Source organism: Sphingomonas sp. LHG3443-2 (assembly GCF_049896405.1).
Classification (GTDB): Bacteria; Pseudomonadota; Alphaproteobacteria; order Sphingomonadales; family Sphingomonadaceae; genus Sphingomicrobium.
This window is the reverse complement of sequence record NZ_JAFCUG010000001.1, coordinates 392,795-443,958: the sequence shown is the minus strand read 5'-3', so window position 1 is coordinate 443,958 and position 51,164 is coordinate 392,795. Positions and strand designations below refer to the sequence as shown.

64 protein-coding genes (2 of these 64 running past the window's edge) are annotated in these 51,164 nt (G+C 68.0%); 24 read left to right on the top strand and 40 right to left on the bottom strand.

Going from position 1 to position 51,164, the window contains the following annotated elements:
- Window positions 1-431 carry the start of a ribonucleoside-diphosphate reductase subunit alpha gene (locus tag ACP69Z_RS02160; RefSeq protein WP_426268028.1) on the bottom strand. It extends 1,453 nt beyond the left edge of the window, so 431 of the gene's 1,884 nt are visible here — the first part of the coding sequence; its start codon is at window positions 429-431; its stop codon lies off the left edge, out of view.
- Window positions 432-1,206: 775 nt separating this feature from the next.
- On the opposite strand from ACP69Z_RS02160, the gene ACP69Z_RS02155 reads away from it, so the two are divergent.
- Window positions 1,207-1,857, top strand: a complete 651-nt coding sequence (locus ACP69Z_RS02155) for a DUF2490 domain-containing protein (RefSeq protein WP_426265909.1) — start codon at window positions 1,207-1,209, stop codon at window positions 1,855-1,857.
- A gap of 40 nt (window positions 1,858-1,897) precedes the next feature.
- Window positions 1,898-2,971, top strand: a complete 1,074-nt coding sequence (locus tag ACP69Z_RS02150; protein WP_426265908.1) for a TerC family protein — start codon at window positions 1,898-1,900, stop codon at window positions 2,969-2,971.
- A gap of 66 nt (window positions 2,972-3,037) precedes the next feature.
- Here ACP69Z_RS02150 and ACP69Z_RS02145 read toward each other — a convergent pair whose 3' ends face one another.
- The gene (locus tag ACP69Z_RS02145) at window positions 3,038-3,547 is read right to left on the bottom strand and encodes a DUF3617 domain-containing protein (protein WP_426265907.1); all 510 of its coding nucleotides are present in this window, start codon (window positions 3,545-3,547) and stop codon (window positions 3,038-3,040) included.
- A 151-nt stretch (window positions 3,548-3,698) separates the two neighbouring features.
- Here ACP69Z_RS02145 and ACP69Z_RS02140 point away from each other — a divergent pair, with 151 nt between their 5' ends.
- A complete protein-coding gene (locus ACP69Z_RS02140) occupies window positions 3,699-5,471 on the top strand; it encodes an ATP-binding protein (RefSeq protein ID WP_426265906.1) in 1,773 nt (590 codons plus the stop codon).
- Here ACP69Z_RS02140 and ACP69Z_RS02135 read toward each other — a convergent pair.
- Genes ACP69Z_RS02135 through ACP69Z_RS02120 form a run of 4 tightly spaced genes read right to left on the bottom strand, consistent with a single transcriptional unit; the run spans window position 5,468 to window position 8,687 of the window.
- Window positions 5,468-5,749: an HNH endonuclease gene (locus ACP69Z_RS02135; RefSeq protein WP_426265905.1), complete on the bottom strand. Its 282-nt coding sequence runs from the start codon at window positions 5,747-5,749 to the stop codon at window positions 5,468-5,470. The two genes, ACP69Z_RS02140 and ACP69Z_RS02135, sit on opposite strands and share 4 nt — an antisense overlap.
- A 47-nt stretch (window positions 5,750-5,796) precedes the next feature.
- The gene (locus ACP69Z_RS02130; protein WP_426265904.1) at window positions 5,797-7,317 is read right to left on the bottom strand and encodes an ArnT family glycosyltransferase; all 1,521 of its coding nucleotides are present in this window, start codon (window positions 7,315-7,317) and stop codon (window positions 5,797-5,799) included.
- Between the two features lie 55 nt (window positions 7,318-7,372).
- Window positions 7,373-7,786 (bottom strand): DUF1801 domain-containing protein, encoded by a 414-nt coding sequence (locus tag ACP69Z_RS02125; RefSeq protein ID WP_426265903.1) that lies wholly within the window; start codon window positions 7,784-7,786, stop codon window positions 7,373-7,375.
- Window position 7,787: 1 nt separating this feature from the next.
- Entirely contained in the window at window positions 7,788-8,687 is a 900-nt protein-coding gene (locus tag ACP69Z_RS02120) for a hypothetical protein (protein ID WP_426265902.1), read from the bottom strand.
- A 105-nt stretch (window positions 8,688-8,792) separates the two neighbouring features.
- On the opposite strand from ACP69Z_RS02120, the gene uvrB reads away from it, so the two are divergent.
- Complete coding sequence (uvrB, locus tag ACP69Z_RS02115) at window positions 8,793-10,994, top strand: excinuclease ABC subunit UvrB (protein WP_426265901.1); 2,202 nt, start codon at window positions 8,793-8,795, stop codon at window positions 10,992-10,994.
- Window positions 10,991-11,353, top strand: a complete 363-nt coding sequence (locus ACP69Z_RS02110; protein WP_426265900.1) for a hypothetical protein — start codon at window positions 10,991-10,993, stop codon at window positions 11,351-11,353. The genes uvrB and ACP69Z_RS02110 overlap by 4 nt, the downstream gene beginning before the upstream one ends.
- Here ACP69Z_RS02110 and ACP69Z_RS02105 read toward each other — a convergent pair.
- From ACP69Z_RS02105 to ACP69Z_RS02070, 8 genes are all read right to left on the bottom strand, one after another.
- On the bottom strand, window positions 11,350-12,009 hold the full coding sequence (locus tag ACP69Z_RS02105) for a flagellar hook assembly protein FlgD (RefSeq protein ID WP_426265899.1): 660 nt from the start codon (window positions 12,007-12,009) through the stop codon (window positions 11,350-11,352). The genes ACP69Z_RS02110 and ACP69Z_RS02105 overlap by 4 nt on opposite strands.
- A 19-nt stretch (window positions 12,010-12,028) precedes the next feature.
- Window positions 12,029-12,925 (bottom strand): flagellar hook-length control protein FliK, encoded by an 897-nt coding sequence (locus ACP69Z_RS02100; RefSeq protein WP_426265898.1) that lies wholly within the window; start codon window positions 12,923-12,925, stop codon window positions 12,029-12,031.
- 1,057 nt (window positions 12,926-13,982) lie between these two features.
- Window positions 13,983-16,079 carry a flagellar biosynthesis protein FlhA gene (gene flhA / locus ACP69Z_RS02095; RefSeq protein ID WP_426265897.1) on the bottom strand — a complete coding sequence of 699 codons (2,097 nt, stop codon included), beginning with the start codon at window positions 16,077-16,079 and terminating at the stop codon, window positions 13,983-13,985.
- Window positions 16,080-16,082: 3 nt separating this feature from the next.
- Window positions 16,083-17,339, bottom strand: coding sequence for a sigma-54-dependent transcriptional regulator (locus ACP69Z_RS02090; RefSeq protein WP_426265896.1), 1,257 nt, complete (start codon window positions 17,337-17,339; stop codon window positions 16,083-16,085).
- Window positions 17,336-17,704 carry a FliM/FliN family flagellar motor switch protein gene (locus tag ACP69Z_RS02085; RefSeq protein WP_426265895.1) on the bottom strand — a complete coding sequence of 123 codons (369 nt, stop codon included), beginning with the start codon at window positions 17,702-17,704 and terminating at the stop codon, window positions 17,336-17,338. Before ACP69Z_RS02085 ends, ACP69Z_RS02090 begins: the two co-directional genes overlap by 4 nt.
- Window positions 17,705-17,712: 8 nt before the next feature.
- The gene (gene fliF, locus ACP69Z_RS02080; protein WP_426265894.1) at window positions 17,713-19,296 is read right to left on the bottom strand and encodes a flagellar basal-body MS-ring/collar protein FliF; all 1,584 of its coding nucleotides are present in this window, start codon (window positions 19,294-19,296) and stop codon (window positions 17,713-17,715) included.
- A 68-nt stretch (window positions 19,297-19,364) separates the two neighbouring features.
- A complete protein-coding gene (locus ACP69Z_RS02075; protein WP_426265893.1) occupies window positions 19,365-19,985 on the bottom strand; it encodes a FliH/SctL family protein in 621 nt (206 codons plus the stop codon).
- Window positions 19,982-21,013 (bottom strand): flagellar motor switch protein FliG, encoded by a 1,032-nt coding sequence (locus ACP69Z_RS02070; protein ID WP_426265892.1) that lies wholly within the window; start codon window positions 21,011-21,013, stop codon window positions 19,982-19,984. The genes ACP69Z_RS02075 and ACP69Z_RS02070 overlap by 4 nt, the downstream gene beginning before the upstream one ends.
- Before the next feature lie 102 nt (window positions 21,014-21,115).
- Here ACP69Z_RS02070 and ACP69Z_RS02065 point away from each other — a divergent pair, with 102 nt between their 5' ends.
- Both ACP69Z_RS02065 and ACP69Z_RS02060 read left to right on the top strand, forming a co-directional pair.
- Window positions 21,116-23,698 (top strand): hypothetical protein, encoded by a 2,583-nt coding sequence (locus ACP69Z_RS02065; protein WP_426265891.1) that lies wholly within the window; start codon window positions 21,116-21,118, stop codon window positions 23,696-23,698.
- A 5-nt stretch (window positions 23,699-23,703) separates the two neighbouring features.
- Window positions 23,704-24,108: a flagellar basal body rod protein FlgB gene (locus tag ACP69Z_RS02060; protein ID WP_426265890.1), complete on the top strand. Its 405-nt coding sequence runs from the start codon at window positions 23,704-23,706 to the stop codon at window positions 24,106-24,108.
- Here ACP69Z_RS02060 and ACP69Z_RS02055 read toward each other — a convergent pair.
- From ACP69Z_RS02055 to ACP69Z_RS02045, 3 genes are read right to left on the bottom strand one after another with little or no spacing between them, the layout of a single operon-like run.
- Complete coding sequence (locus ACP69Z_RS02055) at window positions 24,105-24,521, bottom strand: hypothetical protein (RefSeq protein ID WP_426265889.1); 417 nt, start codon at window positions 24,519-24,521, stop codon at window positions 24,105-24,107. The genes ACP69Z_RS02060 and ACP69Z_RS02055 overlap by 4 nt on opposite strands.
- Window positions 24,518-24,796: a rod-binding protein gene (locus tag ACP69Z_RS02050; RefSeq protein WP_426265888.1), complete on the bottom strand. Its 279-nt coding sequence runs from the start codon at window positions 24,794-24,796 to the stop codon at window positions 24,518-24,520. Before ACP69Z_RS02050 ends, ACP69Z_RS02055 begins: the two co-directional genes overlap by 4 nt.
- Window positions 24,793-25,890 (bottom strand): flagellar basal body P-ring protein FlgI, encoded by a 1,098-nt coding sequence (locus ACP69Z_RS02045; RefSeq protein ID WP_426265887.1) that lies wholly within the window; start codon window positions 25,888-25,890, stop codon window positions 24,793-24,795. Before ACP69Z_RS02045 ends, ACP69Z_RS02050 begins: the two co-directional genes overlap by 4 nt.
- Window positions 25,891-25,989: 99 nt before the next feature.
- On the opposite strand from ACP69Z_RS02045, the gene ACP69Z_RS02040 reads away from it, so the two are divergent.
- Window positions 25,990-26,403, top strand: coding sequence for a flagellar assembly protein FliX (locus ACP69Z_RS02040; protein ID WP_426265886.1), 414 nt, complete (start codon window positions 25,990-25,992; stop codon window positions 26,401-26,403).
- On the opposite strand, the gene flhB is transcribed toward ACP69Z_RS02040, so the two are convergent.
- The 5 genes from flhB to flgC are packed head-to-tail and all read right to left on the bottom strand — an operon-like array spanning window position 26,400 to window position 29,192.
- Window positions 26,400-27,467: a flagellar biosynthesis protein FlhB gene (gene flhB, locus ACP69Z_RS02035; protein ID WP_426265885.1), complete on the bottom strand. Its 1,068-nt coding sequence runs from the start codon at window positions 27,465-27,467 to the stop codon at window positions 26,400-26,402. The two genes, ACP69Z_RS02040 and flhB, sit on opposite strands and share 4 nt — an antisense overlap.
- Window positions 27,460-28,194 carry a flagellar biosynthetic protein FliR gene (gene fliR / locus ACP69Z_RS02030; RefSeq protein ID WP_426265884.1) on the bottom strand — a complete coding sequence of 245 codons (735 nt, stop codon included), beginning with the start codon at window positions 28,192-28,194 and terminating at the stop codon, window positions 27,460-27,462. The genes flhB and fliR overlap by 8 nt, the downstream gene beginning before the upstream one ends.
- Before the next feature lie 33 nt (window positions 28,195-28,227).
- Window positions 28,228-28,491: a flagellar biosynthesis protein FliQ gene (fliQ, locus tag ACP69Z_RS02025; protein ID WP_426265883.1), complete on the bottom strand. Its 264-nt coding sequence runs from the start codon at window positions 28,489-28,491 to the stop codon at window positions 28,228-28,230.
- A complete protein-coding gene (locus ACP69Z_RS02020; protein ID WP_426265882.1) occupies window positions 28,491-28,784 on the bottom strand; it encodes a flagellar hook-basal body complex protein FliE in 294 nt (97 codons plus the stop codon). Before ACP69Z_RS02020 ends, fliQ begins: the two co-directional genes overlap by 1 nt.
- A gap of 18 nt (window positions 28,785-28,802) precedes the next feature.
- Window positions 28,803-29,192, bottom strand: coding sequence for a flagellar basal body rod protein FlgC (flgC, locus tag ACP69Z_RS02015; RefSeq protein ID WP_426265881.1), 390 nt, complete (start codon window positions 29,190-29,192; stop codon window positions 28,803-28,805).
- A gap of 118 nt (window positions 29,193-29,310) precedes the next feature.
- Here flgC and ACP69Z_RS02010 point away from each other — a divergent pair, with 118 nt between their 5' ends.
- The 3 genes from ACP69Z_RS02010 to fliP are packed head-to-tail and all read left to right on the top strand — an operon-like array spanning window position 29,311 to window position 30,770.
- Window positions 29,311-29,541, top strand: coding sequence for a FliM/FliN family flagellar motor switch protein (locus ACP69Z_RS02010; RefSeq protein WP_426265880.1), 231 nt, complete (start codon window positions 29,311-29,313; stop codon window positions 29,539-29,541).
- 6 nt (window positions 29,542-29,547) lie between these two features.
- Window positions 29,548-30,021, top strand: a complete 474-nt coding sequence (locus tag ACP69Z_RS02005) for a flagellar biosynthetic protein FliO (protein ID WP_426265879.1) — start codon at window positions 29,548-29,550, stop codon at window positions 30,019-30,021.
- On the top strand, window positions 30,018-30,770 hold the full coding sequence (gene fliP, locus ACP69Z_RS02000) for a flagellar type III secretion system pore protein FliP (protein WP_426265878.1): 753 nt from the start codon (window positions 30,018-30,020) through the stop codon (window positions 30,768-30,770). Before ACP69Z_RS02005 ends, fliP begins: the two co-directional genes overlap by 4 nt.
- A gap of 7 nt (window positions 30,771-30,777) precedes the next feature.
- Here the strand turns inward: fliP and ACP69Z_RS01995 are convergent, their stop codons facing one another.
- From ACP69Z_RS01995 to motA, 12 genes are read right to left on the bottom strand one after another with little or no spacing between them, the layout of a single operon-like run.
- Window positions 30,778-31,221 (bottom strand): hypothetical protein, encoded by a 444-nt coding sequence (locus ACP69Z_RS01995; protein ID WP_426265877.1) that lies wholly within the window; start codon window positions 31,219-31,221, stop codon window positions 30,778-30,780.
- A 3-nt stretch (window positions 31,222-31,224) separates the two neighbouring features.
- A complete protein-coding gene (locus ACP69Z_RS01990) occupies window positions 31,225-32,088 on the bottom strand; it encodes a flagellar motor protein MotB (protein WP_426265876.1) in 864 nt (287 codons plus the stop codon).
- Window position 32,089: 1 nt separating this feature from the next.
- On the bottom strand, window positions 32,090-32,356 hold the full coding sequence (locus tag ACP69Z_RS01985; RefSeq protein ID WP_426265875.1) for a hypothetical protein: 267 nt from the start codon (window positions 32,354-32,356) through the stop codon (window positions 32,090-32,092).
- The gene (locus ACP69Z_RS01980) at window positions 32,356-32,877 is read right to left on the bottom strand and encodes a chemotaxis protein CheD (RefSeq protein WP_426265874.1); all 522 of its coding nucleotides are present in this window, start codon (window positions 32,875-32,877) and stop codon (window positions 32,356-32,358) included. The genes ACP69Z_RS01985 and ACP69Z_RS01980 overlap by 1 nt, the downstream gene beginning before the upstream one ends.
- Window positions 32,877-33,266, bottom strand: a complete 390-nt coding sequence (locus tag ACP69Z_RS01975; protein WP_426265873.1) for a response regulator — start codon at window positions 33,264-33,266, stop codon at window positions 32,877-32,879. The genes ACP69Z_RS01980 and ACP69Z_RS01975 overlap by 1 nt, the downstream gene beginning before the upstream one ends.
- A gap of 6 nt (window positions 33,267-33,272) precedes the next feature.
- On the bottom strand, window positions 33,273-34,310 hold the full coding sequence (locus ACP69Z_RS01970) for a protein-glutamate methylesterase/protein-glutamine glutaminase (protein ID WP_426265872.1): 1,038 nt from the start codon (window positions 34,308-34,310) through the stop codon (window positions 33,273-33,275).
- Window positions 34,307-35,176 carry a CheR family methyltransferase gene (locus tag ACP69Z_RS01965; protein WP_426265871.1) on the bottom strand — a complete coding sequence of 290 codons (870 nt, stop codon included), beginning with the start codon at window positions 35,174-35,176 and terminating at the stop codon, window positions 34,307-34,309. Before ACP69Z_RS01965 ends, ACP69Z_RS01970 begins: the two co-directional genes overlap by 4 nt.
- Window positions 35,173-35,652 carry a chemotaxis protein CheW gene (locus ACP69Z_RS01960; RefSeq protein WP_426265870.1) on the bottom strand — a complete coding sequence of 160 codons (480 nt, stop codon included), beginning with the start codon at window positions 35,650-35,652 and terminating at the stop codon, window positions 35,173-35,175. Before ACP69Z_RS01960 ends, ACP69Z_RS01965 begins: the two co-directional genes overlap by 4 nt.
- Window positions 35,649-37,709: a chemotaxis protein CheA gene (locus ACP69Z_RS01955; protein WP_426265869.1), complete on the bottom strand. Its 2,061-nt coding sequence runs from the start codon at window positions 37,707-37,709 to the stop codon at window positions 35,649-35,651. Before ACP69Z_RS01955 ends, ACP69Z_RS01960 begins: the two co-directional genes overlap by 4 nt.
- Window positions 37,706-38,071, bottom strand: coding sequence for a response regulator (locus ACP69Z_RS01950; protein WP_426265868.1), 366 nt, complete (start codon window positions 38,069-38,071; stop codon window positions 37,706-37,708). The genes ACP69Z_RS01955 and ACP69Z_RS01950 overlap by 4 nt, the downstream gene beginning before the upstream one ends.
- A 3-nt stretch (window positions 38,072-38,074) precedes the next feature.
- Window positions 38,075-38,353 (bottom strand): STAS domain-containing protein, encoded by a 279-nt coding sequence (locus ACP69Z_RS01945; protein ID WP_426265867.1) that lies wholly within the window; start codon window positions 38,351-38,353, stop codon window positions 38,075-38,077.
- 10 nt (window positions 38,354-38,363) lie between these two features.
- Window positions 38,364-39,248, bottom strand: coding sequence for a flagellar motor stator protein MotA (gene motA, locus ACP69Z_RS01940; protein WP_426265866.1), 885 nt, complete (start codon window positions 39,246-39,248; stop codon window positions 38,364-38,366).
- Between the two features lie 152 nt (window positions 39,249-39,400).
- Between motA and flaF the strand changes: the two genes are divergently transcribed.
- Complete coding sequence (flaF, locus tag ACP69Z_RS01935) at window positions 39,401-39,748, top strand: flagellar biosynthesis regulator FlaF (RefSeq protein ID WP_426265865.1); 348 nt, start codon at window positions 39,401-39,403, stop codon at window positions 39,746-39,748.
- On the opposite strand, the gene ACP69Z_RS01930 is transcribed toward flaF, so the two are convergent.
- Window positions 39,711-41,468, bottom strand: coding sequence for a hypothetical protein (locus ACP69Z_RS01930; protein WP_426265864.1), 1,758 nt, complete (start codon window positions 41,466-41,468; stop codon window positions 39,711-39,713). The two genes, flaF and ACP69Z_RS01930, sit on opposite strands and share 38 nt — an antisense overlap.
- A complete protein-coding gene (locus tag ACP69Z_RS01925) occupies window positions 41,465-41,638 on the bottom strand; it encodes a hypothetical protein (RefSeq protein ID WP_426265863.1) in 174 nt (57 codons plus the stop codon). The genes ACP69Z_RS01930 and ACP69Z_RS01925 overlap by 4 nt, the downstream gene beginning before the upstream one ends.
- Window positions 41,639-41,762: 124 nt before the next feature.
- Between ACP69Z_RS01925 and ACP69Z_RS01920 the strand changes: the two genes are divergently transcribed.
- Window positions 41,763-42,161: a hypothetical protein gene (locus ACP69Z_RS01920; protein WP_426265862.1), complete on the top strand. Its 399-nt coding sequence runs from the start codon at window positions 41,763-41,765 to the stop codon at window positions 42,159-42,161.
- Here the strand turns inward: ACP69Z_RS01920 and ACP69Z_RS01915 are convergent.
- The 4 genes from ACP69Z_RS01915 to ACP69Z_RS01900 are packed head-to-tail and all read right to left on the bottom strand — an operon-like array spanning window position 42,115 to window position 44,478.
- Window positions 42,115-42,663, bottom strand: coding sequence for a MotE family protein (locus tag ACP69Z_RS01915; RefSeq protein ID WP_426265861.1), 549 nt, complete (start codon window positions 42,661-42,663; stop codon window positions 42,115-42,117). The two genes, ACP69Z_RS01920 and ACP69Z_RS01915, sit on opposite strands and share 47 nt — an antisense overlap.
- The gene (locus ACP69Z_RS01910) at window positions 42,660-43,001 is read right to left on the bottom strand and encodes a hypothetical protein (RefSeq protein ID WP_426265860.1); all 342 of its coding nucleotides are present in this window, start codon (window positions 42,999-43,001) and stop codon (window positions 42,660-42,662) included. Before ACP69Z_RS01910 ends, ACP69Z_RS01915 begins: the two co-directional genes overlap by 4 nt.
- The gene (locus tag ACP69Z_RS01905) at window positions 42,998-43,963 is read right to left on the bottom strand and encodes a FliM/FliN family flagellar motor switch protein (protein ID WP_426265859.1); all 966 of its coding nucleotides are present in this window, start codon (window positions 43,961-43,963) and stop codon (window positions 42,998-43,000) included. The genes ACP69Z_RS01910 and ACP69Z_RS01905 overlap by 4 nt, the downstream gene beginning before the upstream one ends.
- A complete protein-coding gene (locus ACP69Z_RS01900) occupies window positions 43,960-44,478 on the bottom strand; it encodes a flagellar basal body-associated FliL family protein (protein ID WP_426265858.1) in 519 nt (172 codons plus the stop codon). The genes ACP69Z_RS01905 and ACP69Z_RS01900 overlap by 4 nt, the downstream gene beginning before the upstream one ends.
- Window positions 44,479-44,593: 115 nt before the next feature.
- On the opposite strand from ACP69Z_RS01900, the gene ACP69Z_RS01895 reads away from it, so the two are divergent.
- From ACP69Z_RS01895 to ACP69Z_RS01845, 11 genes are all read left to right on the top strand, one after another.
- Window positions 44,594-45,340: a flagellar hook-basal body complex protein gene (locus ACP69Z_RS01895; RefSeq protein WP_426265857.1), complete on the top strand. Its 747-nt coding sequence runs from the start codon at window positions 44,594-44,596 to the stop codon at window positions 45,338-45,340.
- Window positions 45,341-45,355: 15 nt separating this feature from the next.
- Entirely contained in the window at window positions 45,356-46,141 is a 786-nt protein-coding gene (flgG, locus tag ACP69Z_RS01890; RefSeq protein ID WP_426265856.1) for a flagellar basal-body rod protein FlgG, read from the top strand.
- The gene (locus tag ACP69Z_RS01885) at window positions 46,138-46,416 is read left to right on the top strand and encodes a flagella basal body P-ring formation protein FlgA (RefSeq protein WP_426265855.1); all 279 of its coding nucleotides are present in this window, start codon (window positions 46,138-46,140) and stop codon (window positions 46,414-46,416) included. Before flgG ends, ACP69Z_RS01885 begins: the two co-directional genes overlap by 4 nt.
- A 31-nt stretch (window positions 46,417-46,447) precedes the next feature.
- Window positions 46,448-47,179 (top strand): flagellar basal body L-ring protein FlgH, encoded by a 732-nt coding sequence (gene flgH, locus ACP69Z_RS01880; protein ID WP_426265854.1) that lies wholly within the window; start codon window positions 46,448-46,450, stop codon window positions 47,177-47,179.
- A gap of 160 nt (window positions 47,180-47,339) precedes the next feature.
- Window positions 47,340-48,191, top strand: a complete 852-nt coding sequence (locus ACP69Z_RS01875) for a flagellin (protein WP_426265853.1) — start codon at window positions 47,340-47,342, stop codon at window positions 48,189-48,191.
- Window positions 48,192-48,316: 125 nt separating this feature from the next.
- A complete protein-coding gene (locus ACP69Z_RS01870; protein ID WP_426265852.1) occupies window positions 48,317-48,748 on the top strand; it encodes a hypothetical protein in 432 nt (143 codons plus the stop codon).
- Window positions 48,749-48,839: 91 nt separating this feature from the next.
- On the top strand, window positions 48,840-49,172 hold the full coding sequence (locus ACP69Z_RS01865; protein WP_426265851.1) for a hypothetical protein: 333 nt from the start codon (window positions 48,840-48,842) through the stop codon (window positions 49,170-49,172).
- 25 nt (window positions 49,173-49,197) lie between these two features.
- Window positions 49,198-49,938: an alpha/beta hydrolase family protein gene (locus ACP69Z_RS01860; RefSeq protein ID WP_426265850.1), complete on the top strand. Its 741-nt coding sequence runs from the start codon at window positions 49,198-49,200 to the stop codon at window positions 49,936-49,938.
- A gap of 18 nt (window positions 49,939-49,956) precedes the next feature.
- Window positions 49,957-50,373, top strand: coding sequence for a VOC family protein (locus ACP69Z_RS01855; RefSeq protein ID WP_426265849.1), 417 nt, complete (start codon window positions 49,957-49,959; stop codon window positions 50,371-50,373).
- The gene (gloB, locus tag ACP69Z_RS01850; RefSeq protein WP_426265848.1) at window positions 50,340-51,089 is read left to right on the top strand and encodes a hydroxyacylglutathione hydrolase; all 750 of its coding nucleotides are present in this window, start codon (window positions 50,340-50,342) and stop codon (window positions 51,087-51,089) included. Before ACP69Z_RS01855 ends, gloB begins: the two co-directional genes overlap by 34 nt.
- Before the next feature lie 65 nt (window positions 51,090-51,154).
- A protein-coding gene (locus tag ACP69Z_RS01845) for a DUF6491 family protein (RefSeq protein WP_426265847.1) crosses the window boundary here: on the top strand, window positions 51,155-51,164 show its 5' end (the start). It continues 419 nt past the right edge of the window; only the first 10 of its 429 coding nucleotides appear in the window; the start codon lies at window positions 51,155-51,157; the stop codon falls past the right edge of the window.

The window sequence follows — 51,164 nt, the reverse complement described above, 5'->3', positions numbered from 1 at the left end:
CCGATGCCGCCGCCCTTGGAGGCGAGCCAGACGTTCTCGTTCCAGGTGTCGACGATGCCGTTCAGGCTGTCGGACACGCTGTTCAGATAGCAGCTGATCGGCAGACCGCGGCCGGTGCCGCCGTTGGACAGCACGGGCGTCGCCGGCATGAACCACAGCTTGGAGATGTAGTCGTAGACGCGCTGCGCATGATCGGCATCGTCGGCGTAAGCGGCGGCGACGCGGGCGAACAGGTCCTGGTAGTTCTCGCCGGGCAGGAGATAGCGGTCGTTCAGCGTGTCCTTGCCGAATTCGGTCAGGAGCGCGTCGCGCGAGGTGTCGGTGACGACATCGAAGCGCCGGGCGTCGACCGTCTTGCTGTCCTTCTTCGCCGAAACCGGCGCAGTGGTGGTGTCGGTGCTGCCGACCTCGCTGCTGCTCGAGAAGTCCATGCCGTCTTCCTCCTGGCGGCCAAGCGGGCCGCGCTGTGTTCCTGTTTCGTTCACGGCTGCCGGATACGCCTGCCAGCCGCGATTCGCTAGGCCCTGGAGCCGGTTTCGAGCCTTGTCCCCGTTATCCACAGAGACAGCTCTCCCTTCACCAGGAATATAGTTATCCCCAGCGCCAACCACAATCTTGTGCGTTGATTCCCCAAGTCCGCTACAACATCTTGTGTCTTGAGCCGGGGTCAGGCGCAAGCGGGAAAATGCGAGACGAGTTTATTTTGCGGTGGATAATGTGGCGGTGAAGCCGCAGCGAGCGAGGCGCAGCGAGGGGCGTTAGCGGTTCTGCTCAGGGAGCAAGAAAAACCGATCCCCGCCGGGTACCTCGGCCCTCGCCTTTCGGCCGTATCAAGGGCTGCCGGGTTGAAAAGGGCGGATTGCCGCCGTATCTGGCCCTCGCGGACCGGGCCCCTCTGGCGCCCCCTGCGTTGCCTATCCGGCAGCAGGAGCGTGATGTCGGACCGCATCGGAGATTTCCGATCGCTTGCAGGCCCGGCGCGACCTTTCTTGTATCCCGCGGCCTGTTTCGCCTTCGAGGACCTCCGATCGGCTTTGCGATGTCGTTCAGAGGAGTGTCGAACCATGGCTGACGTGAAAAGGAGGCGGGTGACATCGCGGCGCCACCATGCTGCGCCCGCCTTGTCATCAGCCTGCAATATCGATGTCACATTGGCGCTGACGAGGGCGCCGGGCGGGCGACCCGTTTTCTTGGGGTTTGTGGACCATGATCACCCGTTTGCTTGGGGCGGCGATTGCCGTCAGCCTGTCGAGCCCGGCGCTGGCCGAGGCGAATTACCTCGAGGGCTGGTTCGAGGGCACGATCTCCAAGGAATTCGAGGGCGGCACCTTTGTGCAAATCCAGACCCAGCAGCGGGCGCGGGGCAGCAGCAATCCGACCGGCGACAACCAGACCTATCGCTTGTGGCTGGGGCAGGAGTTCGGTTCGCTCAAGGCCAGCGTCGGCCTGCACCGCAGCAAGGAAGGCGATACCAAGGAAACGCGGCTGATCCAGCAGGCGAGCTACGATGTCGGCTCCTTCGGGCTGAAGGGCCGTACGCGGGTCGAGCAGCGCTTTATCGACGACGCGGACAAGACCGGTTGGCGGGTTCGCCAGCGGATCGGCTATGCGCTGCCGCTGTCGAACGAAAAGGACGGGTGGAAGCTCGCCGGCTCGGCCGAAGGCTTTCTGACGCTGCGCTCGACCAGCCGCGGCGGGGATACCGGGATCACTGGCCTTCGCACCTTCGTCGGCTTCGAACGGACCCTCGGCCAAGTCGATCTGGGCATCGGCTACACGCGCCAGCAGAGCATCCGCAAGAACGCGCCCGACCGGGTCGGACACGCACCGACGCTCAACCTCACCCTCAACCTCTGAGCCGCGGCGTCGCGGCTGCCGCCCTTAGGAGCCGCTTCTGATGGAATTCCTGTTCACCGACTGGCTCGGAACCCCCGTGTGGTTCTGGCTGGCCTTTGTCGGCATCGTCGCCGGCCTGACCGCCTTCGACCTTGGCTTCCTCAACAAGGAGGACAAGGAAATGGGCATCGGCGAGAGCCTCAAGCTCTCGGCCTTTTACATTTCGATCGCGCTTGCGTTCGGTGTCTGGGTCTATTTCCAGAAGACCGCGGACCTGGGCGCCGCGGCCGGGATCGAACTGACGATCGCTTATTACACCGCCTTCTTCATCGAAAAGGCGTTGTCGATCGACAACGTCTTCGTGATCAGCCTGATCTTCACCTACTTCGCGATTCCCCCGAAGTATCAATATCGCGCGCTGCTGTGGGGCATCATGGCGGTGATCGTGCTGCGCGGCATCATGATCGGGCTGGGTGCCGCGGTGGTGCAGCAATATGAGTGGGTGCTCTACATCTTCGCGGCGTTTCTGGTGTTTACCGGGATCAAGATGCTGTTTGCCGGCGACAAGCCGATGGACATCGAGCACAATCCCGCCGTCCGCTTCATCTCGCGCCACATGCGGGTGACCAAGGACCTGCACGACCAGCATTTCTTCGTGCGGATCGCCGACAGCAAGACCGGCAAGCTGGTGTGGGCGGCAACCCCCTTGTTCCTGGCGCTGGTGGTCATCAACCTTGCCGACCTGGTGTTCGCGGTCGACAGTGTGCCGGCGGTGTTCGCGATCACCACCGATACGTTCATCGTCTACACCTCGAACATCATGGCCATCCTGGGCCTGCGCGCGCTGTATTTCGCGCTGGCGGCGATGGTGCACCGTTTTCACTATCTCAAATATGCGCTGGCGCTGGTGCTGGTGTTCATCGGCTCCAAGATCTTCGTCGCCGACTTCCTGATGGGCGGCGACAAGTTCCCGCCGCTGGTCAGCCTCGGCGTCACCGCGGCGCTGATCGCGGGCGGCGTCCTCTACTCGCTCTACAAGACCAAGGGCGCAGAGGAGCCGCAATGGCCGGCGGACGAGGGTGCGGATGGTGCCCGGCGCCATCTCGACGATCTCACCGACGGCAAGGCGCTTTAGGCGACGAAAAAAGGCCGCTGTTCCCGGCTGGGAGCAGCGGCCTTTTGATTGCGGTGAAGGTGACCGTTACGCCTTCGTCGAAGCGCCTCCGGCCGGCGCCGCGGTGCATTGATCGGAGACCTTACGGGCGACCACGTCCTGGACCATCTTGTAGTCGCCCGGACCCGAGAAACTGCTGTTGGCGGTGACGGTGCCGGTGAAGCCTTCGCCGTCATACTTGCCGTCGAGAACGGCATTGACCTTGCCTTGTCCCGAGCGATTGCAGGCGAGGGTCAGGTTCATCCGGCCCGAGCGGACATAGGGATCGGTCAGCGTGCACTGGTCGCCCTTGGCGGCTAGCAGTTCGGGGGCCGGAAGCCCGTCGGCGCCGACGCAGCCCTGTGTCTTGACGACCTCACCTCCCTTGGTGAAGGTCGGCAGCGGGGTCTTGTCGGTCGACACCAGACTCTTTGTGGTCGCGGTCACTTCATAGGTGCCGGCCGGCAGCGTCGCGGGCGCGGCCTTGGGTGCTTCCTTGGGCGCTTCCTGGCCGCACGCGGCGAGCAGCATGGTGCCGAACAGGACGAGTGAACGCATCGGTGATCTCCCCCAACAGGTATGAACCGCCAGCTTAGCTGCGCCGGTTCGGGACGCAACCGCCACCGGAACCGGAGGGCAGGCGCCGGAGTCTGGCATTGGTCATCATTTTCGGTATGGCTCCGCAACTTAATGGAGAAGTAGACGCGTAGTGAGCACTGAGATTCGGCAAACCGAGGCTGATCCAACGGCCGCCACCGACGTCGAGGGTGATGGGCAGAGCCGCGGTCGACCAGCCGAAGGCAAGCTCGATAGCCCCAACGGCGACGAGACCTTCGGCAACAGCGCGGGCATGAACCATTGGCGCGAAAGCGTCATCAGCCATCCTGGCCTGAACGAACGCGGCAACGTCTTCTTTGCTGCGATCGAGATGACGCGGATGCCGATGATCCTGACGGATCCCAATCAGAACGACAATCCGATTGTGTTCGCCAACAAGGCGTTCCTCGACCTTACGGGGTACGAGGAAGGCGAGGTGATCGGCCGCAACTGCCGGTTTCTGCAGGGCGCCAACACCGACCGCGAGGCAGTCGCGGCGTTGCGCGAGACGGTCAACACGGGCGGCTCGATTGCGCTCGAGATCCTCAACTACAAACGCGACGGCACCCCGTTCTGGAACGCGGTCTTCATTGGCCCGGTGTTCGACCAGGAAGGCAAGCTTGCCTATCAGTTCGCCAGCCAGCTCGACGTCACCCGCCGCCGCAATTCGGAGCAGAGCTTCCGCCAGGCGCAGAAGATGGAGTCGATCGGCCAGCTGACGGCTGGCCTTGCGCATGATTTCAACAATCTCCTGCAGGTGGTGAACGGCAATCTCGAGCTGCTGGGTTCCTGCGTCGATGGTGACCGAGCCAAGCGATATATCGACAATGCCCGGTCGGCCGCCGATCGCGGTGCCAAGCTGACGCGGCAGCTGCTGGCGTTCGCGCGCAAGACCCGGCTGACGCCCAAGCCGACCGACCTCAGCCAGTTGGTCGGCAATTTCGTCGACGTGATCGAAAGCTCGCTTGGGTCTCAGGTGCAGCTGCAGCTCAACCTGCGCCGCCGCTTGCCGCGGGTGATGGTAGATGGTGAGCAGCTGGAAATGGCGCTCTTGAACGTCCTGATGAATGCGCGTGACGCGATGCCGGGCGGCGGGCTCGTCACCTTGTCGACGAGCCAGGTTCATCTCAACGGCGACAGCGCCGCGCGCCAGTTGCCCGCGGGCGATTATGTCGCGCTGGAGGTCAAGGACGAGGGCGAAGGCATGACGCCCGAGGTGATCGAGCGCGCGACCGAGCCGTTCTTCACCACCAAGACGCAGGGCAAGGGCACGGGCCTTGGGCTCGCCATGGCATCGGGCTTCGTGCAGCAATCGCGCGGCCGGCTCGAGATCGAGAGTGAACCAGGCAAGGGCGCGACCATGCGCTTCCTGTTCCCGGTGACACGCGAAGAAGAAGACGAGCAGGGCGAGCGTCCGCTGATGCATCAGGTGCCGCTGGCCGAAAGCCGCGCGGACCAGTCCGAGCATCTGCTGGTGGTCGAGGACAGCGCCGAAGTACTGGAGCTCGCGGTCGAGATCCTTGGCGCGGCGGGCTACCGGGTCACCACCGCCGAGAGCGGCGAGATCGCGCTGCGCATCTTTGAAAAGATGCCGCCAGGGACATTCGACCTGCTGTTCACCGACCTTGTCATGCCGGGCGGGATCAACGGGCTGATGCTGGCCGACAAGGTGCGCGAGATCGATTCCGAAATCGGCATCCTGCTGACCACCGGTTACAATGAGGAACTGGTGATCGCGGGCCCCGACCGGCCGCACAAGGATGTGCTGGGCAAGCCGTATCGCCGGTCCGAGCTGCTCGACCGGGTGCGCCAGTCGCTCAACAACCGCGCGCAGCAGGGCGATGCGCGTCGGCGCATGTCGGATTACGGCGCGGCCGAAGCCTAGGCGCTTTTTCGCCGCCGGGTCGGGGCATGGAAGTCGGCGGGCTTGCCGGCGATCCACGCGAGAAAGCGGGCAAGCTCCGGATTGGCCGCGAGAGCAGCCGGGTCGTCACCGGCTTTCTCCAGCTCCTTGTTGGTGAAGGTGGCGTGCAAGGCGCGGTGGCAGATCGGGTGTACCGGCCGTGTTTCCCGGCCGCCGCGCGACTTGGGCACCGGGTGATGCTGCTCGACACGGCGGCCGAGCGGGCGGCCGCACAGCCAGCAGGTGGGTTCGTCGATCACGGTCGCTGCAACACACAAGCCGGAGCGATGGATGCGTGATCCGCTGCTCAGTGCCGCGCGGGCCAGCGGACGGCGCACAGGCCGATCCGTTCCACTCCACGGTCTTGCCACCGGTCGGTGACGCTCGGCTCACAGCTGGCGAGCAGGCCTGCGGGAGTGGCGGGCTCTGACAAGAGGTGCGTCGCGGTGAAACCTTTGCGCGCCCACACCAGCGTGTGCCAGCGGATCAGCGGCGCATAGCCGCGTTCCTCGCGGCGGCCGAAGCCCGGATCGATCACCGTCACTTCGGTCACGCCGCGGCTCGCGAGCGAGGCGAAGAGATCGCCGTAGGACGCCTGCGCTCCTGATTGCCGGGCCGGGAACATCTCAAAGCGCCACCACATCGCCCGCGCCGTCAGTTGCGTGCCAAGCAGGCAGAGCGCGCAGCCGAGGGCCAGGGGGACGAGACGCTGGCCGTTCGACCACGGCCCGGTGACGAAGGTGCGAGCCAGGCGCTTCAGCGCGATCGCCACCAGCATGGCCAGCCACGGGAACAGCGGCAGGGCATATTGCATCGCGCGAGTCGCGGCGGCGCTGTAGATGGCGAGCGCACCGATCACGACGCTGCTGGCGTAGAGCGCCAGGGTCCGCTCCCGTACCCCAAGCTTCCTCAGTCCGAGCGGGACCAGGAGCAGCAATGGCCCGGCGAAGAACCATCCGGTGACGAGATGCTGGAGGTAGTAGGTTGGCGGGGTTGCTTCGACGTCGGTGAGTTCGCCGAAGCGGCCGGTCATGTCGTTCTGGACGATCGCCGACAGGTAGCCGGGGCCAAGCCATTCCCGCGCCGCGTAGAAGGCGAGCAGGGGCCCGAGCGCGGCGACGAACGCCAGCGCGTAGCGCGGCCAGCAGGCGAGCACCGGGCGGAGGCGGCCGGCCACCAGGATGAAGAGCAGGGTTCCGGTGACGGGAATGAAGGCGGCGACGCTTTTCGACAGCGCGCCGAGCGCGATCAGGCTGCCGGCGGCGAGCAGCAGCGACCAGGGCGGCCGCCGCTTCAGCAGGGCGAGATAGAGAAGCTGCAGGCCGCCGGTGACGAACAGCAGCAGCACGGCGTCGAAGTCTCCGGTTCGCGCGCCATGTTCGCCGAAGAAACCGGGGCTGAGGAGCAGCAGGATGGCGCTGCCCAGCGCGACTCCTTTGGAGCCCGTGACCTTGCGCACGAACCACAAGGTCAGGGCGAGCGTCCCCATCGCTGCCAGCGACGAGGGGAGCCTTAGCGCCCATTCGTTGAGGCCGAACAGGCGCAGGCTGCCGCTCATCAGCCAGATGACGAGGGGCGGTTTGGTGTTCCACAGATCGGGGCGGAAGTCGTAAGTGGTGACGAGGCTGAACCCGCTCAGTGCCATGTCCAGCGCATTGTTGGCGTTGCGCGATTCGTCTTTCAGCGCGAGCGGGGCGGCAAGCCCGTCACCGAAGAGGAACAAGGCGGCGAGGCACAGGAACAGGGCCGACCAGGCTCGCCAGCTTATGGCGGCTGGCCAGGCGGCTTGGCGGTCATGCAACGCGTGGGTGGAGGACAACTGCAGCACGATTAAGTGGTGGTAGCGACATTCTGTTGCGAAAGTCTCACCGCCCCACGGGCGGTCAGGCGCAGGCGTCGCCGCCGCATTCCCAGGATTTGCGGACCAGGGTTTCGAGCACGCCCAAGTCCACGTCGGCAAGCTTGGTCACGTACAGGCAGGCCTTGCTCGTCTTGTGCTTGCCGAGCCGCGCAAGGTCGACGTCGTAGCCGTCGTAGTGGCTGAGATAGAGGACCAGATTGGCCTTGCGCGGGCTGAACGCGATGCGCGGCATGTCGCCTTCGCGGCCACCGTCGGTGCGGTAATGAGTGGTGCCAAAGCCGATGATCGACGGCCCCCACATGTACGCCGGTTCGCCCGAGATGCGTTCGAACAGCGCGCGTAGGGCGTGACCGTCTGCGCGGCGGGTGGGGTGATCCAGCGCGTCGAGCCAGGCGGTGACGTCGGCGCCGGTGGGCTTGGTCTTGTTCTCGGCCATGTCAGCGGGCCGCGGCGGAGACGCGCCAGGTGCCGGGCGTTGCCGGGTCGGACGGCCGGGCCGCACGCGCTTGCCTGACGCCGCTAGGCCGCAGGGCGGGCAATGCGAGCGCGGTCAGCAGGTAGCCGAGGATGCAGCTCGCGCTGTAGCCGACCAGCGGCGTCGGGTAGTTGTGGAGGAACGCGCTCAGCACAAGGGTGGCCCACAGCGCGGTGAAGCAGACGGCTTCGGCTGCCATTCCGCGGCGCCACAGGACGAAGGCAGGCACGAACAGCAGCAAGGTGCCGGTCCAGACGGCGAGGGCGGCAAGCGGCTGATCGGCGAAGGAGGTCCACAGGATCAGGTCGACGTGCGCGACCGCCGGGAGGTTGTCCGGTCGGACGATCGTCACGGCGAGCGCAAGCAGCGGAACCGCGCTGGTCGCCCAAGCGGCCGGCGTTCGGCGGAAGGCGGCGTCGATCAGGGTCACGGCGACCAGGGCGGCCGCCAGCGAGCGATCGGGCTGCAGCGCCATTGCCAGCGCTGCAAGGGCGACCGCGACGCTGCTCCAGCGGTCGGGTTTTGCGACGTGAGCGAGGAGCAGCGTGGGAAGCAGGATCAGGCTTGGCTGAAGCGAGAGGCCGCCGACCACTACCCAGCGCGTCGCGCCTTCCGCTGCCGATCCGAACAAGGCGGTAGCGACCAAGGCGGCGGCCGAGCCAAGCAGCAGCAATGGCCGCACCGCCGGCACCGGAAGCAGCCGGACGATGGCGAGCAGTGCGATGCCGGCGCCGAGCGCCACGAGGTTGATGAGCAGCAGCCGCGGCGGGGCGCCCGTCAGGAACAGAAACAAGAGCCCGCACAGCACGGCCGCGGTGCCTGCGAGTGGAACGCTGTTTGCGGCAAGCCAGCTCGTGCGCATCAAAGCGAATCTCCCCTGACGGCTCAGCTTCGCACCGGATCGCGCCGCCGACAATCGGGTTCCGCTCGATTGCGAGGAGACAGCTCAGCCCCCATATGTTCTCCCATGGAAATCCAGATCCGCACGACCCTCGCCGAGCCCGAAACCGGCGCCGAGTTCGTGCCTCACCGGCCGGCCCGACCCGACAAGGCGGAAGGCGGGCGGCCGTTCATGCTGAAGAGCGAATACGAGCCCGCCGGCGATCAGCCGACCGCGATCCGCGAGCTGGTCGAAGGGATCAAGGAAGGCGAGGAAAAAAGCCAGGTGCTGCTTGGCGTCACCGGCTCGGGCAAGACCTTCACCATGGCGCAGATCATCCAGCAGACGCAGCGCCCGGCACTGATCCTGGCGCCGAACAAGATCCTCGCGGCGCAGCTCTATGGCGAGTTCAAGAGCTTCTTTCCCGACAATGCGGTCGAGTATTTCGTCAGCTATTACGACTATTACCAGCCCGAAGCCTATGTGCCGCGTACCGACACCTACGTCGAAAAGGAGTCGAGCGTAAACGAGGCGATTGACCGGATGCGGCACAGCGCCACCCGGTCGCTGCTGGAGCGCGACGACGTGATCATCGTTGCGTCGGTGTCGTGTCTTTACGGTATCGGCTCGGTCGAGACCTATTCGGCGATGACGTTCAGTCTCAAGAAAGGCGAGCTGGTCGATCAGCGCGAGACGATCCGCAAGCTGGTCGCGCTGCAATACAAGCGCAACGACGCCGCCTTCGCGCGCGGCAATTTCCGGGTGCGCGGCGACAGTCTGGAAGTGTTTCCCTCGCACTATGAGGATAGTGCGTGGCGCATTTCCTTCTTCGGTGACGAAATCGAGGACATCGTCGAGTTCGATCCGCTCACCGGCAAGAAGGTCGGCAGCCTGCCGTCGATCAAGGTCTACGCCAACAGCCACTATGTGACGCCCGGGCCGACGATGAAGCAGGCGGCGGGCGCGATCCGGCACGAGCTGGAGGAGCGGCTGAAGGAGCTGAATGCGGAAGGCCGCTATCTCGAGGCGCAGCGCCTGGAGCAACGGACCAACTTCGACCTCGAAATGATCGCGGCGACCGGCAGCTGCGCGGGGATCGAGAATTACTCGCGCTTCCTGACCGGGCGCCTGCCGGGCGAACCGCCGCCGACCTTGTTCGAATATCTGCCCGACAACGCGCTGTTGTTCGTCGACGAAAGCCACCAGACGGTGCCGCAGATCGGCGCGATGGCACGGGGCGACCACCGGCGGAAGATCACGCTGGCCGAATATGGCTTCCGCCTGCCGAGCTGCATCGACAACCGGCCGCTGCGCTTCAACGAATGGGACGCGATGCGCCCGCAGTCGGTGTTCGTGTCGGCGACGCCAGGGCCGTGGGAAATGACCGAGACCGGCGGCGTCTTCTCCGAGCAGGTGATCCGCCCCACCGGCCTGATCGACCCGCCGGTGGAGATCAAGCCGGTCGAGGATCAGGTCGACGATCTGGTCAACGAGGCCCGCAAGACCGCCAAGAACGGCTATCGCACGTTGGTCACCACGCTGACCAAGCGGATGGCAGAGGACCTCACCGAATATCTGCACGAAGCGGGGCTCAAGGTCCGCTACATGCACTCGGACGTCGAGACGCTGGAGCGTATCGAGCTGATCCGCGATCTGCGGCTGGGCGTGTATGACGTGCTGGTCGGCATCAACCTGCTGCGCGAAGGCCTCGACATTCCCGAATGCGGGCTGGTCGCGATCCTCGATGCGGACAAAGAAGGGTTTCTGCGGTCGGAGACCAGCCTGATCCAGACCATCGGCCGCGCGGCGCGCAACGTCGACGGCCGGGTGATCCTTTATGCCGACAGCGTGACCGGTTCGATGGAGCGCGCGCTCAACGAAACCAATCGGCGGCGCGAGCGGCAGGAGGCCTACAACCGCGAGCATGGCATCACGCCCGAGACGATCAAGCGCCAGATCAGCGACATCATCGCCCATGTCTCGACCCGCGACGGGGTAGTGGTCGACACCGGTGATCCAGACACGCCGCATCTCGTCGGCCATAATCTTCGCGCTTACATCAGCGATCTCGAAGAGCGGATGCGCAAGGCCGCGGCCGACCTCGAGTTCGAGGAAGCCGCGCGGCTGCGCGACGAAATCCGCAAGCTGGAAGAGGACGAACTCGGCATTCCCGACCACCAACGCGCGGCGCCCCGCGTCGGCCATTCGACCGAGGGCAAGCCCGGCACCCGCAAGACGCGGTTCGGCAAGCAGCAGCAGATGCGCATGAACAAGCGCGCGAGGCGGTGAGCCGGAGGCGCCTGCTGTGGCTCGGCGCCGGCTTCGCCCTCGTCGTGACCATAGCGGTCATCGTCCTTGCCGGTCTTTATGACAATCTGGCGCTTCTCGTCTTGGGGCAAGTGCCGCTGATCTTTCTGCCGACCTTTCTTCCGTTCCGGGTGCTGGCCGCGCGGAACGCGGTGTCCACGCTCGCCGTCGCCGTCATCGCCGCACCGCTGGTGATGGGCTGGGGCTATGTCATCTATGTCGAACGCCAGCCTTATGCCGGCGGCGGAGCGAGCATGGCGGTGCTGCTGGGCTGGGCGGCCTGCCTTGTGTCGACCTTGCTGGCGATGCTGGTTACGCTGCTTCTGACGAACCGGCGCTAGGCGGCGATCCGCGTCAGCTTGACGAGCGGTAGCGCGGCGCCGCCGAGGCCGGCCCACAGTTCGCCTCCGCGGCTGACCACTTCCTGTACCTTGCCGATGCTGGTGAGGGTTGAGGCAAGCTCGCTACCGTCGGTCGTTTTCGCAATCAGCTTGAGACTGTAGGCGCCTTCCGGAGCGCGTACGCCCGAGGCGAGCAGGCCATCCCACTGGAGGGTGCCGCTGCCGTCCACCGGCACCTTGGGCGTCGCCACCACCTTGCCGCTGCTGTCAAGGATCTCGGCCTCGACGGTGCTTGGCTTGCCGGCGAAGGTCCAGCGCCATTCCGCAGGGGTCGTGGCCGAAAGACCGGCGATCGAGCTGTCGAATTCGGCGGTCTTGCCGATCAGTTGGCCGGCGCTGGTGAGGTCATCGCCGGACATCTTGTCGAGCATGTTGCGCAGCACGCCGGTCTGCTGGATCGACTGTTCGACCTGCGAATATTGGACCAGCTGCTGGGTGTATTGGGCCGTGTCCATCGGATCGAGCGGATCCTGGTTCTGCATCTGCGTGGTGAGCAGCTTCAGGAACAGGTCGAAGTCGCCGCCCGCCTTGCCGAACAGCCCGGTGGGCGGGGTGGCAGCGGTGCTGGCTTCGGTCGGTTTGGAGATGGCGGTCATGCGGCTGGGCTCCTGAGGGTCAGGCGAGAAGATCGAGGCGGCCGGTCACCGCCGTTGAACGGAAGTGCTGTGTGGCGGCCGGAGTCGTGGCGGGATCAAATGGGTAAGGGAGCGCGGCGCGGCTGCCCTGCTGGCCATGGCCTCCCTGCTGGCCAGGTTGGCCGTTCCCGCCCGAGTGGGTCTGGCCGCCTTGGGAGGGGAGGCCAAGGCTGCTGTCCGCCCGCGCTTCGAAGCGAGGCGGGGCGATGTCGGCGCGGCCACCGGCTTCGATCAGGCTGCGGTGGAGGTCGGCACCGTTTGCGCGAAGCTGGTCGAGGACGTGGGGCTGGTCGGCACTGACCACTGCTTCCAAGGCACCGCCGGGAGCGAAGCGCAGCTCGACCCGGACCCGGCCCATGTTGGCGGGCTCGATCTGGAGGACCAACTCGTCCCCCGAGGCGAGCCCGCCGGGACGCCGTGCGATGGCGATCCCGACCTCTTCCGCAAAGCGCGGCGAGGCGACATGGAGGCGCGGCGTGGGTTGCGGTTCGGCTGGCGCTGGGGCTTCGCGAGGCGCAGCGGCTTGCGGTGCGAGAGGCGGCGTGGGGGAAGCAGCGGAAGGCGATTGAGGCGCAGGTGCGGCCGACGCGTCGACCAGCGGCGTTGCGCTGTTTGCCGGGGCCTTGCTGTCGGACGAGGGGGGCGCCGCTGGGTCGGCGGGTGAGGCCGTAGCGGGTTCCGCGAGGCGCTCGGCGGAGGCGCTGCGCCGCTCGGCCGCGCGAGGGGAAGCCGGCGGCGTTTTGTGAGCGCGGCCTGGGCCGGGCGCTTCGGTCCCTGCTGCAGATGCGCTCGTTGCTGTTGCTTTCGGTGGTGCGCTGAGCCCAGCGGTGGCTGCCGGCGGCGGTGCGGCGGGCGTCATCGCAAGGGGAGGCGACACAGCGGACGCGGTGTTCGTCACTGACGGGAATTCTAGCTGCGGCGATGGTGCGGCATTGTCCGGCTGGTCGGTTTGCGTGTCCAGTGCAGGACGCTTGCCCTCTCTGCCCGAGGAGGGTCGCGCGGCTTCGAGGCGATGCGGCGCAGCTGAAGTGAGTGCGGTGGCAAGCGTGATTGGAGCGGAAGGCGATCGATCAATCGAGGGCGGACGCTCGCCAGGTGGGTTGCCGGATAGCCCGCCGGCTCGCGGCGCAACCGCGGGGCCGAAGGTGGCAGCCTTGGGCGTGAGGCCTGAATCGAGCTCGCCCGAGGAGCTGGGGGGAGTTAGCCGATCATCACCGACCGGCGGCTCAGTGACTTGGTCTTCAGGATCGCCCGCTGAAGGGGAAGCGTCGTCGTGTCTCTGTGCGGTGACATCGATTACGACATTTGGGGGTGGCGGCGGTGCGGCGTGAGTGATTGCAGGCGCCACGGCGGCGGGTGGTGCTGGATCGCTCGGCTCGCGAGTGGTCTCCGAGGGAAGCGCGGAGGGCTTGGCGGCCAGTGCGGGCTTGGTGCGCGCGCCGTGAAGCGACTGGGCAATGTCACTCGCGCGCGGCGGGAGTGATGGTGGCGGCGCCTTCGGGTCGATCGTCGATCTCTCGCCATGCCAATCCAGACTGTGCTTCGAACTGGTAGGCTGTTTGTCCGCGTTGGCTTTGGCGACGACGGGCTGCTCGCTTGTCGCTTCGGTCGGAAGAGGAAGCGGATCCTTGTCGCCCTCGGTTGCGGCAACCACATCGGATTCGGCTGGAAGCGGGAGGCACACGACGGCTCGGGCAGCAGCACCGCCATCCAGCTGCCCAGAGAGCGGCAGCCCCGACGCATCGCTATGCAAGGTGGCCGCGAGCGTTGGCACGGCGGTGCGCCACGGCTTCGCGCCGCCATCTGCCAGCGGCGCAGGCGCAGAAGGGAACGCGAGCGGGAGCGTGAACGGCGGTCCTTCGCCGGCGGCGGCGGGAAGGATGCCGGAGCCAATGGTGGGCTCCGGGCCGCTCAGCGCTGTGAGGTTCATGGTCCTATTGTAGCGCCGCCATCCCGCCCACGGTCCCAAGCGAACGAATTCGCGCGCGGGCGTGGATCTCGTTCTGGCTCAGCACCACCGTCGCCGGACGAACGCGTTCGATGATCGAGCGGACGAACGGGCGAAGCGACGGGCTGACCAGCAGGCAGGGGATCTCGCCTGCTTGCGCCAGCCGGTCCCAGGTCGAGCGCAGCGCCGCGATGAAGTCCTGCAGGCGGCTCGGCGCCATGGCGAGCTGACGGTGGTCGCCTTCGCCGACGATGGCTTCCGAAAAGGCGGCGTCCCATTCGGGGCTGAGCGTGACCACCGGGATCGCCCCGTCGCGGGCATTGGCGACGCAGATCTGGCGGGCGAGGCGGGCGCGGACCTGCTCGGTGACTTGCGCCAGGTTGGCGGTGACGCCCAGCGCTTCGACCATGCCTTCGAGAATAGTGGGAAGATCGCGGATGGAAATGCTTTCGCTGAGCAGGTTCTGGAGGACGCGCTGGATGCCGGAGATGGTGATCCGGTTCGGGACCAACTCGGCGACCAGTTTCTCGCAGTCGCGGTGGACTTCGTTCAGGAGCTTGGCGACTTCAAGGTAGCTAAGCATGTCGGCGATGTTGTCGCGGACGAGCTCGGTGAGGTGGGTGGCGATGACGGTCCCGCAATCGACCACCGTCAGGCCGCGCAGGCCCGCTTCGTCGCGCAGCGCTCGTTCGATCCATAGGGCGGGGAGGCCGAACACCGGTTCGGTGGTGGGTTCGCCAGCTAGGCCCGCGGGGCCGCCGGCGGGGTTGATCACGAGCAGTTTGTCGAGGCGAAGCTCGCCGCGGGCGACCTCCGATTCCTTGATGAAGACGGTGTATTCGTTGGCTTTCAGCAGCAGGTTGTCGGTGATGCGGACCGAGGGGAGGACGAAGCCGTAGTCGCTGGCGAACTGGCGGCGGAGCGCGCGGACCTGGTCGTCGAGGCGGGGTTCGCTGGAGCCGTCGTTGATGATCGGCAGGAGGCCGTAGCCAAGCTCGATCCGCACCGCGTCGATGGCGAGGGTGCGGCCGATCGGTTCTTCCTCGACCGGTAGCGCGGCTTGTTCGGCGGCGTGGGCGGCGGCGCTTTCGGCAACGGCGCGCTCGGCCCCGCGGCGGATCGCCCAGGCGAGGCCGCCGCAGGCCGCTGCGAGAAGACCGAAGGGCGCCATCGGCATACCGGGCAAGAGCGCCAGCGCCCCCATCAGCGCGGCGGCCATGCCAAAGGCACGCGGGCTCTTGCCAAGCTGGGCCGACAACGCGCTTCCAGCCTTGCCTTGCATCCCACCTTTGCTGACCAAGAGACCCGCGGCGGTGGAGACGATCAGGGCGGGGACCTGGCTGACGAGCCCGTCGCCGACCGTCAGAATGGTGTAGGCGTGCGCCGCGTCGCCGAGCGCCATGCCGTGGACAGCCACGCCGGAGACGAGGCCGACGAGGATGTTGATCGCGGTGATCAGCAGGCCCGCGATGGCGTCGCCTTTCACGAACTTCGACGCACCATCCATCGCGCCGTAGAAGTTGCTTTCATCCTCGACCTCGCGGCGGCGGCGCTTGGCGTCGGCTTCGTCGATCAGGCCGGCGGAAAGGTCGGCGTCGATCGCCATCTGCTTGCCCGGCATGGAGTCGAGGCTGAAGCGGGCGGCGACTTCGGCGATCCGGCCGGCGCCCTTGGTGATGACGACGAAGTTCACCACCACCAGGATGAGGAAGATGGTGATCCCGAGCAGGAGGTCGCCGCCGATCAGGAACTCGCCGAATGCCGCAATCACCCCGCCCGCCGCGTCCGGGCCTTCGTGGCCGTGGCCGAGGATCAGGCGGGTGGAGGCGATGTTGAGGCCGAGCCGCAGCATGGTCGAGACCAGCAGGATGGTCGGAAAGGCCGAGAGGTCGAGCGGCTTTTCGATGAACAGGGCGGCCATCAGGATCAGGATCGACAGGGTGATCGAGAGGCTGAGGCCCATGTCGAGCAGCAAGGGCGGCAGCGGCAGGATCAGCATCGCGATGATGGCGATGATTCCCCCGGCGAGCGCGAGGTCGCGGGCGTCTTCGAGCTTGCGGAAGAAGGTGAGCAGGGGCGTCATGGGTCAGGCCGCCGGCGCGACCGCGAGGCCGTCGGCGCGCATCTCGCGCAGCTTGTTGCGCATGGTGCGGACCGAGATGCCGAGGATGGCGGACGCGCTGGTCCGATTGCCGCCGCAGCGCGACAGGGTGCCGAGGATGAGCGCGCGCTCGACCTGTTCGAGCGAGCGGCCGACCAAAGGGGTGACGCTGAGGTCGTCGGGGGGCGGGCTTGGTGCGGCTTCGGGGAGGATTTCGGCCGCGTCGATCACACCGCCCGGCGCCAGCAGCAGCGCACGGTGGAGGACTTGCTCGAGCTCGGCGACATTGCCGGCCCAATCCTGAGCCTGCAGCGCGGCGAGGGCCTCGGCAGTGAAGCGGGGCGCGGGGCGCTGCTCCTCCGCGGCGGCCCGGTCGGCAAAGCGCCGGGCGAGCAGCAGGAGGTCGGTGCCACGCCGCGCAAGCGACGGGAGGGTGAGCGTTGCGACGCCGATGCGCTCGGCCAGCAGCGGAGTGAGGGCGGCGGTGCTGGAGGCAGTGGCGACGAGGCGCGCGCCCGCTGCCGGCAGTGTGGCCGCCAATTGGTCCTGCAGATCGGCCGCGAGGCGATCGACGTGCCGGACGAGGAGGGTACCTCCAGCCGCTTCGCCGAGCTTGCCGGGGCGGTCGGCGACCGCGCCGTCGAAAGCGCCCGCGCAGTGGCCGAACAGTTCGGAGTGCAGCTGCTCGGCGGTCACCGCGTGTTCGGCGGCGTCGAACAGGACGATCGGGCCGGTGAGGCCGGACACGTTGTGGAGGTGACGGGCGAGCGCCTGCTTGCCGGTGCCGGGTGCGCCGACGATCAGCAGCGGCATGCGCGAGCGGGCAAGGCGTTCGCCGCGGCTGACCACCTCGCACCAGGCGGGATGCGCGCCGACGAGCCGAGTGGGACGGTGCCCGATGGCGAGCAAGGCGGCCGCAATCAGCTCGCGCGAGGGAGGAAGGGGGAGGTAGTCGATCGCGCCGGCGCGAACCGCGGCAACGGCTCGGGTTGCAGGCGCGTCGACGCCGCAGGCAAGCACCGGCACCGCGATCCGCTCGTTGCGGAGGGCGGCGATCAGGGCGGGAACATCGCTCGACAGCTCGGCCATCAGCAGGTCGGCGCCGTGGGTGCGGGCGAACAGCAGGGCTTCGGCGGACGAGTCGGCGAGGCGCACCTGTGCACCGCTTTCGGCCGCGAGGCGCGCAGCGAGGCGAATCTCCTGGCGCTCGCCGCCAAGCAGGATCAGCCGCAGTTGGCTCACGCGTCCTCGCGGCGGACGAGCTCGGTCAGGGTAAGGCCGAGCGCGCCGTCGATCAGCACCAGTTCGCCGCGCGCGAGCAGGCGGCCGCCGACCATCAGGTCGATCGGATCGCCGACCCGGCGGTCGACTTCGATCACGCTGCCCGCGCCAAGGCCGAGCAGCTCGTCAACGGTCAGCGTGCAGCCGCCCAGCACGGCTTCGACCGTGACCGGCACCTCGGCCAGCGGCGCGAGCGAGGCGCGCGGGCCATTGGCGACCGGCGGCGCAGGGTGGGGCACCGGCAAATTGTCGAATCCGGACCCGAGGTCCGGAAGGTCGAGGCCGTCGCCCGGCAGCGGAAAATCGTCAGGCGCTTCGCTCATCATCGCAAATCCTATTGGGTCATCCACTGGCGGATCACGGCCGTGGCCTCATGAGGGCTGGTGCCGACCGCATCGCCGACCCGCTTCAGCGCGCTGGCCTTCAGCTTGCCGTCGACTTCGGCGAGCGCGATTTCCTGATCGAGCAGCAGGCGGTCGGCGGCAGGCGCCTGGGCGAGGGCGGGCTGGCCGTCCGCGGCCGGAACAAGGGTGGCGGGCGCGCTGCCGGCACCCGGCCCGGCGAGGGCGGGAACTGGGACGGCGCCGGCCAGGCGCTGTTCGAGCAAGGGCTTCAGGCTGCGCAGCACCAGCAGCGCGACGACGCACAGGATGATCAGCTTGAGGATCGAGAACAGCTGCTCGGTCGGCAGCTTGTCGAGGAAGCTTTCGTTTTGTTCGGCAAGGTCGACGGCGCTGAACTTCATCGCTTCGACCACCACGCTGTCGCCGCGCTCGCTGTCGAAGCCGACCGCATTCTCGACCAGCCGCTGAAGGCGGGCGACCTGCGGCGCGGGGAGGCCGGTGGTGCCGGGATCGACCATCACCGCGACGGTGAGGCGGCGCACTTCGCCCGGGTTCTTGACCTTGACGGTGGTGGTGCGGCTGTTTTCGTAGGTGGTGTCCTCGCTGGTCTCGTTCTGCTCGCCCTGGCGGCGGTCGCCGGGGGTCGCTGGGGCTGTGCCGGCGTCGGGCAACTGCGAGGAGACGGAGGCGGGGGCGGACGGGGCGCCTTGCTCGTCGTTCTTTTCGCCGCTTTCGACGGTGACCTGGTGGGCGATCGCCTGCTTGTCGGGATCGACCACCGAGGCTTCCTCGCGGGTCTGGTCGCGGTCGACCACGGCGGCGACTTCGGCGCGGACCTTGCCGACGCCGACGATGGGTTCGAGCAAGCTTTCGATCTGCTGGCGGAGGCGGCCCTCGACCTCGGCCTGACGCTCGTCGGCGCCGGACGCTCCAGCAGCACCGCTTTCGCCCGAGCGGGCGAGGAGGGCGCCGGTCTGGTCGACTACGGCCACGGCGTCTGGAGAGAGGTCGGGCACGGCGCTGGCGACCAGCGAGCGGATCGCCTGCACCTGCTCGTTGCCGAGGCGGCCGGTGGTCTTGACCGTGACCGATGCCGTGGCGCGGCGGGCTTCGGTGGCGAACAAGGGGCGTTCGGGCATGACGATGTGGACCCGCGCCTTGCTGACGAGGTCGAGGCTCTGGATCGAGCGGACGAGTTCGCCTTCGATGGCGCGGGTTTCGTTGAGGCGGGCGCGCGAGGCCGAGGTGCCAAAAGGCTGCTCGCCGTCGAGCACTTCGTAGCCGATCTTGCCGCCCAGCCGGTCGCCGGCAAGGCTCATGCGCAGCTCGGCGAGCTTGTCCTGGGGAGCGAGCACGGCGGTGCCGTCGGGCGACAGCTGGAAAGCGACGCCCTGGCCCTGGAGCTTGTCGGCGATGGCCTGGGCCTGCGCGGGCTCGAGATCGGTGAAGAGATAGCCCATCGGGCCGCCGCTTCCGGGCATGGCGAGAAAGGCGAGGCCGATCAGCAGGGCCGCGGCCACCGCTCCCATCAACGCCAGTTTGCCGGCTCCAATTTTGTCGATCAGGCTACGCACCCGATCATCTTAGGAGGCAGTGCGGCACTTCTTGCCGGGAGGCGGCAAATATTGCCGGGGAGGCCCGTTCAGGCGGCGAGCGAGGCCGCGATCTCCGCTTCCATGGCGGCGCGGCGGCCGGCGCGGTCGAGCAGCAGGGCGCCTTCGTCCCATTCGATCCGGGCATCGCCGTCGATGATGCTGTCGTCAGCGAGAACGGTGATCTTGAGGCGGCGGCGGTCGCGGTCCTGCCGTTGCTGGACAAGGCCTTCCACCGCGCTGACGAGACCGGGCGCAACCCGGACGCGGAGCGGGCAGCCGCGGCGAACTTGCTCAAGCGCGCGGCCGATCATCGCTTCGATGGGGGAGACGGGATCCCGTTCCAGCGCCGTGCCGGCAAGCTGATCGGCAAGGTCGAGCGCCAATTCGGCGCCAAGTCGCGCGACCTGCCGTTCGGTGGTTGCGAAGCGCGCGTCCAGGCTGGCGAGGACAACCGTCAGCGCCTCGGCCGCGCTGGCAAGCGCGGTGTCACGCTCGGCGCGAAGGGTGGCAAGCGCTTCCTCGCGCCCTTGGCGGAGGCCGCGTTCATGCGCCTGCGCAAGCTTGTGATGAAGCTCCGCGACCTCGAGCTCGAGGCTGGCAAGGGTGACCGGGCCGAAGTCGCCGTCGTGGAACTCGGCCGCGAAGGCGAAGGGTTGGACGAAGCTCATACGATCACCGCATCGTCGCTTTTGGGATCGACCAGCATGATCTGGCCCTGGTCGGCGAGATTCTTGGCGAGGCGGACGAGGACCGATTGCGCGTCTTCGCAGTCGCGGGCGCGGACGGGGCCCATGCCGGCGATCTCTTCCTTGAGGAGGTTGCCGGCGCGCTCGGTCATGGCGGCGAGGAAGACGGCACGCTGCTCTTCCGAAGCGCCCTTCAGCGCCAGCGCCATGACCTTCTTGTCGGCGGCCTTGACCACGGCGGCGATGGCCGGGGGCAGCAGCTTGGTCAGGTCTTCGAACGTGAACATCAGGCTGCGGATGCGCTCGGCGCTTTCGGGGGCGGATTGCTCGAGTGCGGAGAGCATCGCTTCCTCGGTCGAGCGGTCCATCGCGTTGAAGAGGTCGGCCATGGTTTCATGCGGATCGCGGCGCTGGCTACGAGCGATGTTGCTCATGAACTCGGTCTTGAGCGTTCGTTCGACTTCCTGAAGGACGTCCTTCTGGACCGTGTCCATCCGCAGCATGCGGGTGATCACTTCGACCGCGAACTCGCGTGAGAGTTCGCTCAGCACGCGGGCGCTGTGATCGGGCCGCAGCTTGGCGAGGATCACCGCGACCGTCTGCGGATGCTCGTTCTTGAGATAACCCGCGAGCAGGCCTTCGCCGACGTTGCTGAGCTTGTCCCACATGGTCCGGCCGGAGGGACCGCGGATGTCCTCCATCACTTCCTTGACGCGGTCGGCGGGCAGGAGATCGCCAAGCAGCCGTTCGGTGGTTTCGAAGGAGCCGTGCAGCGAGGCCATGCTGGACACTTCGCCCGAGAAGCGGACCAGCAGGTGGTCGGCGACCGCGGCGGGAACGCGGCCGAGCTGCGACATGGCCGAGGACAGTTCCTTGACCTCTTCGGTCGACAGCGATTCCCAGATCGGCCCGCCATGATCGCGGCCGAGCACCAGTAGCAGGGCGGCGGCGCGTTGCGGTCCGCTGAGCTTCTTCAGCTCGGGCGGTTCGGCCACGGCGGTGGCGCTCATGCGCGGGTGCTTGGGTTAAGAAGTGGGCTGGTCGGCACGCGGCGGCTCCTTTCCCTCTATCATAGGAGAAAGGGGAGAAAGCGGTCCGCCGCGACGAGAAGAATGACGAGCCTCGACAACAGCCTTGCGGGACTGTCGCTGCTGACCGGCACGCGCTTTGCCGGTGTGTCCACGTTCACGCCCGCGGAAAGCCGTGCGGTGCGGCTCGCCAAGGCGCAATTCACCGCAAAACCAGTGGTCCCGCTGTGGAGCCAGGGCCGGCCGGCGCCGAACGTCTCGGCGGTGATGCGGCGGGCAGCGCTGATCGACGCCGCCGATGGCGCCGGCCGGCCGGCCGACGTGTCGACCGCCTTCATGGCCTACAAGGCCCTGGAGCGGCTGAAGGCCTTGGCCGACGCTGGTGCGAGGGGCACGGCAGACGGCGCCGCTCTGCAGAAGAGATTCAAGGCCGGGCTCGCCGAAGTCGAGCGCTGGATGGCCGCCGCGCCGAGCGACCAGCTGACCCTGTCGTTCGGCAAGGCGGCGCGAAAAGCCGAGAGTATCGCGCTGCCGGACGCACCCGCCGACGATGTGCGCGGGAGCGTCGCTGCCAAGACGCGAGACGAGGCACTGGCGGGCCTGACCGGCACCGAGCGCTTCACGCTGCGGGTCAGCCGGCCGGGTGCCAGCGACGCGTTGAGCGTCGATCTTTCCACAGTGCCGCAGCCGCCCAAGCTCGACGGCATTGCCGCCGCCTTCAACACGGCGCTGGCGTCGTTGCCGAGGGTCGGAGCCGATGGAGCGCCCGTGTTGGCGGCCGATGGCAGCGTGGCGCCACGTTACGAGAGCCGGTTCGCGGTGGTTCGTCACGAGGGCGGCGGCTGGGGATTGGAGCTACGCAGCGGCGGGATCGAGCAGGTTGCGCTGCATGACGAGGGCGCCGCGCCGGCGCTGCTGGTGGGCGTGCCGCAGGGCAGCGACGCGGGGGTCGGCGTGCCGGTCGCCTTGTCGCGCCTGACCGGCGCGACGCTGGACCGCGCGGCGCTGACCAAGCTGACAGCGATCGACCGCGAAGCGACCGCCTTGCAGCCGCCGCCGACGACCAAGGGGCTGGACACCGTGCCGGTGCTGGCGCCGCTGACCATCGCCGCGACCGTGGCTGCACCCGATGGCGGAAGCTATGCGATTGGGACAAGCCGCGGAACAATGGGCTCGCTGGTGTCCGACGGCGAGGACGAGCTGGTCTTGATGAAGCTCGACAGCCGTGGCCAGACCTTGTGGCAGCGTGGGCTCGGCACCGCCGGTGCCGCGAGCGGGCTGTCGGTGGCGATCGCAGCCGATGGCGACGTGGTGGTCGGTGGGACGGTGACGCCGACCGGCGGCGACCGCGACCTCATGTTCGCGCGCTTCGGCGCGGATGGCGAAGAAAAGGTGCAAAGCGGCGTGCGTCAGCTTGGCGATCAGGATTTCGCCGGCATGGCGGTGCTCGGCGATGGCTCGACGATGCTGGCCAGCAAGGCGGCGGACGGGGCGGTCAGCCTGGTTCGTGTGGGCGCAAGCGGCAAGGTCGGCGAGCGGGTCAGCCTTGGGACCGACATCCGCAATCTGCGCGGGATGGCGACGGCACCGAACGGTGACCTCCTGCTGCTGCACCAGTCGGGCGAGGATGCGGTGGTGAGCCGCTTTGCCGGGGGCGATCCCGCCGCGGCGCCGACGACCGAGCGGCTTAGCGGCGTCATGGCGTCAGCCTTCGCGATCGCGGCAGACGGTACGGTTGCGGTCGGCGGGCGGCGGGGAAGCGATGCGGCGGTGGCGTTGATCGACGCGGGCGCGACGCGCTGGGTCGATCTGGCCAGCGCCGGCGACGACCGGATCGATCAGCTTGCGTTCGACGGCGTTACGCTGGTCGCGGCCGGGCGCACCACGGGCGATCTCGGCGGCGCGCGGACCGGGCTTACCGATGCCTTCGTGGCGCGGATCGATGCCGCGAGCGGCGCTGTCGAGCAGGTCCGCCAATGGGGCCAGGTCGGCCAGCGCAGCGGTGCGGTGACCGTGAGCGTCGCGGCCAGCGGCGACAGCGCGGTGCATCGCCTTGGCTTCAGCGAAGGGACGATCAATCCGTCGCAGAGCGCGTCGCTCACCGACGTGACCGGGCTTAATCCTGGCGACCGGTTCCAGATCCGCCTCAACAAGCAGTCCGCCAAGGCAGTCGTGATCGAGGAAGGCGAGACCGCCGCCTCCTTTGCCGAGCGCTTGCAGCGCCTCATCGGGCGCAGCGCGGGCAAGGTCACGATCACCCGCTCGGGCGGTGCGCCGCAAATCCGGATCGAGCCGGCGGCGGGGCAGCGGATCGACCTTCTGCCCGGCCCGAATGGGCGGGACGCGCTCGCCAAGCTCGATCTTGCGCCCGGCAGCCTGATCGCGGCGCCGCTGTTCGACGCCAAGGCACCCCGCGTGAAGCCCGGCGGGCATTACGGGCTGGAACTGTCGGACGGCCTCAGCGTCGCCGACAAGGGGTCGGCCAAACAAGCGCTCGAAAAGCTCGACAATGCGATTGCGACCGTGCGCGCGGGGTTCCGCTCGCTGTATTGGGACGACACCAAGGCCGCACTGGCCGAGGGCGGGCGCAAGGCGGGGTCGGTATCGCCTTATCTCGCCGGGCAACTCGCCCGCTATACCGACGCGCTGAAGCGCATGGGAGGCTGACGATCATGGCCAATCTGCTGAACGGAATCACCGCCGCGATGCGCCATCTCGGTGCGCGCAGCGAGGTGATCGCCAGCAATATCGCCAATGCCGATACGCCCGGCTTCAAGGCGCGGACGCTGCGCGAGCCGGACTTCGGCGCGCTGGTGAACGGCCGCAGCGGAGGTCCGCAGCGGCCGATGGTCCAGGTCACTTCGCGCATGGCGGAGCTTGGTGCCGGCAAGCGCGGAGCTGAGCGCGGCGTGGTCGACAGAACGATCACCGAAACCAAGCCCGACGGGAATAACGTCACGCTCGAGCAGCAGCTGCTGGCAATGGGCGAGGTGCAGGCGGATTATGCGACGCTGACCAGCCTGTATCGGAAGCAAATGGGCTTGCTGAAGACCGCGCTTGGCGGCCGGGGCGGCTAAAGCCTGGTGTTGAGCGTGACGGGCGTCGGTCCGCTGCGCTGACGGATCTGTCCACCGCGCTGATAGGTTTGCTGGCGCTGGCCGCCGATCCGCCCCGCTTCCCGCGCAATTTCCGCCAACAATTCCTGCGACAGCTCGATCTGCCGCGACAGCAAGGTCGCATTGTCGAGCGCCGAGCGGCGCAGGCGATCGATCGCGAGGCCTAGCGGGCTATCGGCCGGCACCGCGTCGAGCCAAGCCGGGTTGGTGCGGTCGCGTTCGGCGAGCGTCGCTTCGAGCGCGCCGGTGAGGCGGATCTTGGCGTCGGCCAGCGCTTCGTTCTGCGGGGGCCAGGTACCGCCGCGGAGAAGGACGGTCTCTTCGTCCATCAGGTCCGACAGCGACTGCATCAATGGGGTGAGGTCGTCGCTCATTCGCCTTTCTCCATGCGCTGGAGGGCGGCGAGGACCGTCGGCGCGAGGCCGAGCTGGCCCGATTTGGCAATGCCGCGTCCGACTTCTTCGGCCATCATGCCGCGGAACAGCTCTTCGCCGTGGCCGCCGCCGAAGCTGCCGTCGATCTCGACCTGTTCGAGCATCAGCTTGGCGATCTGGCCGGCGAACACCGCTTCGAAGTCGCGGGCAGCCGCCGCGCGGTGCGCGGCTCGGGGGTCCGGCGTGGCGGGGGTGGAAGCGATAGGGTCGGTCATTGCACCTCGATCTCGGCCTGGAGGGCGCCGGCGGATTTGATTGCCTGGAGGATGGTGATGAGGTCGCGCGGGGACACGCCGAGGGCGTTCAAGCTGGCGACCAGCTGGCCGAGGCTGGCACCGCGCACTTCGGCAAGGCTCGCGCCGCTGCCATCGTCGACCTGCACCGCGGTGCGCGGGACGACGGTGGTCTGGCCGGGGGACAAGGGCGCGGGCTGGCTGACCTCGGGCGCTTCGCTGACGCTGATGGTAAGGCCGCCTTGCGCCACCGCGACCGGGCTGATGGTGACGTCGGCGCTCATGACCACGGTTCCCGAGGCTTCGTTGATGACGATGCGGGCGGGCTGGTCGACGGCGACCTGAAGGTTCTCGACTTCGGTGTAGAGGTCGATGAGCGGGGTGGCGGTGCTGCCGGTCAGTTCCACTGTCGCGGGATCGAGCACGCGGGCGGCGCCGGGAAAGCGCTCGGCGATGGTGGCAGCGATCGCGCGGGCGGTGGTGAAATCGGGATTGCGGAGGGCAAGGCGAAGGCGCCCGGCGTCGCGCAGGGCGAAGGCGACCTCGCGCTCGACAATGGCGCCGCCGGCGATGCGGGCCGAGGTCAGCACGCCGCGATTGACCTGCGCCGCCGCGCCTTGCGCCTTGAACCCGCTGACCGCGACCTGGCCTTGCGCCATGGCGTAGGTCTGCCCGTCGAGGCCGCGCAGGGGAGAGGCGAGGAGGGTGCCGCCCTGGAGGCTGGATGCGTCGCCGATAGCGGAGACCTGGACGTCGATCGGCGAGCCTGCCCGGGCGAAGGGCGGGAGGGTCGCGGTGATGGTCACCGCCGCCACGTTCTTCGATTGCAGCGCCTGGCCGCGGGTCGCGACGCCGAGACGCTCGAGCATCGAGGACAAGGTTTCCTCGGTGAAGGGCGAGTTGCGCAGGCGGTCGCCGGTGCCGTCGAGGCCAACCACCAGGCCGTAGCCGACCAGCTGGTTGGGCCGGACATTCTCGACGCTGACGATGTCCTTGATCCGCGGTGCTGCTTCGGCCTGGAGCGGGCCAAGAGCGCTGGCAGCCAGCGCGACAAGGAAATGACAAAGGAAGCGCATGGCACCTGCTCGGGGTTTGCCGCCCGGAAGCGGGCCTTGTCCCTCTATATAGAGGGCTATGGGAGCCTGCGGGTTCTCCCCACCGATGGAGAATTGGCCATGCGGGTCGATCCAAACGCCCTTGCCGTCTTGCAAACCCGCTTGCTGAACCTGATGCGCGGCCCCGACGAGGCGCGGGCGCAAGGCTTCAAGGTCGATGCTCCCCCGCCAGCACAGCCGCAGACCGGCGCCGCCGCGGCGAGTGCGGCCCTTCCCGCCGCCTCCCTCGCTACCCTGCTCGCAGCAACGGCTGCGCCCGCGTCGCGCCAGGCCGTTCTGCGCCGGGCCGAGAAAGGGCTGGCGGGGCTCGAGCGACTGCACCGGCTGATCCGCAGCGGCGGGAGCGCCAGCGAGGCGTTGGACGAGCTAGCCGACTGGCAGGACGACAGCGTCATGGGCGACGGTCCCGAAGGCGCGCTGCTCGAGGAAGTGAGGCTGCGCGTGCTGGTCGAGCTAGCCAAGGAAGGCCGCTAACCGCGCAGCTTGCCGGTCTGCCGCAGGACGAAGCTGATCACCTCGGCGACGGCGGCATATTGCTCGACCGGGATCGGGCGGTCGATCTGCGCGTGGGCATGAAGCGCGCGGGCGAGCGGGCGGTTCTCGACCAGCGGGACGCCCGCTTCGGTCGCCAGTTCGCGGATCTTGAGCGCGACGCGGTCGGTGCCCTTGGCGACCACCACCGGCGCGCGCATGCTGCCATGCTCGTATTTCAGCGCGATGGCATAGTGGGTCGGGTTGGTGATGACGACGCTGGCGGTCGGCACTGCCGCCATCATCCGCTGCCGCGCGCGCTGTGCCCCGATCTGCCGCTGCTTGGCCTTGACCTGTGGATTGCCGTCGCTGTCCTTGTGCTCGTCGCGCATCTCCTGATGGCTCATCCGCATCTTGCGCAGGAAGGAGAAGCGCTGCCAGCCGAAGTCGAGGGAAGCGATCGCGGCGACCAGCATCAGCAGGGTCTTGATCAGCGAGACGGCCAGCGCGGTGGCGGCTGAGCCGATCGCGGCGGGTTCGAGCCCGACCAGGCTGTCGGCGCCGGGCAGGCGGGGCGACAGCAGCCACCAGCCGAGGCCGACGACGGCGAGGCTCTTGGCGAGGAGTTTGGCGAATTCGACCAGCGCTTGGCCGCCGAACATGCGGTTTAGGCCGGACGCGGGATTGATCTTGCTCCACTTGGGCGCGAGCCGGGCCCAGCTCAGCGAGGGCTTGCCCTGCGCGAAGCCGGTCAGCACCGCGGCCAGGAAGAAGAGCAGCAGGAAGGGGCCGATCAGCGCGGCCATTTGGGCCAGCACGCCGCCTGCGAAGTCGGTGCCGCCGACAGGATCGACGCGGATCTCGGCCGCGCCTTCCCAGAAGTGGCGGAGCAGGGTAGCGAGGACGCGCACCGCATGATTGCCGAGCCACAGCAGCGCGGCGAGCATGGCCAGCAGCGAGAGGGCGTGGCGGACCTCGGGCGCGCTTGGCACCTCGCCGCGCTTGGCCGCGTCGTCGAGCTTCTTCTGGCTTGGCGCGAGTGTCTTGCTGTCGGGATCGTCAGACACCGGCCCAGGCTCCTGCCATCCATTCGCGATAGGCGTCGGCGAACCCGGCCATCATCGCCGGTGCGGTCACGGCGAGGAGCGCAATGCCGCCGGCGATCATCAGCGGCTGGGCGATGAAGAAGAACTGGATCGAGGGCGCGAGCCGGCCGGCAATGCCAAGCGCGAGGTTGAACAGGATGCCGAACATGAGAAAGGGCGCAGCGAGGCTGATGGCGAGGGCGGTCGCTTGGGCGGCGGTGGAGACGGCAAGGCTCGCCCAGTCGGCGGCGGGGATGGGGGCGCCGGGCGCGAAGCAGGTGTAGGAGCGAATCAGCGCCTCGAACCACCAGCCGTGAAGGCCGAGGGTGAAGCAGAACAAGGTCGCGCCGAGGCCGATGAGCTTGCCCAAAAGAGGGGTCTGGCCGCCCATCGCGGGATCGAACACCAGGGCAGTGGTGAGCCCTATCTGCATGCTGACGATCGAGCCGGCCATCACTGCCGCCTGGAAGAACAAGCGGGCAAGCATGCCGAGCGCAAGGCCGGTGATAGTTTCAGTCAGGAGCAGGCCCGCGAGCCGCACCTCGCCGACACCGAGCAGGGGCGATACGGCGGGCTTGAGAATTCCCGACAGCGCAATCGTCAGGCCGAGCGCCAGGAGCAGGCGGATCTGCCGCGGCACGCTGTCGTCGCCGAGCATCGGCATCAGCATGATCATGCTGCCGACCCGCGCGAAGAGGAGAAGGATCAAGGTAGCCTCGGCTACCAGCGCGGGCGGCACCGCTCAGGCGCCGATGATGCGGTGGCCGATCTCGGCCGTGAAGTCGCTGAGCGCCGCGCCCATCAGCGGCAGCGTCAGCAGAAGAGTGACCGACATGATGACCAGTTTGGGGACAAAGGTCAGTGTCTGTTCCTGGATCTGGGTCAGGGCCTGGAGGAGGCCGATCACCACGCCGGTGATGAGGCTGGCGGCGAGCAGAGGGCCGACTAAAGTCAGCAGCAGCACGAGCGCGGCGCGGGTCAGGTCGAGGACGTCGCCCGGCGCCATCAGATCTGCATCCGCATGATGTCCTGATATGCGCTGACCGCGCGGTCGCGCACCGCGACCATGGTGTCGAGCGCGACTTCGGCGGCGCCTATGGCAGTGACCACGTCGACGAGGTCGCCCTTGCCCGCGACCTGGGCGGCGCCCGCCTGCTCGGCGGTGCGCAGCGACGCGCCGGTGTTGGCGACGAGGCCCTCGACCATCGCGCCGAAGCCGCCGGCTTCGGTTGCGCTCGGTTGCGGCAAACGCGCAGCCTGCTGGTAGGCGCGAACTGCGCCCAATCCCTGGATCGACATGGGGAGCTTCCTTCCGGCTTACTTGATGAGGTCGAGGGTGCGCAGCGTCATCGCGCGCGCCGCTTCGATGGCGTTGAGATTGGCCTCGTAGCTGCGCTGGGCCGCTTTCATGTCGGCGCCTTCGACGAGGCTGTTGACGTTGGGCTTCAGCACATAGCCAGCCTTGTCGGCGGCGGGGTGGCCGGGCTGGTAGACGCGGGTGAAGGCGCTGTTGTCGCGCTGGACCGAGGCGACTTCGACGCCTTGTCTGTCGGGCGAGAAGAGCACCAGCTTGCGCTGGTAAGGCTTGCCGCCGGGCGTCGCCGACACGCTGTCGGCGTTGGCGAGATTCTCGGCGATGACCCGCATGCGCAGTGACTGGGCCTGTAGGCCCGACGCGCTGATCCGGGTGATGCTCTTGAGGTCCATATACCGTCGGCTTTCCGTTGCCCTTGCCCCCTCATCCTAGGAAAATTTTGCCTAGTCGGGCCGGGGCGTCCGCAAAATCATCCATGAAGGAGGAAACGGACACACGAAGGACCGCCACATGGCATTGCCGCAACAGATCAGGGTCGAGGCGCGCGTCATCTTGGCGTCCAACCGCCTCCGCCTGCGTGAGCTGTTGCGGCTGGAGCGGGGTTCGGTCGTGCCGCTTGCTGGCGATGCCGACGCCCTGAGCCTGCTTCACGTCAACGGCGTCGCAGTGGCGCTCGGCCAGGTGCAAATCGACGGCGACCGCACCGCGTTCGAAGTGCGCGACATGGTTGCGCGGGGCTGACCTCAGATGGACGGTGACAGCCTGACCCGGATGGGCCTGACCCTTGGCCTGCTGCTCGGGCTGCCGGGGCTGATGCTGGTGCTGATGCGCCGCTTCGGTGTGCGCCTGCCGGGCCAGCCAAGCGCCGCGGCCCGGCTCGCCGTCGTCTCGCGGCTGGCGGTCGACAACAAGCATAGCCTGGTGCTGATCCGGCGCGACAGTCACGAGCAGTTGATTCTGCTCGGTCCCGCCGGCGCAACCCTGCTCGAAGCCGACGCGCAGCGTAGCGCGGCCGAGCGCGAGGAAGAAGAGCGGCAGCAGGTCGAACGCGAAGAGCAAGTCGCCGCCAGCCGGGCCGCGCTCAAGACGGTCCTGCAGCGCCTTCGCACCGGCAGCGCGAGCGAAGCGCCGCCGCCCCAGCCGCAGCGTCCGAGCTTTCCCTCGCTGGTCGAAGGCGCCCGCCCGCCTGCGCTTCGCCGTCATCTCGATCGCGCGGCATGAACCGCCGCGCAGTGATGCTCGGGCTGGCCGCCGGCCTTGCCCTGCTGGTGCCTGCGGGCGCTGCGGCGCAGACGCCTGCGCCCGGCATTGCCGTGAGCTTCGGCGACGGCAGCGTCAGCGGCAAGGCGATCCAGCTGGTGCTGATGCTGACGGTGCTGAGCCTTGCGCCCGGCATCCTGATGACCGTGACCAGCTTCACCCGGATCATCGTTTCGCTGTCGCTGCTCCGCACCGGCATCGGCGCGCCCGGCGTCCCGCCCAACCCGGTGCTGATCAGCCTGGCGCTGTTCCTCAGCTTCTTCGTCATGGCGCCGACGGTCGAAAAAGCGTGGAGCCAGGGCGTCGAGCCGTTCACGCAAGGCAGGATCACCGAAGCCCAGGCGATGGAGCGGTCGGTCGAGCCGTTTCGTGAGTTCATGCTGACGCATGTTCGATCGGCCGACCTTCAGCTGTTCACCGATCTGGCGCGCGACAAGCCCAAGACGCCCGACGAGGTGAAGCTGACGACCTTGATGCCGGCCTTCATGATCTCCGAGCTCCGCCGGGCGTTCGAGATCGGCTTTCTGCTGTTGCTGCCGTTCCTGATCATCGATCTGGCAGTCAGCGCGGTGCTGATGGCGATGGGCATGATGATGCTTCCGCCGCCTGCGATCAGCCTGCCGATCAAGATCATCTTTTTCGTGCTGGTCGACGGCTGGGCGCTGGTCGCCGGGAGCCTGGTCCGAAGCTTCGCCACGGGCGGCGGCTGAGGCTGCCTCAGGCCGGTGCGATGCTGGTCAGGGCGACCGAGCGGACCACGCCTTTGCCGAGCACCTTGCCCGCTTCTTCGGCGACAATGGTGCGAAAGGCGGCGGCATCGGGCAAGCGGCCGTCGGGACCGCCCGCGAGCGGCTTGTTGTACGCCCGCACGTTCACGGCGTGGATGACCAGCGGCAGTCGCGCTTTCACCCCTTCCGCATCCTCGCTGCCGACCTCGAGCTGGGCTTCCATCCGGACATAGCCAGTGAACTTGCCGTCAGCGAAGATCAGCGGGACCAGCAACGGTCCCAGGCTCTCGAACGTGCTGTCGCCTGGCGTCACCTCCTCGCGCGGCTTCTCGCCGCCCTGAGCAGGCACGAGAAAGGCCACGGCCGCGCCGCCGCCAGAGCCGGCGATCAAGCCAGCGACGATCATGATGATGAGGTTCTTTGCACCTGCCATCGTTCAGCGCCCCAGCGAGCGGATGTCGGGGAGCGGCGAGCCTTCGGCCAGCAGCACGATGGTGATGCGGCGGTTCTCGGGCCGGCCGGGCTGGTCGGGATAGACCGGCTGGGTATCGGCCAGCGCCACCACCTCGGCGATGCGGGGCGCAGGGAAGCCGGCGTCGACCAGCGCCGACCGCGCGGCAAGGGCGCGGGCGCTCGACAACTGCCAGTTGCCCGTCGCCGAGCCGCCGACATTGTCGGTATGCCCCTCGATCGCGACGCGCAGCTCGGTCTTGGTGATCCTTTTGGCGACCTCGGCCAGCATGAAGCGCGCATAGGTGTTGAGCTCGGCCGTGCCGGGTCGGAACATCGATCGGCGCATGTCGTCCATCAGGCTGATCCGAAGGCCTTCGCGATTTTGCTCCATCTGGATCGTCTGGCGCTCGGCAAGGGGCGTGCTGGTCGGTTGCAGCAGAAGCTTCAATTCTTCCGCCACGATCCGCAGCGTGGGATCGGGCACGCTCGCCGAACCGCCGCTCTGCGCGCCGGCGGTCGCGGCAGGGCTCCTGCTGGGGGAGCCGCCGGCGGGGGCCTGCGAGGGATCGGTCAGCTTGCTTTGCGAGGCAGGGCCGCTGCTGGCCGCCGCCATGCTTTCTCCCGCTTCGCCGCTGGCACTGGTGGAGGGCGAGAAATATTCGGCGAGGCCCTTCAGCTTCTGCTCGTCGGGGGAACTCAGCAGCCAGAGCAGCATGAAGAAGGCCATCATGGCCGTGACGAAATCGGCATAAGCGACCTTCCACGCCCCGCCGTGGTGGCCGCCGACCACTTTCTTGACCTTGCGGATGACGATGGGGCGCTGGTTCGGCGCGGCGTTGGTGGCCATGTCAGGCGGCCTGCGCCAGGCGTTCGGCCATGCCGGCCAGGCGCATCGCCTGAAGAGCCTCGTCGCGTTCGGTGCCTGCGTTCAGGCGAAGCAGGAGATCGGCCAGCTCGCACTGGCTCTGCGCAATGAGGTCGAATTGCTGCAACAGGCCGAGGCAACGGCCAGCGATGTCGGGGTCGGCGCACAGGGCTGCGGCAAGCCCCTCTGTCGCGGCGGCGAGGTCGCGCAGTTCGGCGGCGATGCCGTGCGCCAATCGGTCAAGCGCCATCAAAACAGCTCCAGTTCGCCCGCAGTGGTGGTGGGAAGGGGCAAGGCGGTGGGCGGCGCATCGGTCACCGGATCGCGCACAAGGCGGCAGCGAGAACGGCCTTCGTAGGGGAGAAACTCGACCCTCCGGGCAAGCCTCCCGCCGGTATCCTCGTGGCGCACCTCGATGCCTTCGGTGCGGCAGAACCGGCGCGCGAACAGGATATTGTGGCGACCGATGTCACCCAGACTCTCGATCATGGTCGCCCCGCCGTACAGGTGAGCGCGCAGGTGCTGCCGTTCGGAGCCCCGGCGCATCAGGGCGTTGACCAGCAGCTCCATGGCATGAACGCCGTAGCGGCTGAGGTCCTGGAGGCGAGCACCGGCTTCCGGTTCGCCGAGGAGGAAATGGTTCATGCCCCCGACGCGCCGAACAGGATCGAGCAGGCACACTGCGACACACGATCCGAGCAGGGTGTGGATACTCCTGCCCGGATCGCCGCACACGGCATGCTCGCCCTGAACGATGGTGATACGCTCCATCAGGTCAGCGCCCCGAACACCCGTTCGATCTTCTCCTTGAGGGACGCGGGTGCGAACGGCTTCACGAGGTAGTTGTTGACGCCGAGCGCCGCGGCTTTCTGCACGATGTCGCGGTCGGCCGAGCCGGTCAGCATGATGAACACGGTTTTGCCGATCACCGGATCGCCGCGCACCGCTTCGAGCAGGCCGAGGCCGTCCATGCCGGGCATATTGTAGTCGGAGATGATGAGGTGGACGCGGTTGGTGCGAACGGCGGCAAGCGCTTCTTCGCCGCCCGGACAATCGCGCACATCGCGAAAGCCGTAATCCTCCAGAGCGCGGCGGATCATCGCTCGCATGCTGGCCTGGTCGTCGACGATCATCACCTTGATGGCGGCTGCTGCCGGCATGGTCGTTCAGTCCTTGCTGGAGGGGACGCGGCAGGCGCGGAGCACGGCGTCGGCCATGCGGGATAGGGGCATGACCGAGCCGGCGGCGCCGATCTCGACCGCTGCGCGAGGCATGCCGTAGACGACACAGCTGTCGGCCGACTGGGCAAAGGTCGCAGCGCCGGCCTGGCGCAGGGCAAGCAGGCCATCGGCTCCGTCGCGGCCCATGCCGGTCAGCAACACGCCGACCGCGGAGGTTCCGAGCGGCACGGCCGAGGAGAACAGGCGATCGACCGAGGGGCGGTGGCCGCTGTGGAGCGGACCCGACCGAAGGCGCAGCTTCGGCTGTGCGCCCGTGCCAAGCTCGGCATGAGTGGCGCCGCCCGGTGCGATCAGCACCTGACCTGGTGCCAGCGACATGCCGTCGGCAGCGTGGAGCACTCGCGCCGGCACGGTCTTGTCGAGGCGCTCTGCAAACCCTGCGGTAAATCCTGCCGGCATGTGCTGGACAACGATCACCGGCGGCGTGTCGGGCGGCAGCGCGCCGAGAAAGGTGAACAGGGCTTCGACCCCGCCGGTCGAGGCGCCAACCAGGATCACCATGTCCTTGCGCCACGCCCCGCTCGCAAGCGGGCGAGCGGTCGGCGGGTCGGCCGTCGGCCGGGCATTGCTTCGCGCCGCTTCACGCACGGTGCGGCAGAGAACCGAAGCGGCGGCGGCGAGATCGCCGGCGGTGGTCGAGGGCTTGGCGATGCAATCAACCGCGCCAAGCCGGAGCGCCTCGATCGTCACTTCGGTGCCGCGCGCCGTAAGCGTCGAGCACATCACCACCGGCATTGGGCGCAGGCGCATGATCCGCTCGAGAAAAGTGAGGCCGTCCATGCCCGGCATCTCGACGTCGAGCGTCAGGACGTCGGGATTGAGCTCCTTGATCAGCGTGCGCGCCTCGGCCGGATCGGCCGCGCTGCCGACGACCTCGAGCCCGGGATCCTGCGCCAGGATCCGGGTCAGCATTGCGCGCATCGCGGCGCTGTCGTCGACGACGAGAACGCGCGCGGGGCTCATGCGCCCTCCGGCTTGCGGTAGATGGTCTGGCCGCACGACTGCACCCTGGCGGCGACGGTCCGCGAAAGCCGCTCGCTGTGACCGATGTAGAGCGTGCCGCCGGGACGAAGCTGGGCGACCAGCCGCGCTTCGAGACTGGCCCGCGCGTCCGCATCGAAATAGATCATCACGTTGCGGCAGAAAATCACGTCGAATTGACCGCGAAAGGGCCAAGGCGCGAACAGGTTGAGCGGGCGTGCGGTGACCAAGGCACGAAGCCTGGGATCGACCGCGACCTCGCCGCCCTCGGACTGGAGCCAGGCCGCGCGATAGGGAAGCGGAACCTGGTCAGCGCCGATCGAGGGATAGCGAGCCACGGCGACCGCTTCGACCATCGGTGCCGAGAGGTCGGTGGCGAGCAGGCGCACGTCGCCGCCGAGCCAGCGAGCTTCGCCGGGGCTGGTGCCCGCCAGCGTCATCGCCACGCTGTAGATCTCCTCCCCTGACGAGCTTCCGGCGGACCACAAGCGTACTGGCTGCCCCGTGTCGGCACGGGCCTTGAGGCGCGGCAGGATTTCGGCGCGGAGATGATCGAAGTGATGTTTTTCGCGAAAGAAATGGGTGTGGTTGGTGGTCAGCGCATCGATCATCCGTTCCCGCTCCTCAGCGTCGTCGCGGACGAGGCGGAGGTAGGCGGGGAAGTTGTCGAGCCGGCACTCGCGCAAGCGGCGGGCGAGGCGCGATTGGACGAGGTTGATCTTGCCCTCGCCGAGGCTGATCCGGGCTTCGGCACGAAGGATGTCGGCGATGGAGCGGAAGTCGGCCGGGCCGAGCACCACCGTCGCAACCGTTGTTGTCGTCGCGGAAAGGAATGGCTCGTGCTTCATGCCGCCGCTTCGAGCTGGCCGGTGATGCCGAGCGCATCGAGATCGAGCAAGGTCACCATGGAGGTGCGCTCGCCCTGGTCACCGCGGAGGTTGGCAGCGACGAGACCCGCGACGACCCCCGCTTCGGCGATCTGCACTTCGGGCGCGGGTTGGATCGCGCTGCCGTCGATCGCGACGATGTCGTTCACTTCATCGACCAGAAAGCCGGCCTGCTTGCCGCCAAGGCTCACCACCAGCACGCAGGAGCGCGCGTGAACGGTGCTTGGGCACCAGCCGAGGCGCTCGGCGAGGCCGACGATCGGGATCACCGTGCCGCGCAGGTTGGCGACACCGCGGATGTAATCCGGGACGCGCGGCAGGGGGGTTGGCTCTTCCCACTCGCGGATCTCGATCAGCGAGGCCATGTCGATGCCGAACATCCGTCCGGCGAGCGAAAAGGTGACGATCTTGCGGTCACTGCTGGTGGCGGTGGTCATGCGGCAAGTTCCCTGGGTTGGCGGACCGCCGGGGCGGTTCCGATGATGGCATCGACATCGAGGATCAGCGCGATCGACCCGTCGCCAAGCACGGTGGCCCCGCCGAGCCCGCGGATCGGATGGAGGTTCTGGTCGAGGCTCTTGATCACCACTTCGCGGCGGTCATCGACGGTATCGACGAACAGGCCGACCTGGCCGGCGCTGCCGTCCTCGACCACGATGACAAGGCCGTTCTCAGGCTTCTCTTCGGCGCCGCGGATGCCGAAGAACTCGGCCAGGCGGCGGAGCGGCAGGTAGGAACCGCGCAGCTCGATCACCTCGCTGTCGGGGGTGAGGGCGGACACCTGGCCGGGCTCGGGCCGGACGCTTTCGACCACCGATTGGAGCGGCAGCACGAACCGCTGCCCACCTAGCCGGACCACCATCCCGTCGAGGATGGCGAGCGTCAGCGGCAAGACCAGGGTGAAGCTGGTGCCGACGCCCGGCTCGGACGCGATCTCTACCCGGCCGCCGAGCCCTTCGATGTTGGAGCGGACGACGTCCATGCCTACGCCGCGCCCGGAGATGTTGCTGATCGTCGCCGCGGTGGAGAAGCCCGGCGCGCAGATCAGCTGGTCGATCTCCTCGTCGGACAGGATCGCATCGGCGGCGATCAATCCACGCTCGATCGCCCGGGCGCGCACGGCTTCGCGGTTGATCCCGCCGCCATCGTCCTCGACCCGGAGGATGATCCGCCCGCCGCGTTGCTGGGCGGAAAGGCGGATGGTTCCGGCCGCGGGCTTGCCGGCAGCGAGGCGCTGTTCGACCGGCTCGATGCCGTGATCGACCGCATTGCGGATCATGTGGGTCAAGGGATCGCTGATCCGCTCGACCACCCGCTTGTCGACCTCGGTCGCCTCACCGCTGACCTCGAGCAGCACCTTCTTGCCGGTCTCGCTTTCAAGCTCGCGAAGGATCCGGGGCACGCGGTTGAACGCTTGCTGGATGGGCTGCGCGCGCAGGCTCATCACCATGTCCTGGATCGAGCGGGTGAGGCGCGAGAGCTGCGGCAGCTCGACCCGGTCCTGCTCGGTCGGCCCAAGCCGATCGGCAAGGATCGAATTGCGGATGACCAGCTCGCCGACGAGGTTGAGCAGGCCGTCCAGCTTGGCGAGATCGACGCGAATGCTTTCGCCGCGATCGGATTGGCGGCGCTCGACAAAGGGCGGCGGGCTTGGAGGGGGCGTTGGGTCTTGTGGGACCATCGCTACGGGCTCGACGGGCGTCGGCTCAGGCGCGCGCTCGACTGCCCGCTCGATCTCGATCAGCGAGTCCGGCGCGACGAAATCGAAGCAGTCGCGCAGCTCGTCTTCGGCAAGCTCGCCAGGCGCGCTGAGCGTCCACAGGAGATAGGCGCCTTCGGGGTCCATCTCCCCCAGCGGCGGCAAGGCGGTGCAGTCGCAGGACAGCACCTCGCCGCCCAGCCGTTCGACTTCGCGGAGCAGCAGCAAGGCTTCGCCGCCATTGGCGAGGGCAGCGGACGACGGGCGGAAGCGGATGCTCCATGCCGTGGTCGGGTCGGCCGCGGGAAGAGCTGGGGCGTCGAAATCCTCGAAGCTGACCGCAATCGGTGCGAAGCCGAATTCGTCTTCCTGCGTCGCCACGGCCGGCGCCGTGTCGATCGGAGCTGGCGGGTCGGCGATCATCCAAGCATCGAGCTGAGCGGCAACCGCTTCGTCGGCCGGAGCCGGGGCGCCAGCGCGCGCCGCGGCGACGTGATCGGCGAGCATGTCGGAGGATTGCAGCAGAAGCTGGAGCAGCGGCTCGGTCGGCGCCAGGCGGCCCGCGCGAAGGGCGTCGAGCACGTTTTCGAAGCGATGCGAGAAGCCGAGCAACGCCTCGTGCCCGAACGCGCCCGAGCCGCCCTTGATCGAGTGCACCGCGCGGAACACGGCGGCGATCACCTCCGGGTCGCGCGATCCCGCGGCAAGCTGGCTGAGGCCCGCTTCGGCCGCGACCAGGCCTTCGGCGCATTCCTCGAAAAAGATCGCCTGGATGGCGTCGAGATCATCGCTCATGGGCACACGCGGCGAATGGCGGCGGCGAGCTTGTCGGCTTCGAAGGGCTTGGTGATCCAGCCGGTGGCGCCAGCGCTCCGGGCGCGCGCCTTCTTGTCGTCGCTGAACTCGGTGGAGAGGACCAGGATCGGGAGCAGGCGCAGGTCGCTGTCCGCCCGCGCGGCCTCGATCAGCTCGAACCCGTCCATCACCGGCATGTTGATGTCGGTGATGATGAGATCGGGCGGCGCGGCCTTGGCAGCGGCGAGGCCCTGGGCGCCGTCTTCGGCGCTCGACACGATGAAGCCTTGGGCGGTCAGCGAGGCTTTGAGCAGCATCCGCATGCTGGGGCTGTCGTCGATGGTGAGGATATGGCGGCTCATGGGTCAGGCCTCCCTGGTCGTGAGCCCGAGCGGCGCCCCGAGGCGAAGCGCGTGGATGCGCTCGGCAAAGGCGGGCGAGGCCGGGTCGATGGTCATGGCGGGTGCCGCGGCTTTGGCGGCAAGCAGGAGCTGAAGCATGGCTTGGCCGAGGTTCTCGACCTCGCCGGCGTCGACCACTGGCGCCGCGCCGGCGGCGATCGCTTCGACCAGCGCGCGGTGAACGGCCGGAGCGGCGGCGGTGCCGCATTGGGCGGGCAGGCGGATCGGCGTGGAAAGGGACATGGCGGCGACCTCAGGCGGGGAGTGCGGCAAGCTCGCTCTTGACCTCGGCTAGGCGGGCCTCGAACTGCTGGAAGGAGGGGGCGAAGGTTGACGGGGTGAGCCGGCGCGCGAGCTCCACCGCGACCTGCACCGGCGCGTTCTGAGCGTAAGCGATGATTGCCGTCTTCACGACCATGTAGGGCTGGTGATCGTCGGCGATGACCTGGTGCAGCTTGGCGGCGAGCGGACCGACCACGCAGTAGCTCAAGAGCACGCCGAGGAAGGTCCCGACCAGCGCCCCGCCGATCATTGCGCCCAGGACTTCGGTCGGCTGGTCGATCGAGGCCATGGTCTTGATCACGCCGAGCACCGCGGCGACGATGCCGATGGCGGGCAGGCCGTCGGCCAGCGATTGCAGCGAATGCTGCGGGGCATGCTCTTCGGCGTGGTGGCGCTCGATGTCATTGTCCATCGCTTCGGCAAGCTGATGCGGGTCGTCGAAGCTGACCGTCATCATGCGCAGGTAATCGCAGATGAAGTCGCTCAGGTGATGGTCCTTCAGGACCGCCGGATATTTCTGGAACAGCGGGCTTTCGGCAGGCGCGTCGAGATGCGGTTCGATCCCCGTCGCGCCCTTCTTGCGAAAGGTGTCGAGCAGCGCGAACAAAAGCGCCAGCAGCTCTTCATATTGCGGCTTCTTCCAGCCGGACCCTTTAAAGGCGCGCTTCAGCCCCTTGCCGGCGGATTTCACCACACTGAGGTTGTTGGCGACCAGAAACGCGCCGAACGCCGCGCCGCCGATGGCCGTCAGCTCGTGCGGCAGGGCGTGGAAGATGATCTCCATCTTGCCGCCGGCCACGATGAAGCTGCCGAATACGCAGCCCAGGATGACAAGAAAACCGATCGGAATGATCACGGGCGTGGTGGACCTGACTGGAGGGAGGGGGTGCTCGGTCCATCATAGAAAGCAGGCGCGGCTTCCGGCGGTGAGGGCCGTGAATTTCGCCGCTGCCTCCCCCGCGTGCGGGCGGCTTCTCCTATGGTGAGGGACAAGAAAAGGAGACGCCCTTGTCGCTTGCCGCTTACCAGCGCGTCGCGCACGTTGCCGAAACCAGCCGCCGCACCGAGCAGAGACTGTTCGCAGAGATCACCGCTGCGCTGGGCGCTGCGTGGGAGGTGGGGCAGCGCGGCGCTGCGCTGATGCCGGCGCTGCACCGCAATCGCGAGCTGTGGACCACCTTGTCGGCCGATTGCGGGGCCGCAGGGAACGGGCTGCCCGACGCGCTTCGCGCAAGCATCATCAGTCTTGCGCTGTGGGTTGATCGCTTCACCAGCGATGTCGTTGCAGGGCGCGAGCCGGTCGAGCCCCTGCTCGAGATCAACCGCGCGATGATGGAGGGGCTTGGCGGGCCTTGAGGGCGGTGTCTGACAGGTCGAGAAGGTCGGCGTCCCCGCCGGCCGGCGACACGGACGGAAGCGCGGCCAGCGCCGACGCCAGGGCGGCCGCATCACCGGGCCGGCTTGCGCCGCTCACCGCCGCAAAGGCGCTGGCGGACGGCAGACCGGCGAACCCGCGGGCATTGCGAGCGCGGAAGCGGGCGAGGCCATCCTCGTCGCCGATCATCGACAACGCAATTGCCTGCCGCATCAGTCGTACCTGCGTCACCGCGTCGTGTCTGCCGGGGGAGGCTGGAACCGGCTGACGGGCAAGCGCCTGCCAATCATGCGCGCGCCACAGCAATTCTTCCCGCAGGTCGCGGGTGCCCGGCATGTCGTCGAGCAGCGCGATGGCTGCGCCGGTCTCTCCCATCTGGAACAGGGCAATAGCCTCGAGCCGGGCCCGGCTGCTGGCCCAGGGCTCGGGATAAACGACATTCGCCGAGGTGCGGATGACCTGCCGCGCCTGGTCGGGCTGACCGGCGAGCAAGCGGAGCTGCGCGATGTCGATCGACAAGGGGCCTTGCGCCAGATCGCGGGCGCGGGTGGCGAGCTGGTGCTCAAGCAGGTCTGCGGCGCGGGCGTGCAGTCCTTCGGCCGCCAACCGGTCGGCAAGCAGTCGCACCAGGCTGTCGCCCGCCAGCCCACTCGGCAGCAGATCGCGATAATCCCACATCAGTCCGGCCGCGAGCGGCAGCGGCACCTTGCTGCCGGGCGCAAGCCAGCGGCGGAAGCTGCCCTGCGCAACGCCAAGCATGGCGGGCAGGCGCGGCTCTTCGGGATGGAAGCGGAGCAAGGTGGCCGCGGCCGCAAGGCCCGAGCGGGGTTTCTTCGCGGCCAGCGCGAGATCCCAGCGCAGCACCGCGAGCCGCCGCTCGATCGCGTCGCCGCGCCAACGGTAGAGAAGTGCCTCGGTGCGCGCGAGCGTGTCGGCGGGCTTGGCGGTGCCAAGCTGGACCGTCGCCTCGATCCGCAGCGCTTCGGCCGCGGCTGCGACAGGCTCATGCGGAGAGTTCGCCAGCGGCTTCAGCAGGCGTTCGGCCGCGGGAGCGAGCTTCTGGCGGAGCAGGGCTTCCGCGCGAAGAAGCTTGGCTCCGTCGGCATTCGCTGGCGCGAAGCGGAGAAAGTGGAGTGCGGCGTCAGGCCTACCGATCGCCTGAGCGGCCCGGGCCGCGGCCCACAGGAAGGGGGCGCGACCGTCAGGCGATAGGGCGGCGAGGTAGGGCTTGGCGCAAGGCAATTGGGCCAGCGCAGGCCGGGCGCCGCCAAGCGCGGAGAGCGCGCGAAGTCGCCAGGCGCAGGCTTCGGCGCTGCCGCCGAGCTGGGGATCATCAAGGAGGGCGACAGCGTCGGAATGAAGCGCAAGCTCGGCCGCGGCGCGCGCAGCGGCGAGCCGCCAGGCAGCGGCGAAGCGCAGGTCGGGCTCGTCTGCGGCAAGCACTGCCAGCACGCCGCGGGCTTCGTCGGGCCGGTGATCGGCAAGCAGGGCCAGCGCCAGGTTCCAGCGCAGCTTCTGCCGATCCTCGACCGTTGCCGCGCCAAGCTCGGCCCACGCGACCGCGACAGGCTTCCGCGACGAAGGCGTGGTGCCAGGTGGCAGCTGGGCAAGTTCGGGCGCGAGCGGCGCGTAGCGCGTTGTGGCAGCCGGGCTCGCCGATGCGGTTGCGATGGCCAGCGCAGCGAGGGAGGTCCTGATCACCGCACCAGCCATGCCGAGGCGCCGCCGGCGAGCGCGGAGAGCAGGGTCACGGCCGGGATCACCGACCAATGGATCCGTTTCGGATCAAGTCGGGTCGAGGCGTCTGCGGCGACCTTGGCCGCGGCTTCTCCCTCGGGCGACACGCCTCCGGCGGCCGGTGAGATGGCCACCAATCGCGCCCGGTTCGCAGCCGGCGCCCCTTTTCCTGAACCGTTAAGCATAGCCTCCTCCTATTCTAGAAGAAGCGCAGCCCGGGCGGTCCGGAGCCTGGCCATTTTACGGTTGAGGAATTTCGTGGCGACCCGAAGCTGGATCATGGGCCTGTGCGCCGTCTCGCTGACCATCTGGAACGGCGTTGCCAGAGCTAGCGAGGGCGGCGAGCCTGCGGCCGTGCCGATCCTGGTCGCGCTGGAGCCGATGCAGGTGCCGGTGATCGATCACGGCACTCTCGTCGGCCGGCTCGAAGTGCGCGCAACCTGGAAAGCGTCCGAGAGCGACGGTGAGATCGAGCAGCGCTTGCCTGCGCTCCGCTCGGCGCTGGTGGCCGCTGCGACCGACCATGCCCGGCTGGTCGCAACGCCCGGTCAGCCGATCGATCCGCAGGCCCTCGCGAACCGTCTTCAGGACGATGCGCGGGGCCAGGGCTTTACGGGCGAGCTGCTCGTGCTGGAGGCGGTGACCCGCTCGGCGTAAGCACTTCATAGCTGGTGCGCCGCTTGGCGATCGCCATGCTGAGGATGGCGGCGGCTCTGGGCGTCATGGCGGCCATGATCGAGGCGGCCGACCGCTCGCGCATCCGGCTCGCGACCTTGACCTGCACTTCCAAGGTCAGCTGCTCGAAGATGGGCGCGGCCGACTTGGGCTTCATCGCCTGATAGATCTTGGCGAGGTCGTCGAGCCGCTCGCTTTCGCTCGGCTCGGGCTCTGGAGACGGGGTCGGGACAGCCGGGGGCGGGGCCGCCGCCGCCGCGGCGGGCGCTGTCGCCATGCGCTTCTCGGCCGCCTTGGCCGCCTGCTCGCGCAGGTCGAGTTGGCGGGCGCGCGCGGCGGCGGCGCGGTCGCGTTCGGAGAGCTGCTGGCGGATCCCGGTGCCAAAGCGGCCTTCCGCCGGATCGCCCTGCGCCATGGCGCCGGCCACTGCGGACATGCCGGCAACCAGCGCGGTCAGCACGAGGAGGGAAGGACGGCGGATCATGCGGCGAGGTCTCCAGGCTGGACGCGGGTCTGGCGCGCGACATCGAGCAAGCGGTCGGCCGACGCATTGGCGATGCCGATCATGACGCCGAGCTCGTCCGCCGCCTGGGATGCGTCGGCGATGGCGTGAAGTTTGGGCTCAGCCTCGGTGGCGAGCACGTGGCGGATGCGGCGAAGCACGCCTTCGGCCTCCACCGTCGCTGCCTGCAACGCGGTCACCGTGCCGGGAAAGTCGGCCCTGCGAAAGCGATCCAGCGCGCGGGTCATGCGCCAGCATTGCACCAGCACAGCCGAGCAGAGCAGGATTGTCAGGAGGTTGATGGCCGTGGCGAAGCTCATGCGGTGCATTCCCTGGAAAGGCCGTTCTGGAGGCGAAGCGCAGCCCGCCCGGCACGGCGCCCGAGTTGGGCGCGGGCGAGCGTGATCCCGTCGAGCACCAGGCTGGCGGGTGCCTCGGGTTCTGGATCGAAGGCGAGGTGGTCACCGATCTTGAGCGCTTCGAGCGCCTTGAGTGTCAGCACCTTGCGGCCGACCACGGCATTGAGCGGCAGGGGCAGCATGCGCACTGTTTCTTCGATCGGCGTGGCCCAGCTGTCCTGCGTTCCGCTGCTTTCCCCGGCAAAGCGCAGGGTCAGCTGTTCGCGCACCGGGTCGAGGCTGGTGGTCGGGAGCAGCAGGCCGAAGCGGCCGCCGCGCCCTTCCATGTCGATCCGGAACTGGCAGTGGGCGCTGACGATGCTGGGGCCGACGACCGAGGCGAAGCGGGGCGAGGTCTCGATCCGCTCAAGCCGGGCGGTGATCGGCGCAACCTGTGCGAAGCCGACGCTGAAATCGTTCAGCACCTGCTCCATCAGCCGGCCGACGAGGCTGGTCTCGATCGAGGTGAAGGCGCGGCCTTCGACACGGGGCGGGGCACCATTGCCCTGACGCCCGCCGAGCAACGCGTCGACCGCGGCAAAGATCAGGCCGGGCTCGATCGCGATCACGGCCGGGCTGTTCCACGGCTCGATCCGGAACACGCCGAACATGGCGGGCAGCGCGGCGCGGTTCATGATGTCGCCGAAGCGCCCGCCGCCGACACCGACCAGGCTCACTTCCATCGGATCGGTGGTGAGCGCGCGCATGGAGGTGGCGAAGCTGCGCAGCATGCGGTCGCACACGACTTCCAGCATCGGCAGGCGCTGATGGTCGGCGACATCGGTTTCGATCAGCGCGCGGATGCCGCTGCGCTTTGGCTGCGCCGAAGCTTCGCCGACATCGCCGAACAGGGCGTCGATATCGGACTGGTCGAAATCGCTCATTGCATCAGGTCCTGGATCAGCACGTCGCGGACGGCGCCTTTGCCCAGCGCCTGGTTGGAGCGGATCAGCAGCTCTTCCTTGATGCGGAAGGTGGCGGCCGAGCCGGCGAGGTCCTCGGGTCGAAGTTCGCGCAGGAAGGGCTGGTAGCGGTCGATCAGCATCGGCAGGCGCGGCTCGATGTCTTCGGGCGTCTTGTCCTTGCCCGGGACCAGCATGACGTGGAGCTTGAGCATCCGGTTGCTGCCGTCCGCGCCGCGCAGTGCGATCTGCATCGCGGGGACGTCGACAAATACGTCGGGTGCGTCTTCCTCTTCGGCGGCATGGCCCTCGGCGATCTTGTCGCCTTCGGCGGGTCCCGTGAGGAAATACCAGGCCGCGCCGCCGCCCCCGCCGAGTAGCAGGGTGAGCGCGGCGACGATGACGATCAGTTTCTTGCGCTTGGGTCTGGCAGGCGCGGCGGGGGCCTCGTCTTCGCCCGGCGTCGTCGGTTCTTCTTTTGCAGCGTCGTTGCTCACGGTCGCGGACCACTCCTCGCGCAGGCTTTGCCCTGCCTTGTGACCGCGAGTGCGGCCTCCCGCCTATCATAGAGGGGCAAGGGAGCGGCCGGTCGCATCCCGTCGAGAGAAGCTGATGGTCGACATTCCAGCCTATGTGCTGCTGAGCCAGGAGACGGCCTTGCGCCGACGGATGGACGTGGTGGCGAACAATCTCGCAAACATGTCGACCAGCGGGTTCAAGCGCGAGCAGCCGGTGTTCGAGGAAGCGCTGCGCAAGAGCGACAGCGCTGAGCCGGCGGCGCGTTCGGTGTCGTTCGTACTCGATTATGGCGTGACCCACGACCAGACCGAAGGCGCGTTCAATGCCACCGGCAATGCGCTCGACGTGGCGGTGCAGGGGCCGGGGTTTTTGGCGGTATCGCTGCCCGACGGCGGCACCGGCTACACCCGCGCCGGGGGTTTGCAGATCCTGCCCGACGGCAAGCTCGGAAGCGCTGGCGGGCTGCCCCTTCTCGGCGAGGGCGGTCAGCCGATCTCTATCCCAGAGCAAGCGCAGGGCCGGCTCCGGATCGCCGGGGACGGGACGGTCGAAGGCCCCGACGGCCCGCTCGGCCGGATCGAGATCACCAGCTTCGCCGACGAGGGCGCGCTGAGCCAGCGCGGCGACGGGGTGATGGTGGGCTCTGGCGGCACGCCGCTGTCCGCAGACAAGACCCGGCTCCGCAGCGGCGGGCTCGAAGCCAGCAACGTCCAGCCGATCGCGGAGACCACCGCGATGATCGAGATCCTGCGCGCCTATCAGACCAGCCAGCGCCTCGGCGAAAGCCTTGGCGAGCTGCGCAAGAATGCCATCGGGCGCCTCGGCGCCTTCCGCAACTAAAGGGAGAACGACCCCATGCGATCCTTGTCCATCGCCGGCACCGGGATGCTCGCGCAGCAGACCAACGTCGACGTCATTTCGAACAACATCGCCAACATGAACACCACCGCGTTCAAGCGGCAGCGGGCGGAATTTCAGGATCTGCTCTATCAGCAGGTTGAACGCCCTGGTGCGAGCGCGGGCGGCGGCGACAGCAAGGCGCCATCGGGAATCCAGATCGGCGCCGGCGTGCGCACCGCGGGCGTGTATCGCATCGGCGAACAGGGCGCCTTCACCACTACCGACAACAAATATGACATCGCCATCGAAGGCGCCGGCTACTTCCAGGTGACGTTGCCCTCGGGCGAAACCGCCTATACCCGCGCCGGATCGTTCCAGGTCAACGATCAGGGCGAGATGGTCACGTCCGACGGCTACAAATTGGAGCCGGGCATCACCATTCCGGCCGAGGCGGTGGACGTCACGATCGGCCGCACCGGTGTGGTGCAGGTGAAGCTCGACGGCCAGGCCGAGATGCAGGACGTCGGCCAGCTCCAGCTCGCTACCTTCGTTAACGACGCCGGCCTCGAAGCGCGCGGCGGCAACCTGCTGCTCGCCACCTCAGCCAGCGGACAGCCCAATGTCGCCTCGCCCGGCGACGCCGGTTTCGGCTCGCTCCGCCAAGGGTATCTCGAGGCCAGCAACGTCAATCCGGTGGCGGAGATCACCGCGCTCATCACCGCCCAGCGCGCCTATGAGATGAACAGCCGGGTGGTGAAGACGGTGGACGAAATGCTCGCCACGTCGAGCCAGCTGCGGTGAGCGTGCTCTTGCTTCTGCTGGCGGCGCAGGCGGTTGATCCGCTTGCGCCACTCGGTGCGCCGACCGCGCCCAAGGTCAAAGCCGAGCGGGTTGTTCGCCGCGGCGAGACCGTCACGCTGCGCATCCGCCAGGGCGCCATGACCATCAGCACGCCGGCGCGGGCGCTGACCGACGCTGGCGCGGGCGAGCGGGTGCGGCTGGTCGTTACCGCCACCCGCCGAACGCTCGACGCGGTGGCCGAAGCGCCCGGCGTCGTCACGCTCACCGAGCGCTAATTTCCTTCATACTGTTCCGAAAGGCCCGCCCATGCGCCGCCCCTCCGTCGTGCCCGTTCTCCTGCTTGCCCTGACCGGCTGCTCGGTCGTCAACGATGTCGGCAATGTCGGCCGTGCGCCGCGGTTGTCGGCGCCGGGCGAGATCCCCGCCCCGCCGACCGAACGCTCGATCGCTGCCCCCGCCTTGCCGCAGCCGGCGCCGGTGCAGAGCGCCTCCTTGTTCCGCGACGGCGCGGCCGGGCTGCTTAGCGACCAGCGCGCGCGGACCAGGGGCGATCTCCTGACCATCAAGATCAAGGTCGACGACAGCGCATCGTTCGATAACAAGAGCGAGCGGCGGCGCGGCGGGACGGAAAGCGCTGGCATCGCCGGGCTGCTCGGCATCGACAAATTGATCGACCGCATCCTGCCGGGCAAGACGCCGAGCGCCAGCGTCGATGGCAATAGCGACAGCCGAAGCGCGGGATCGGGCAAGATCGAGCGCGGCGAGACGATCAACCTGACGCTCGCCGCCGTCGTCACCGAGGTGCTTCCCAACGGCAATCTGGCCATCCGCGGGCGGCAGGAAATGCGGGTCAACAACGAGCTTCGCGAGCTGGTCGTCATCGGCATCGTCCGCCCCGCCGACATCGCTCGTGACAACAGCATTCCGCACAACCGGATCGCCGAAGCGCGGGTGCTCTACGGCGGCCGCGGACAGCTCACCAGCGCCCAATCGGCACGCTGGGGCCAGCAGCTTTACGATGCGCTTTTTCCGTTCTGAACCAGGGGCCTGAGGAATCGTAACCGGCTGCTAACCATCAAAATGACGGCGGTCTGACCGAAGGGTCGGCGGGCCTTCCATGATGAAAGGGCAGGCACTCAACGCCTTGCATCAATCGGGCTGCAGAAGCGGCCGACTTTTCCAGAAGGAAACTTGAACCATGTCGTTTACCGTCAATACCAATGTCGGCGCGATGGCCGCGCTGCAGAGCCTGTCCAGCACCAACAAGTCGCTGGCCCAGGTCCAGAGCCGCATCAACTCGGGCTACAATGTCGCTTCCACCAAGGACGACAGCGCCGCCTACGCCATTGCCCAAACTCTCCGCTCCGACATGGGCGGGATGAAGGCAGTGTCGAGCAGCCTCAATCGTGCCAAGTCGGTCACCGACGTCGCGGTTGCGGGTGCCGAGCAGATCTCGGACATCCTGATCGAAATGAAGAAGAAGGCCTATGAGGCCGCCGACACCATCGATCAGCCGAGCCGCGATGCGATCAACGAGGACTTCGTTGCGCTGCGCGACCGGATCACCACCGTGATCAATTCGTCGGACTTCAACGGCACCAACATCCTGAAGAGCGGCGGCGGCACCGTTGCGGCGCTTCAGTCGGTCGGTGACGGCGATGGTGCGACGACCGGCTGGCAGCCTGACTCGCTCAGCGTCGCCAACCAGGCGCTCGATCTCGGCGGTTCGGTCATCACCGTTGCCGCAGCCGGCAGCGTTGCAACGCAGGCGAGCGCTCAGACGATGGTGCAGACCATCGCCGACAGCCAGAGCAACCTCAAGACGTCACTGTCCTCGCTCGGTTCGGCCTCGCGCCGTATCGATTCGCAGCTCGCCTTCACCAGCAAGCTGAGCGACGTCGTCGAGGCCTCGGTCGGCAACCTGGTCGACGCCGACCTCGCCAAGGAAAGCGCCAAGCTGCAGGCCCTTCAGGTCAAGCAGCAGCTGGGCGTCCAGGCGCTGTCGATCGCCAACCAGGCGCCGCAGGCGATCATGTCGCTGTTCCGTTAAGCGGAGATGTGACGATCGGTCGGTCACCCCCGGGGCCGGCCACAAGGGGGCCGAGGTGATTTCATCATCGCCTCGGCCCTTTGTGCCTCTTCCCCGTCGGCAGAGCGGCAGGAATCAAGTTCATCATGCGCGTACGCGATCTTCTTCATCGGGACGGGCAACAGCTTCGTCTCAGCCTCGCCCCGGGCGAGAGCGGCTATGGACCGCTACTTCGCCTGAGCGACCCTGGCCGGGTAGCCCCCGCCTCCATCCTGCTCGACCTCTACGCCGCCGAGCTGCTCGCCGGCTTTCTGATGAGCGCGCGTGTCTCGGCGGTCGGCGAACTGGCCGACGAAGCCTGCCTTGGCGACTATCCGCTAGTCATGCGGCTGGGCGCGGTCGGCGGCGAAATTCGGATCGAGCTTAGCCAAGGGGGCGAGCGCCTGCTGCTTCCCCGTCTGCTGTGGGACCGGCTCTACACCGAGCTGCAGCTGGCGCTGGCGCATGGCCGCCACTTCGCCCGGACGGCACCGGCAAGCGGGCTCGCCCCGCATGAGCAGCGCCGACTGCTGCACTGACGCCACGGACCGCGCGGAAAGCGCGACCGGCACCCGGAGTTTGCGGCAGGGTGCGAAGCCATGCGGCAAGTGGTGCGTTTGCCCATCAGCCATGCCTATCCCCGACGAGAAAGCACGGGTCTGGACCCGACCGGAAGATTATTGGCCGCCCCGCCGCTCGCGCCGGAGCAGTCGAAGTTCGTACAGAAGCTTTCAGCCTGCGGCCGCCAACGACGATGAGGCGGCCGAGCCGCGCCCGTTGCTCGACATCGTGCCATATGTCGCGCTGATGATCGGCCTGGCGGTGCTCGCGGTCGCCATCATCGTGCTCGCCTGGCCCGGCCGGACGGTGCCGCAACCGGCGCAGCCACGTGAGCCGATCGAGGTCGAGATCGGCACCGCGCCCAAAGGCTGGATCGACGACGAGCAGCCTGCTCGCCGCTGACCGCGCCTTGCGCTAGGCCGCGTCCATGACCCTGCAGCATCTCGCCCGCCCGAGCGGCCACGCTATCGCCGTGCGTCATCGTCCCGCCACCGGCGCAGTGCCGACGATCCTGTTCCTTCCCGGCTATGCGTCGGACATGATGGGGTCCAAGGCGTTCGCGCTCGATGCGTTGGCCGAACGGGAAGGCCTCGGCATCGTCCGCTTCGATTATCGCGGCACGGGCGAAAGCGAAGGCAAGTTTGCTGACTTCACGTTGGAGGACTGGCTGGAGGATGCGCTTGCGGCGGCCGACGTGGCCGACGGCCCACTGATCGTGGTCGGCTCCTCCATGGGCGGCTGGCTGATGTTGCACCTTGCCGAGCGGTTGGGATCGCGGGTGCGCGCGCTGGTCGGGATTGCCGCTGCGCCGGATTTCACCGACTGGGGCTATTCCGATGCGGACAAGGCTGCGCTGGCTGCTCACGGGGAGCTTCGCCGTGACAATCCCTACGGCGGCGAGGCGGAGCTGACCACGCTCGCGCTATGGCAATCGGGTGAGCGGATGCGGCTGCTCGAGCGGCCTGTGCGGTTCGAGGGCCCGGTGCGGCTGCTTCATGGCGACTGCGATGCCGAAGTACCGGTGGGGATCGCGCTCCGCCTCAAGGACGCGCTGACCTCCGCCGACGTCCAGCTGACGATCGTCAAGGGCGGCACCCACCGCCTCTCGGCACCGCACGAGCTGGCGCTGCTTGAAAGAACCGTGCTGGCCTTGGCAGCGGGTGTCTGAGCACCCAAGTCTGACGGCATGAAGTTCCTCCATACCATGATCCGGGTCACCGACCCGCAGGCCACCATCCGCTTCTTCAATCTCCTCGGCCTCGAAGAGCGTCGGCGGATGGAGAATGAAGCGGGCCGCTTCACGCTCATCTTCCTCGGCGTGCCGGGCGACGAGGGCGGCGAGGTCGAGCTGACCTATAACTGGGATCCCGAGGAATATGACGGCGGCCGCAACTTCGGTCATCTGGCTTACGAGGTCGACGACGTTCATGCGACCTGCCAGCGTTTGATGGACGCCGGCGTCACCATCAATCGCCCGCCTCGCGAAGGGCGGATGGCGTTCGTCCGCACGCCCGATGGCATCTCGATCGAGCTGCTGAACAAGGGCGGTGCGCAAACCCCGGCCGAGCCGTGGAAGTCGATGCCGAACACGGGCGTCTGGTGATCGAGGTCGTCGCCCTTCCGGCGCTCAGCGACAATTACATCTGGCTGCTCCACGACGAAGCGAGCGGCCACACCGCGGTGGTCGATCCCGGCGATGGCAGGATCGCGCTGGACGGCGCGGCGGCGCGCGGCTGGACGATCGACCAGGTGCTGATCACCCACTGGCACCCCGATCACACCGCCGGCACCGCCGCGGTAGTCGAGGCGACCGGCGCCAAGGTCTGGGGACCCGAAGCGGAGCGCGGCAAGTTCGCGGGGCTCGACCACGGCCTGTCCGACGGGGACCGAGTGACGATAGGCAGCGCCGAGGCGCAGGTCTGGCACGTGCCCGGCCACACGCTGGGCCACATCGCCTTCATCCTCGATGGCCACGCTTTCGTCGGCGACACGCTTTTCGCCGGTGGGTGCGGCCGCCTGTTCGAGGGCACGCCCGAACAGATGCACGCCTCGCTCCAGCGGCTCGGCACGCTGCCGGAAAAGACGGTCGTCTATCCCGCGCACGAATATACGCTCGGCAACTACCGTTTCCTCGCCGCCGAAGTGCCGGGTGACACCGCAATCGAGCGGCGGCTGGCCGAGGTCACCGCGCTACGCGAGGCGGGGCAGCCGACCGTTCCGACGACCATCGCCGAGGAGCGCCGCAGCAACCTGTTCCTGCGTGCGGGTAGCGCCGCCGAATTTGCTCGCCTGCGCGCGGCCAAGGACAGCTTTCGTTAAGCGGGAACACCGCATCCCTGTTCAGGCGTTCTTCACGAACCTGTCAGCCCCGAGGACCTGTTTCTATGCAACGCC

What these genes read in the sequence shown, in the direction of transcription:
- ACP69Z_RS02155 (WP_426265909.1), top strand. Translation starts at nt 1,207, where the DNA reads ATGATCACCCGTTTGCTTGGGGCGGCGATTGCCGTCAGCCTGTCGAGC.
- ACP69Z_RS02150 (WP_426265908.1), top strand. Translation starts at nt 1,898, where the DNA reads ATGGAATTCCTGTTCACCGACTGGCTCGGAACCCCCGTGTGGTTCTGG.
- ACP69Z_RS02145 (WP_426265907.1), bottom strand. Translation starts at nt 3,547, where the DNA reads ATGCGTTCACTCGTCCTGTTCGGCACCATGCTGCTCGCCGCGTGCGGC.
- ACP69Z_RS02125 (WP_426265903.1), bottom strand. Translation starts at nt 7,786, where the DNA reads ATGGCCGAGAACAAGACCAAGCCCACCGGCGCCGACGTCACCGCCTGG.
- ACP69Z_RS02120 (WP_426265902.1), bottom strand. Translation starts at nt 8,687, where the DNA reads ATGCGCACGAGCTGGCTTGCCGCAAACAGCGTTCCACTCGCAGGCACC.
- uvrB (WP_426265901.1), top strand. Translation starts at nt 8,793, where the DNA reads ATGGAAATCCAGATCCGCACGACCCTCGCCGAGCCCGAAACCGGCGCC.
- ACP69Z_RS02105 (WP_426265899.1), bottom strand. Translation starts at nt 12,009, where the DNA reads ATGACCGCCATCTCCAAACCGACCGAAGCCAGCACCGCTGCCACCCCG.
- flhA (WP_426265897.1), bottom strand. Translation starts at nt 16,079, where the DNA reads ATGACGCCCCTGCTCACCTTCTTCCGCAAGCTCGAAGACGCCCGCGAC.
- ACP69Z_RS02085 (WP_426265895.1), bottom strand. Translation starts at nt 17,704, where the DNA reads ATGATGAGCGAAGCGCCTGACGATTTTCCGCTGCCGGGCGACGGCCTC.
- ACP69Z_RS02075 (WP_426265893.1), bottom strand. Translation starts at nt 19,985, where the DNA reads ATGAGCTTCGTCCAACCCTTCGCCTTCGCGGCCGAGTTCCACGACGGC.
- ACP69Z_RS02070 (WP_426265892.1), bottom strand. Translation starts at nt 21,013, where the DNA reads ATGAGCGCCACCGCCGTGGCCGAACCGCCCGAGCTGAAGAAGCTCAGC.
- ACP69Z_RS02065 (WP_426265891.1), top strand. Translation starts at nt 21,116, where the DNA reads ATGACGAGCCTCGACAACAGCCTTGCGGGACTGTCGCTGCTGACCGGC.
- ACP69Z_RS02060 (WP_426265890.1), top strand. Translation starts at nt 23,704, where the DNA reads ATGGCCAATCTGCTGAACGGAATCACCGCCGCGATGCGCCATCTCGGT.
- ACP69Z_RS02055 (WP_426265889.1), bottom strand. Translation starts at nt 24,521, where the DNA reads ATGAGCGACGACCTCACCCCATTGATGCAGTCGCTGTCGGACCTGATG.
- ACP69Z_RS02050 (WP_426265888.1), bottom strand. Translation starts at nt 24,796, where the DNA reads ATGACCGACCCTATCGCTTCCACCCCCGCCACGCCGGACCCCCGAGCC.
- ACP69Z_RS02045 (WP_426265887.1), bottom strand. Translation starts at nt 25,890, where the DNA reads ATGCGCTTCCTTTGTCATTTCCTTGTCGCGCTGGCTGCCAGCGCTCTT.
- ACP69Z_RS02040 (WP_426265886.1), top strand. Translation starts at nt 25,990, where the DNA reads ATGCGGGTCGATCCAAACGCCCTTGCCGTCTTGCAAACCCGCTTGCTG.
- fliQ (WP_426265883.1), bottom strand. Translation starts at nt 28,491, where the DNA reads ATGGCGCCGGGCGACGTCCTCGACCTGACCCGCGCCGCGCTCGTGCTG.
- ACP69Z_RS02020 (WP_426265882.1), bottom strand. Translation starts at nt 28,784, where the DNA reads ATGTCGATCCAGGGATTGGGCGCAGTTCGCGCCTACCAGCAGGCTGCG.
- flgC (WP_426265881.1), bottom strand. Translation starts at nt 29,192, where the DNA reads ATGGACCTCAAGAGCATCACCCGGATCAGCGCGTCGGGCCTACAGGCC.
- ACP69Z_RS02010 (WP_426265880.1), top strand. Translation starts at nt 29,311, where the DNA reads ATGGCATTGCCGCAACAGATCAGGGTCGAGGCGCGCGTCATCTTGGCG.
- ACP69Z_RS02005 (WP_426265879.1), top strand. Translation starts at nt 29,548, where the DNA reads ATGGACGGTGACAGCCTGACCCGGATGGGCCTGACCCTTGGCCTGCTG.
- fliP (WP_426265878.1), top strand. Translation starts at nt 30,018, where the DNA reads ATGAACCGCCGCGCAGTGATGCTCGGGCTGGCCGCCGGCCTTGCCCTG.
- ACP69Z_RS01995 (WP_426265877.1), bottom strand. Translation starts at nt 31,221, where the DNA reads ATGGCAGGTGCAAAGAACCTCATCATCATGATCGTCGCTGGCTTGATC.
- ACP69Z_RS01990 (WP_426265876.1), bottom strand. Translation starts at nt 32,088, where the DNA reads ATGGCCACCAACGCCGCGCCGAACCAGCGCCCCATCGTCATCCGCAAG.
- ACP69Z_RS01985 (WP_426265875.1), bottom strand. Translation starts at nt 32,356, where the DNA reads ATGGCGCTTGACCGATTGGCGCACGGCATCGCCGCCGAACTGCGCGAC.
- ACP69Z_RS01980 (WP_426265874.1), bottom strand. Translation starts at nt 32,877, where the DNA reads ATGGAGCGTATCACCATCGTTCAGGGCGAGCATGCCGTGTGCGGCGAT.
- ACP69Z_RS01975 (WP_426265873.1), bottom strand. Translation starts at nt 33,266, where the DNA reads ATGCCGGCAGCAGCCGCCATCAAGGTGATGATCGTCGACGACCAGGCC.
- ACP69Z_RS01970 (WP_426265872.1), bottom strand. Translation starts at nt 34,310, where the DNA reads ATGAGCCCCGCGCGCGTTCTCGTCGTCGACGACAGCGCCGCGATGCGC.
- ACP69Z_RS01965 (WP_426265871.1), bottom strand. Translation starts at nt 35,176, where the DNA reads ATGAAGCACGAGCCATTCCTTTCCGCGACGACAACAACGGTTGCGACG.
- ACP69Z_RS01960 (WP_426265870.1), bottom strand. Translation starts at nt 35,652, where the DNA reads ATGACCACCGCCACCAGCAGTGACCGCAAGATCGTCACCTTTTCGCTC.
- ACP69Z_RS01955 (WP_426265869.1), bottom strand. Translation starts at nt 37,709, where the DNA reads ATGAGCGATGATCTCGACGCCATCCAGGCGATCTTTTTCGAGGAATGC.
- ACP69Z_RS01950 (WP_426265868.1), bottom strand. Translation starts at nt 38,071, where the DNA reads ATGAGCCGCCATATCCTCACCATCGACGACAGCCCCAGCATGCGGATG.
- ACP69Z_RS01945 (WP_426265867.1), bottom strand. Translation starts at nt 38,353, where the DNA reads ATGTCCCTTTCCACGCCGATCCGCCTGCCCGCCCAATGCGGCACCGCC.
- ACP69Z_RS01915 (WP_426265861.1), bottom strand. Translation starts at nt 42,663, where the DNA reads ATGATCCGCCGTCCTTCCCTCCTCGTGCTGACCGCGCTGGTTGCCGGC.
- ACP69Z_RS01910 (WP_426265860.1), bottom strand. Translation starts at nt 43,001, where the DNA reads ATGAGCTTCGCCACGGCCATCAACCTCCTGACAATCCTGCTCTGCTCG.
- ACP69Z_RS01905 (WP_426265859.1), bottom strand. Translation starts at nt 43,963, where the DNA reads ATGAGCGATTTCGACCAGTCCGATATCGACGCCCTGTTCGGCGATGTC.
- ACP69Z_RS01895 (WP_426265857.1), top strand. Translation starts at nt 44,594, where the DNA reads ATGGTCGACATTCCAGCCTATGTGCTGCTGAGCCAGGAGACGGCCTTG.
- flgG (WP_426265856.1), top strand. Translation starts at nt 45,356, where the DNA reads ATGCGATCCTTGTCCATCGCCGGCACCGGGATGCTCGCGCAGCAGACC.
- flgH (WP_426265854.1), top strand. Translation starts at nt 46,448, where the DNA reads ATGCGCCGCCCCTCCGTCGTGCCCGTTCTCCTGCTTGCCCTGACCGGC.
- ACP69Z_RS01875 (WP_426265853.1), top strand. Translation starts at nt 47,340, where the DNA reads ATGTCGTTTACCGTCAATACCAATGTCGGCGCGATGGCCGCGCTGCAG.
- ACP69Z_RS01870 (WP_426265852.1), top strand. Translation starts at nt 48,317, where the DNA reads ATGCGCGTACGCGATCTTCTTCATCGGGACGGGCAACAGCTTCGTCTC.
- ACP69Z_RS01865 (WP_426265851.1), top strand. Translation starts at nt 48,840, where the DNA reads ATGCCTATCCCCGACGAGAAAGCACGGGTCTGGACCCGACCGGAAGAT.
- ACP69Z_RS01860 (WP_426265850.1), top strand. Translation starts at nt 49,198, where the DNA reads ATGACCCTGCAGCATCTCGCCCGCCCGAGCGGCCACGCTATCGCCGTG.
- ACP69Z_RS01855 (WP_426265849.1), top strand. Translation starts at nt 49,957, where the DNA reads ATGAAGTTCCTCCATACCATGATCCGGGTCACCGACCCGCAGGCCACC.